Source organism: Streptomyces sp. NPDC005820 (assembly GCF_040630255.1).
In the GTDB taxonomy this organism is placed as follows: Bacteria; Actinomycetota; Actinomycetes; order Streptomycetales; family Streptomycetaceae; genus Streptomyces.
Map to the genome: position 1 here is coordinate 54,740 of NZ_JBEXXE010000020.1, position 55,834 is coordinate 110,573.

A 55,834-nucleotide genomic window follows, 5' to 3' on the forward strand; every position below is an offset into this window, starting at 1 on the left:
TCGTTGATCTCGGACCGGTTCCAGTAGCCGAGGTGCACGAGGTCCCCGCGGACACAGATCTCACCGGCCACCCCGGTCGCGCACTCCTCCCCGGCGCTGTCGAGGATGCGTACGGCAGTGCCGGGGCCGGGGCGTCCCGCGTTGCCGGTGCCCGTGCCGCCGTAGGCGCCCGTGACGGCGAAGCCGGTCACCTCGGTCTGTCCGTAACCACGGCCCTCGCCGCCGCCGTTGCGCGTGAAGCGGCTGGTGTCGGTGGGCACGGTGCCCTGCCACAGGGGGGCGGCGACGCTCGCCCGCAGATGAGAGAGGTCGTGTCCGGCCTCGCGGTTCAGCGCGACGAGTTGCGCGATGGTCGGTGGCATCAGATAGGCGTGGGTGCACTTCTCGTCCGCCAGCAGCGGCAGCAGTTCCTCGGCGACGACCCGGCGCACGATGACGTTCTTGCCGCCGTGGACGAAGGCCGGGACACCCCAGAACTGGTAGTTGCCGATGTGGAACATGGGCCCGGCGCCGAGGAAGGCGGTCTCCGTGCCGATGTCCCCCATCCAGGCGGCGCTCGCACCCATGGTGAGGAGGTTGCGGTGCGAGAGCATCGAGCCGGACTGGCGTCCGGAGATCGCCGCGGTGTAGATGACGAGCAGCGCCGCGTCGGGGTCGACGTCGACGGCCGGGTCCTCGGGTGAACCTGCGGCCAGGAAGGACTCGTACGAGTCGGGGCCCTCGCTGTCGTGCCGCAGCCACAACGCCCGGTGGTCGGTGCCGAGTTCGGCCCGGGCCTTGCCGACGGTGCCGCCGATCTCCTCGTCCTGCCAGACCACGATCCGGGGGGCGAAGTCCTCGACGGCGAAGGCCATCTCGGGGGCCGCCCAGCGCCAGTAGCCGGGGCAGACCATGGCGCCGGTCTTCGCCGCTGCGCCCAGCAGTTCCCAGATGCGGAAGGAGTTCTGGCCCAGCCACAGGATGCGGTCGCCGGGGCCGACGCCCGCCTCCGTGAGTGCGTTGGCCAGGCGGTTGGTGCGCTCGTCGAGCTGCGGCCAGGTCAGCCGGGTGTCGCCGTCGACGAGGGCGACGCCGTCGGGGTAGGACCTGCGGTGCTCGCGGATGAGGTCGCCGAACGTCAGGCGGCGGGCGGGATTCACGGTGGTTCGCTCCTGTGGGATCTCGTCAGACGCGGCCGACGCCGACGCCCTTGACGTGGATGAACTCCTCCAGTCCGGCCCTGCCGCCCTCCCGTCCGAACCCGCTGAGGCCGACGCCTCCGAAGGGCGTGGCCGGCGAGGTGATCGGGTTCGGGCCGGGGTTGACGTACACCGTGCCGGCCTTCAGACGCGGCACCAGGCGGTTCACGCGGGCGATGTCGCGGGACTGGACGTAGGCGGACAGGCCGTACTCGGTGTCGTTGGCGAGGGCGACGGCCTCGTCCTCCGTGTCGAACGGGGTGACGGCGAGGACCGGGCCGAAGATCTCCCGCTGGGCGAGGTCGCTCCTGTTGTCGACGTCGGCGAAGACGGTCGGGGAGACGAACCAGCCGTCGGTGTCGATGCGTTCACCGCCGTACACCAGCCGTCCCGCGCCGTCCTCCACCGCCTTGTCGATCACGCCCTGGACGCGGTCGCGGGCGGCTTCGTTGATCAGGGGGCCGATGTAGGTCGTCGGATCGAGCGGGTCGCCCACGGGGAGGTGGGCGACGACCCCGGTGACCCGGGCCACCACCTCGTCGTAGATGGGCCGCTCGACCAGGAGGCGAGTGGGCAGTGCGCAGCCCTGGCCGGTGTTGCTCATGGCGAAGGCCGCGCAGTACGGCACGACGGTGTCGAGGTCGGTGTCGGCGAAGAGCAGGTTGGCGGACTTGCCGCCCAGTTCGAACACGACGGGCTTGAGGCTCAGCGCCGCGTCGGCCATGATGCGGCGCGCGGTGGCGGGGCCGCCGGTGAAGGAGATCTTGTCCACGCCGGGGTGGGTGACCAGGGCCGATCCGGCGTCGCCGAGGCCGGTGACGACGTTGATCACGCCGTCGGGGATGCCCGCTTCGCGGGCCAGGTCGGCGAAGAGCAGCGCGGAGAACGGGGTGGACTCGGCCGGTTTGATCACCACGGTGTTGCCGGCGGCGAGCGAGGGCGGGATCTTCATCGCCAGGGACAACGCCGGAGAGTTCCAGGTGATGATGTGGCCGATCACGCCGTACGGCTCCGCGAGGGTGTACTCGACGTTCTCGTGCGGACTGTGGCCCGCGCCGACCAGGCCCTCGATCTTGTCGGCCCAGCCCGCGTAGTACTCGGTCCACTCGGCGACGTGCGTTCCGACGTTCTCGGCCCAGCCGCCGACGCACACGCCGTTCTCCAGCGGGCTGATCGCCGCGAAGTCGGGGATGTGGTCGCGGATCAGCTGGGCGAACCGGGTGAGCAGGCGGCGCCGCTCGGCCGGCCGCATACCGCCCCAGACCTCGAACGCGCTCCGGGCCGCGGCGACGGCCTGGTCCACCTCGCCGGGGCCCGCGAGCGGGATCTCGGCCTGGACGAGACCGGTCGCCGGGTTGACGTGCGCGTAGAGTCCGCCGCTCGTGTCGGACAGCTCCTTGCCGCCGATGACGAGGCGTGGGCGCGGCAGAACCTGCTCGGCCCGCCGGCGGTGCAGTGCTACGTCGACGGTGACCATGCTTGCCTCCTGTCCGTACACTTCGCTTAAATAGCTAACCTATTTATCGGTAGCAGTCAATGTCACGGTCGATGTCACAGTCCCAGCGAGCGGCCGACGATCTCCTGCATGATCTCGGAGGTGCCGCCGAACACCCTTTGCACCCGGCTGTCGCGCCAGATGCGGGCGATCTCGTACTCGTTGACGTAGCCGTAGCCGCCGAAGAGCTGCATGCAACGGTCGATGACCGCCCAGCCGGTCTCTGTGGTCCAGTACTTGGCCGCGGCGGCCTCCTCCGCCGTCAACTCGCCCTCGACCAGGCCCATGATGCAGCCGTCGACATAGACCCGGGCTGCGGCGAGCTTCGCCTTGATGTCCGCGAGGGCGAACCGGTTGGCCTGGAACGCACCGATCGGCCGGCCGAAGGCGGTGCGGGTCCTGGCGTACTCCAGGGTCACGTCGAAGGCCCGCTGCGCGGAGGCGAGCGCGGCGACGGCGATGGCGAGCCGCTCGGTGGGGAGATTGCCCATCATGTGGTAGAAACCGCGCCCCTCCTGCCCGATCAGGTTCTCGGCGGGGACGCGCACCTCGTGGAAGAAGAGTTCGGCGGTGTCCTGGGCCTTCATCCCGACCTTGTCGAGCTTGCGTCCGCGCTCGAAGCCCTCGGCGCCGCGCTCGACGACGATCAGGCTGATGCCCTTGTGCCCGGCCGCCGGGTCGGTCTTGCAGGCGACGATGACGAGGTCGGCCAGGATGCCGTTGGTGATGAAGGTCTTGGAGCCGTCGATCACCCACTCGTCGCCGTCCCGGCGGGCGGTGGTGCGGATGCCCTTGAGGTCGGACCCGGCGGCGGGCTCGGACAGGGCGAGCGCGCAGATGGTCTCGCCGGCGATCACTCCGGGCAGCCAGCGGGCCTTCTGCTCCGGGGTGGTGAGGTTCATGAGGTAGGGCGGGACGACGTCGTTCTGCAGACCGAGCCCGATGCCGACGGCGCCGACGGCGGCCATCTCCTCCGCCATGATGGCGTTGTAGCGGAAGTCCCGGACGCCCTGCCCGCCGTAGTCCTCCGGGAACTCCCAGCCGATCAGTCCGGCCTTGCCCGCCGCCGCCCACGCGGCTCGGCTCACCTGCCCCTCACGCTCCCACTCCGCGCTGTACGGGACGCATTCCCGCAGGTAGTAGGAGCGGGCGGTCTCGCGGAACAGGTCGTGCTCCTCGGCGAAGATCGTACGGCGCATCTCGACTCCACTCCTGCGTCTCGCATACTCTGCATCTCGCTTATTTAGCTGAAGTAGTTATACGATAGCGCTGTTTTTGATGCCGGGACAGGGAGGGCGCGTGAGCGTACGGGACAAGGTGGCGCTCGTCACCGGAGCGGGACGCGGCATCGGCGAGGCGATCGCCGACCGGCTCGCCGACGCGGGAGCCGCGGTCGCCGTCTGCGACCTGGATCCCGAGGCCGCGGACAAGGTGGCGGCGCGGCTCATGGAGCGGTACGGGGTGCGCGCGACGGGTGTCGGCGCGGACATCTCCGACCGCTCGGCCGTGCATGCGGCCGTGGAGCGGGTGGCGGCCGCACTCGGCCCGGTGGACGTGCTGGTGAACAACGCGGCCGTCGACGTCATCGGCCGGTTCGTCGACAGCGACGAGGAGACCTGGGACCGGATCATCGCCGTCAACCTGCGCGGGACGATCACCATGACCCGGGCCGTGCTCGACTCGATGATCGAGCGCGGCGGCGGCCGGATCGTGCACATCGCCTCGGACGCCGGCCGGGTCGGCTCCTCAGGCGAGGTCGTGTACTCCGCGACGAAGGGCGGTGTCATCGCCTTCGGCAAGGCCCTGGCCCGCGAGGTCGCCCGGCACGGCATCACCGTCAACAGCGTCTGCCCCGGACCCACCGACACCGCGCTGCTCGGTCAGGTCGCCGATTACAGCCGGAAGATGTACGACGCGACCGTGCGGGCCATCCCGCTGCGCCGCGTCGCCCAGCCCGCCGAGATCGCCGGCGTGGTGGCCTTCCTCGCGTCCGACGACGCCGCCTACATGACCGGGCAGACGCTCTCGGTCAGCGGCGGCCTGACGATGGTCTGAGGTGACCGCCGTGCTGCGTGTCGAACTCCGGGACCACATCGCCGTGTTGACGCTGGACCGGCCGGAACGGCTCAACGCCGTCGGCTCGGAGACGGTGGACCGGCTCACCCGTGCACTCGACGGGATACGCGACAACGACGACGTACGCGCCCTGGTGGTGGCCGGAGCGGGCCGCGCCTTCTCGGCCGGTGCGGACCTCGGCGAGATCGAGTCGTTCACCTCCCCCGGGCAGTTCCGGGCCTTCGTGGGGCGGCTGACGGAAGCGTTCGCGCTCCTGGAGGACTTCCCCAAGCCGTCGGTCGCGGCCGTCCACGGGTTCGCCTTCGGCGGCGGTCTGGAGCTGGCGCTCGCCTGCGACCTGCGGGTGGCCGAGCGCGGAACGCGTCTGGGCCTGCCCGAGATGAAGCTGGGCGTGCTGCCGGGCGCGGGCGGCACGCAGCGGCTCCCGCGTCTGCTGCCACCGGCGATCGCCAAGCAGATGATCCTCACCGGGGAACCGATCGACGCGGAGCGCGCCTGGCAGCTGGGGCTGGTCAACGAGCTGGCCGAACCCGGCGGAGCGCTCGCCGCCGCCGAGAAGCTGGCCGGTGGTCTGACGGCCGGGGCCCCGCTCGCGCTCGCCGCGGGCAAGCGGCTGATCGACCAGGGGCTCGCGATGAGCCTCGAGACAGCGATCGCCTACGAACGCGAGACCGTGTCGGTGCTGTTCTGCACCGAGGACCGCGCCGAGGGCCTCAAGGCGTTCCGCGAGCGCCGGCCCGGCGATTTCCGCGGCGTGTAGGCATACCGACGCACCTGGAGGTGGGCCGTGCGGCCACTGGAAGGCTTTTCCGTCGTCGAACTGGGCATGTGGGTGGCCGCTCCGGCCGCCGCCACGATGCTGGCCGACTGGGGCGCCGACGTGATCAAGGTGGAGGCACCCACCGGTGACCCCAACCGGTACACGCTGCGGCACGTAGGGCAGGACATCGACAGCGCGCCCCCGTTCGAGACCGACAACCGCGGCAAGCGCGGCATCGTCCTCGACCTGCGCTCAGAGGACGGCAGGCAGGTCCTGGATCGGCTGCTGGAACGCGCCGACGTCTTCGTCACCAACCTCCGGCCCGGCGCCCTGGAGCGACTGGGGCTGGATCCGGAGGTGTTGCGGGAGCGCCATCCCCGTCTGGTCGTCGGCACGCTGACGGGCTACGGCTGGGCGGGCGCCGAGCGCGACCGGGCCGGTTACGACGTCTCCGCGTTCTGGGCCCGGCCCGGCATCGCCGCCATGCTCAACCCGGCCGGCGAGCCACCGCCCGGCATTCGCCCCGGCCTCGGCGACCGTACGGCCGCCGCCAACCTGGTCGCGGGTGTGCTGGCCGCGCTGCTGCGCCGTGAACGCACCGGCGAGGGCGGCGTGGTGGACGTGTCGCTGCTGCGGTCCGGGACGTACGCGAACGGCAACGACCTCGCCCTGCAGAACTTCTTCGGCAAGCGCGGGCGCACCCGTCCCCGCACCGAGCACGAGTCGCCCCTCTACAACTGCTACCGGGCCGCCGACGACCGCTGGTTCTGGCTGGTCGGTCTGGAGGGCGGCCGGCACTGGCCCGGCGTGGTCAGGGCGCTCGGCCGCGAGGACCTGTCGGACGACGAACGGTTCGCCACCGGCAAGGCCCGGCGGGGCCATGTACGGGAGCTGATCGCCGTGTTCGACGAGGAGTTCGCCAAACGGCCGCTGGACGAGTGGGCGGCACGGTTCGACGCCGAGGCCGTCTGGTGGGCGCCCGTGCAGACCCTCGCCGAGGTGTCCGCGGACCCGCAGGCGGAGGCCGCGGGGGCCTTCGTCGAGCAGCCCGGCATGGGCGACGCGCCGCCCCTGCGGACGGTGGCGACGCCGGTTCGCTTCTGGGGCGTGGACGAGAAGCCGCGCACCGGCGCGCCGACGCTCGGCGAGCACACCGACGACGTACTGCGCGAACTCGACTGACCCGACACATCTGCTCTTCTTGGAGGTACGGCGTGGGCATCCTCGACGACAAGGTCGCCATCGTGACCGGCGGTGGCCGGGGGCTGGGCCGGGCGCACTGTCTGGCGCTCGCCGGGGCCGGGGCGACCGTGGTGGTCAACGACCTCGGCTCGGGCGTGCACGGCGAGCGGACCGGCGACTCCCCCGCCGACGACGTGGTCGCGGAGATCACCAAGCTCGGCGGCCGGGCGGTCGCCAACCACGCCTCGGTCACCGACTGGGCGGCCACCGAGGCGTTGGTGGCGGACACGGTCGCGGAGTTCGGACGGCTGGACGTCGTCGTCAACAACGCGGGCATCGTGCGCGACCGGATGCTGTTCTCGATGACCGAGGCCGAGTTCGACTCGGTGATCGCGGTGCATCTGAAGGGCACCTTCGCCCTCACCCGGCACGCGTGCGCGTACTGGCGAGAGGCGTCCAAGCGGGGTGAGCGCGTCACCGGCCGTGTCATCAACACCACGTCCGGGACGGGCCTGTTCGGCAACCAGGGCCAGTCCAACTACGGTGCCGCGAAGGCCGGGATAGCCGGGCTGACCGTCCTCACGGCCCTGGAGATGCGCAAGTACGGCGTCACCGCGAACGCCATCTCGCCCATCGCGGCCACCCGGATGACGGACGGACTCGACGTCGGCGCGTCCCTGCGGGCCACCGACGCCTTCGACCCCCGCGATCCCGCCAACGCCTCCGGGGTCGTCGTCTACCTCGCCTCCGACAGCGCGGCCTGGCTGACCGGCCAGGTCCTGCGCATCGAGGGCAACCGGCTGAACCGACTGACGGGCTGGACCGTCGCCGCGGTCCACCCCAGCCGGTCGGGGCAGGCCCTCACGTACGACGAACTCGTCGACGTCGTACCTCAGTTGTACGGTGTCGCACCCGCGGGCCGGGCCACCGGGGCGGGCCAGTGAAGGGCCACGACGCGGCCGCGCTCGTGCTGAGGGCCACCCTCGGCCCCATGCTCTTCGCCCACGGCTGGAACAAGGTCGCGGGGCCGGGCGGGCTGGAGGCCACGACGGGCTGGTTCGAGGCGCTCGGCCTGCGGCCGGCCGCCGTGCACGCCAGGATGGCGGCCGGGACCGAGATGGCGGCGGGCGTGGGCATCGCCCTCGGCACGGCGGGCCCCCTGCCCGCCGCGGCGGCCGTCGGGCTGATGACCGTGGCGGCCCGGACCGACCACCGCGGCAAGGGCTTCTTCGTCTTCAAGGGCGGCTGGGAGTACGTCGGTGTCGTGGGCGGCGCGGCCGTCGCCCTGGCGGCACTCGGTCACGGCCGGTACTCCCTCGACGGGCTGCTGCACCGCGAACGGGCGGGCGCGGGAGCGGCGTTGCTCGCGGCCGGACTCGGCACGGCGAGCGCGGCGGCCCTGCTGGCCGCCTGCTACCGGCCGCGGCCGCAACCGGACGAGACGCAAACTGATCACTAGGTAAGGGAGTCCACATGGACGCGGCTGACTTCAGCGCGGTGCTGTCCGAGGTCCGACGTTTCGTCCGGGAACGCGTCGTGCCGCTCGAAGCGGAGATCGACGAGAAGGACGAGATGCCCGCGGACATCCGCGAGGCGGCGAAGAAGATGGGACTGTTCGGCTTCGCGCTGCCCGAGGAGTACGGCGGGCTGGGTCTGTCGATGCACGAAGAGGCCCGGCTGATGTTCGAACTGGGCTACACGACACCGTCGTTGCGCTCCATGTTCGGAACGAACAACGGGATAGCCGGGCACGTCCTGATGGTCGGCGGCACGGAGGAACAGAAGGCGGAGTGGCTGCCGCGGATCGCCTCCGGCGACGTCCTCGCGTCGTTCGCGCTCACCGAACCCGAGGCCGGGTCCGACCCGTCGACGCTGACCACCCGCGCCCATCTCGACGGAGACACCTGGGTGATCAACGGCGCCAAGCGGTACATCACCAACGCCCCGCTCGCCGACGTCTTCATGGTCTTCGCCCGCACCGACCCCGACGCCCCGCGCACCCGGGGTATCACCACCTTCCTCGTCCCCGCCGGCACGCCGGGTCTGACGGTGGCCGCCCGGGACCACAAGATGGGCCAGTCCGGCGCCTGGACCGCGGACGTGTACTTCGACGACGTACGCGTCCCGGCCTCCGCGCTGGTCGGCGGTGAGTCCGGGCTGAACCGCGGGTTCTCCACGGCCATGGGCTGCATCGCGCACGGACGCGTCCACATCTCGGCGCTGATGGTCGGCATGGCGGAGCGGCTGGTCGACGAGTCGGTCGCGTATGCGAGCACCCGCAGACAGTCCGGACAGCTGATCGGCTCCTTCCAGCTCGTCCAGGGCCTCATCGCCGACTCGCAGACCGACTACTACGCCGGCCGGGCCACGGTCCTGGAGGCGGCGACCGCCTTCGACGCCGGGACCGACACCAAGATCGGCCCGTCCTGCGCGAAGTACTTCGCCAGCGAGATGGTCTGGCGGGTCGCCGACCGGGCGGTGCAGATCCACGGCGGCGCGGGCTATATGCGCGGTGTCGCCGTCGAGCGCTTCTACCGCGACGCGCGCCTGTTCCGCATCTACGAGGGCACCAGCCAGATCCAGCAGGTCATCATCGCGAAGGCGCTGCTGGGCGAGGCGGCGCGCGGCTGAACCCGCCCGCGTGGCCTCGCCGTCACGCGGAACGGGAGAGCTGTTCGCGCACCCACGCGGGATCGGGATTGACGTGGGACCGGCCGGCCACGACGACGGTCGGCACGGTCTCGTTGCCGTCGTTGACCGCCCGCACCGCCGCCGCGCCCTCGGGGTCGCGCCAGATGTCGACCCAGTGGGCCCGGCGGGCCCTGCTGCCCAACCGCATGCGCAGCCGGAGGCAGTACGCACAGCCCGGCCGCCAGTGGACGACCGGCCGGCCGTCGACCGCGCTACGGCGTCGCGCCTCCACCGCTCCGATCGACCTGGGGAGGACGAGGGGCGAGTTCACCCCCGCGAGCTGGACGAACGCCAGCAGGAGAACCACGGCGGTAACGGGGGTTCCCTCAAGGAACGACCCGACCGCGAAGCCTGTGCCGCAGAGCAGGAACATGATCGGCGGGAGCCAGACGCGCGTCATGAGCACGAAGGCTATGCGACGAGCCGGAACGCGCCACGGAGCGGGTCGTCCAGAAGGCCCCGGGGACGTCCGAAGCCCCGGGGCCCTCTCGACGGCTCGGTCGTCAGATGCCGAGCCGGTCCAGCAGGCGTTCGTGGTAGATCGCCGGTCCGCCGAAGAGCAGCTGGGAGGACTTCGCCCGCCGGAAGTACAGATGCGCCGGGTGTTCCCAGGTGAAGCCGATGCCGCCGTGGACCTGGATGTTCTCCATGGCGGCGACCATGTACGCCTTGGAGCAGCTCGCGTGGGCGACTGCCGAGGACACGGGAAAGTCGGCGGAGCCCTCGGCGGCCAGCAGCGCGGCCTCCCGTGACGCGGCCTCGGCGAGTTCGACCTGGACCAGCATGTCCGCGCACTTGTGCTTGACGGCCTGGAAGGAGCCGATCGGCCGGCCGAACTGGTGCCGGGTGCGGGCGTACTCCGCGCTCATCTCCAGGCACCGGCGCGCCCCGCCCGCCTGCTCGGCGGCCAGCCCCACCGACGCCAGGTCCAGGACCCGGGCCATGACGCGTCCGCCCGCTCCGTCCGTGCCGACGAGGACCGCGGGCACGGCGTCGAACGTCAGCCGGGCCATGGCCCTGGTGGCGTCCAGGGTGGTGAGCGGCTCCGCGGACAGACCCGTCGCCGACCGGTCGACCGCGAACAAAGACGGACCGGCGACCGTGCGGGCGACGACCAGCACCAGGTCCGCCGTCGTGCCGTCGATCACGAAGCACTTGCGGCCGGTCAGCCGCCATCCGCCGTCCCCGTCGGGCCGGGCGCGCACGGTGATCAGGGCGGGGTCCCAGGAGCCGTCGTCCTCGGCGACGGCGAGGGTGGCCGTGGTGCGGCCGGCGGCGATGCCCGGCAGGTGGCGTGCGCAGGCGTCCTGGTCGCCGGAGGCGAGCAGCGCCTGGGCGGCCAGCAGGACGGTGGAGAAGAAGGGCGCGCAGAACAGGGCGCGACCCATCTCCTCCAGCACCACGCCGAGTTCGACGAGGCCGAAGCCGTCGCCGCCGTACTCCTCGGGAAGCGCCAGTCCCGGCAGCCGTAGCTGGTCGGACGCCTGGGCCCACACCTCGGGGTCGAAGCGCGGCTCGCTGTCCATGAGCTTGCGCACGGCCTCTTCCGGTGATTTGACCTCCATGAACTCCCGAACGGATGACCGAAGTTCCTTCAGCTCGCTCTCGTCGGCGATCATGCGCGTGCCTCCTTCGGCAGGCCGAGGACACGTTCCGCGAGGATGTTCTTCATGATCTCCTCGGTGCCGCCGAGGATGCGCAGCGCCGGGGTGGCCAGCAGGAGTTCGGACCAGGAGTACGTCCCCCAGCGGCCGGTGTCGGCGATGATGCGCGGGCCGAGGCATTCGGACACGAAGTGGGCGGCGCGGGTGAGGTTCTGACCGTACATCAGCTTGGCGACCGACCTCTCGGGGCCGGGGGCGGTGCCCGCTCGCAGGGTGCGCTGGGCCCGGGTGTTGAGGTAGCCGGTGGCCATGGCGTCGACGAGGAGTTCGGCGAGGCGTGCGCGCAGGGCGCGGTCGTCCCAGGTCCAGGTGGCTCGCATGAGCGCCGAGAGGTGGTCCGGGGACAGGGCGGCGGCGACCGGTCCGGCGCCCTCGCTGCCGACGGTGTCGCGCTCGTTCATCAGGGTGGTCAGCGCGACCGTCCAGCCGCCGTCGACCTCGCCGAGGCGGTGGTCGTCGGGGATACGGACGTCGGTGAGGAACACCTCGTTGAAGTCCGCGCCGCCGGTCATCTGTCTGAGCGGCCGCACCTCGACGCCCGGGGCGTCCATGGGGACGAGGAAGGCGGTGATGCCGCGGTGTTTGGGAGCGTCGGGGTTGGTCCGGGTCAGCGCGAGGCCGATCTGGCTGTGGTGGGCGACCGAGGTCCACACCTTCTGCCCGTTGAGTACCCACTCCTCGCCCTCGCGGACGGCCCGGGTCGCCACGCTCGCCAGGTCTGATCCGGCACCGGGCTCGCTGAACAGCTGGCAGGCGATGGCGTCCCCGCGGTACATCGCGGGCAACCAGCGTTCCTTGATGTGCGGTTGGGCGTGGGCGAGGATCGTCGGTCCGATCATGCCGAGTCCGACGACGCCGAGCACGCCCGTGTCCGGAACGTCGTACTCGGACTCGACGGACGCGTAGAGCAGTTCATGGACGGGGGTCAGGCCCCGGCCGCCGTACTCGGGTGGGCCGGTGATCCAGCCGAAGCCGTTCTCGTGGCGGACGCGCTGCCAGGCGCGGGCCCGCCGCACCTGCTCCGCCTCCTCCTCGGGCGGGAGGCTGCTGAAGTAGGCCATCGAGTCGTCGCCCTCGCCCCGGGCGACGGTGGCGCGGTCAGGGGCCTTCGCCGCGTGCGCGTCGAGGAAGCGGCGCGCCTCGGCGGCGAATTCCTGCGGGTCGTCGGATGTCATCGCGTTCGCTCCGCTGTCAGGTCGACAGGATCGTCACCGCCGACGCGCCCGGCGCGCCGTACAGGTGGGTGTAGCCGACGCGGGGGGTGCCGGGGATCTGCCGGGCCCCGGCCGTGCCACGCAGTTGGAGGACGATCTCGTGGATCTGGCGCAGCCCGGACGCGCCGATCGGTTCCCCGTTGCCGAGCAGTCCGCCGTCGGTGTTGACCGGGAGCCGGCCGCCGATCTCGGTCGCGCCCTCGGCGACGAGACGTTCCTGTTCGCCGTCCTTGCACAAACCGTTCTCGGCCATGTGGATGATCTCCGACCCGGCGTCGGTGTCCTGCAGTTGAGCGACGTCGACGTCCTCCGGGCCGATGCCCGCCAGCTCGTAGGCCGCTCGGGAGGCGTCCACGGTCGGGCTGTCGACCGGCTCACCGACCGGGAACGACGGGCTCTGCACCTCGAAGGCGCCGAGCCGACGGCTGCGCAGGGCGGTGGAGCGGACCCGTACCGGCTTCCCGGTGTACTTGTGGGCCCGGTCGGCGCGGCACAGTACGAGTGCCGCAGCCCCCTCGTTGGGACCGCAGTACATGAACTGGCGAAGGGGGTAGTTGAGGACCGGCGAGGCGAGAACTTCCTCCGGGGTGAGGGGAGTCCGGCGCCAGGCCTTCTCGTTCGCGGTCGCGTTGCGGAAGTTCTTCGAGGCCACGCGAGCCAGCGTCTCGTGGGAGATGCCGTGCTCGTGCATGTAGCGGTTGATCTTCATGCCGAAGAAGTGCGTGGTGAGGAAGAGCCCGGTCTGCCCGTACCAGGAGGGGATGCCCGCCACGGAGGGATCGGCCGCGAAGGCGCCGCGCGGGTGCTTGTCCAGGCCGATCGCGACGGTCAGGTCGTGCTCGCCGGTCTCGATGGCGCGGGCGGCCAGCGCGAGTGCCGTACCGGCCGTGGCACAGCCGTTGAACACCCCGCGCAGCGGGACGCCGGTCAGGCCGAGGCGGCCCACGATGGCGTCCGGGTTGGCGACCTCGTAGCTGCCGATGTAACCGCCCTGGATCTGCGGCCAGGTGACACCGGCGTCGGCGAGTGCGAGCCGTACCGCGTCCGCGCCCATGTCGAGCGCCGGCTTGCCGGGGAAGCGGCCGAAGGGGTGGAGCCCGACTCCGATGATGACGGCCTCGGTCACGGTGTCTCCTCCTCGGCCGGGGCGAACGCGAACGTGACGAGCTCGGTGCCGTCGTCCTGGACGGTGTAGGGCACGAGCGAGAGCCGCATGGGCTGGCCGATGCGCAGCTTGCCGGGATCGGGTTCGGTGAGGCGTGCCTCGACCAGCAGCTCGCCGGGGAGTTCGACGTAACCGACCGCGTAGGGCTCGAAGGTCTCGGGGCCGTCGTACGGCGGGGACGGCGGGCGGAAGTCCTGGGTGGTGTACGTCCACAGCGTGCCGCGGTCGGCGAGCAGGCGCCGTTTCGACTCCCTGCTCGCGCAGCGCACACAGTCCGGGGCGGCCGGGAAGCTCACCAGGCCGCAGTCGGCGCATTCGGAGCCGATGAGCCGGGGCGGGTCGTCGGGGCCGGCCGGCCAGGTGAACAGGTCCTCGGCGACCGGGCGTCGCGTCGTCGTCATCTCAGGCCCCGTTCCGGTTGCCGAGCGCGTCGGCGTTGGGCGCGGCCTTGGCGACGAGGTTCGGGACGACCGAGGAGAGCTCCTCGGGTGTCCAGCGGGTCTCGGCGCTCACGCCGGGGCCGCCCACCCAGCCCTCCAGCACGGTGATGCGGTTGCCGACGACGCCGAAGACCCGGCCGGTGACCTCGCGCGAGGCCGCCGAACCGAGCCACACCACGAGCGGCGAGATGGCCTCCGGGGTGAGGTCCTGGTTCTGGGCGGCCTGCCGCATCATCTCGATGTCCTCGGTCAGCCGGGTCAGCGCGGTCGGCGCGATGGCGTTCACCGTGATGCCGTAGCGGGCGAGTTCGGCGGCGGCGATGATCGTGAGGCTCGCGATGCCGGCCTTGGCCGAGCCGTAGTTGGCCTGTCCGGGGTTGCCGAAGATGCCGGACGGGGAGGTCGTGTTGATCACCCGGGCGTCGTTGGCGTGACCGGCCTTGACGCGCCCGCGCCAGTACGCGGCCGCGTGGTGCAGGGTGGCGAAGCTGCCCTTGAGATGGACGGCGAGCACGCTGTCCCAGTCCTGCTCGGTCATCGACACGATCATCCGGTCGCGCAGGTTGCCGGCGTTGTTGACCAGGACGTCCAGGCCTCCGTAGGTGTCCACGGCGTGCCGGATCAGGTGGCCGGCGCCGTCCCAGGTGGAGATGTCGTCGGTGTTGGCGACGGCCTCGCCGCCCGCCGCGACGATCTCGTCCACCACGGCCTGCGCGGGCCCGGCCGAGGCTCCGGCGCCGTCGCGTCCGCCGCCGAGGTCGTTGACCACGACCTTGGCCCCGTGCGCGGCGAAGGCCAGGGCATGGGCCCGGCCGATGCCGTTGCCTGCTCCGGTGACGACCACGACACGGCCGTCGACCACTTCTTGGGACATCCTCAACTCCTCGATCAGGAAGGCCGGTCGGTCTCGGCGAGCAGCACGCGCGGGTCCTCGCTGCCGCAGCCGCACCGGCCGATGACGACCCTGCCCGCGATGCCGAGCGGGGTCTCGGGCAGGTGCGAGGTGCGCTGCTCCCCCGCGGCCACGAACAGTTCCCCGTCGCGGTCGCCCAGCCGCCATTCGGCACCGTTGACATGCGCGCCGCACCGCTCGGGGCAGTCCAGGGCGAGGGCAGGTCCGACGGGCGAGAACAGGCAGGCGGACACGCCCACCGCCCGCAGCACCGGTACGGCGGCGGGCCGGGCCAGGACGACCGGTGTCGCCCGGAACATCTCGCCGATGTCGGCGGCCCCGGCGAGGCCCTCCAAGGTCTGGGCGGACAGGCCGATCACGGCGTGCGGGCGCAGTTCGCGGTGGAAGACGGAGGTACGGCGGTGGTCCCAGCCCATCGCCTCGGCGATGCCGTACGTCACCTTCAGGGCCCGCAGGGCGCCGATCACGGCGTGTCCCCAGAAGCCCTCGAAGCCGGACGCGGTCAGCAGGGCCCGCCGTCCTGGGGCGAGACCGTGCTCGCGCAGGCGAGCGGTGGCCCAGTCGGTGTCCCGGGCGAGTTCGGCCCGCGTCAGCTCGGTCTCCCGGGTGCCCCCGGCGGCGGAGAAGCGCACGACGTAGGCGAGTTCGGGGCGGTCGAGCCGGCTCGCCCGGGCCAGGGTGTCGGCGCGGGCCATCAGCTCTTCACCACCCGGGGGAACTTGGCGACGCTGGTCATGGTCTTCAACAGGTCCTCCTCGGGGCGCAGGTCGAGCACCGGTTCGACCCCGGTGCGTTCGCGCACTGCCTCGGTCAGCCGGCCGGCCAGGGCGTCGACGTCGCCGGTGAGCGAGGGGTCGTAGCCGACGCGCAGCCGCAGTTCGTCGACCTCGCGACGGTCGCGGACGATCTGGAAGACTCCGGCGACCGTCTCCGGCTGGTCCTCGACCGCCTGCCAGACGTCCCGCAGCACCACGGACCGTCCCCGCACCAGCGTCTCGTCGCCACGTCGTCCGGCGACCCACATCCGGGCGTGGGTTCGGCCGCAGCCGCAGGTGTCGCGGGACAGGCGGACCAGGTCCTCGCTGCGGTAACGGATCAGCGGCGCGGCCCGGTTGTCCAGGTCGGTGGCGACCAGTTCGCCGAGGTCGCCCTCGGGGACGTCACGCCAGCCGTCCTCGGTCACCTCGACGCACTCCGCGAAGACGGTGTCCTCCCAGAGGTGGAAGCCGTCGTGCTCGCGGCACTCCCAGGCGGTGCCGGTGTCGGCGGCACTGGTGTACTCGTAGACGTCGATGCCCCAGTCGTTCCGGATGCGCTCGCGCATCCTCCGGCTCAGCGGCTGCCCGGCGCAGGAGGCGCCCTTGAGGGAGGAGAACGCCTCTCTCAGGTCCGTCTTCTCCGCCAGGTGCTCCAGCTCCACCATCTGCGGATACATCATCTGCAGATAGGCCGGCCGGTAGGTGCGCAGCGCCTCGACGACCTCGTGCATCTTCCCCATCCAGGTGTCCACCTCGATCACCACGGCGCCCAGCGCCTGGTAGCCGGGGTCCATGAGGTTGCGGAAGGTGCCGGGCGGACTCAGCACCCGGTCCCCGGGGCGGAGGCCGAGTTCCCACAGGTCCCGCACCTGGGCGGTGACCAGCGGCGGCGCGTCCTGCCAGATCTCGGCGAAGAACTCCGGGTCGCCGGTGGTGCCCGAGCTGGAGGACACCGACGTCAGCTCCTCGGCCGGCACGCACAGCAGACCGCCGAAGGGGTCGCCGGTGCGGGTCCGGTAGGCGCGCACCATGTCCTTGGTGATGAACGGGACGCGTGCCCGGAAGTCCTCCAGGGACCGGACGTCCCGCGGGTGGACCCCGCGCTCGTCCCACAGCCGGCGGTAGAAGGCCGAGCCCACGTAGGCGTACTCGACGAGCTCCAGGACACGTTCTTCCTGCCGCGCCCGCAGTTCCTCGCGGGGCATGGTCTCCACCTGGGGCTCGAAGTACCTGTCAGCGGTGTCCCTGTCACCGGCCATGGCGCCTCCTCGCGGCTCAGTGCCCAGATCTTGCAGCTATCAGCGCAATCAGTCAACTATTTCTACGGATTCAACTCCAACATTGGAGCCACCTTCCCTTTGGCGCCCCATACAACTAAAATCGCTAACTGATTACATCCATTGCGCCGAGGAGCGTCATGACGAAGATCTGGGTCAACTCCGGGGACTCCCATGTGATGGAACCCGCCGACGTGTGGACCGAGCGGCTGCCCGCGCGGCTCGGCGCCCGGGCCCCGCGCAGCGAGCGCGGGGAGAAGTACGAGATGCTCTACATCGACGGCGAGCGCATCGACCGCCAGCTCGGCGACTTCATGGACGCCATGCGCCCGCCGGGGGCCTGGGACCTGAAGGTCCGGCTGCAGGACCTCGACCAGGAGGGCGTCTGGTCCCAGCTCGCCTTCCCCTCCATGGGGTTCTGGCTGGTGTCGATCACCGACCGGGAGCTGGCCCGGGAGACCGTGCGGGCCTGGAACGACTGGGCGTACGACGAGATCCTCACCAAGAACAAGCGCGTGATCACCACCGCCTGCGTCTCGACGGCGGACGTCGGCGACGCGGTCACCGAGCTGGAGCGGGCGGCCGAGATGGGCTTCAAGGCCGTCTTCCTGCCCTGCTCGACCCGGGAGGGCGAGGAGTACGCCCTCGATCGCTGGGAACCGCTGTGGACCGCGGCCGAGCGGGCGGGCATGGTGCTCGGCTTCCACATCGGCACGGGCGGCCAGAACGTCGTCTTCCGCGGGCCCGGCGGCGCGGTCGTCAACTACATGGAGACGACGTACCCGGGCATGCGGGTGGTGTCCCACCTGGTCGCGGGCGGCGCCCTCGACCGGCACCCGGACCTGAAGATCCTCATCGCGGAGGGCGGCGCGGGCTGGGTGCCGGCCATCGGCGACCGCATGGACGAGGCCTACCGCCAGCACGGCATGTTCGTCCGGCCGAAGCTGAGCCGGCTGCCCAGCGAGATCATCCGGCAGCAGGTGTACGCGTCCTTCCAGCACGACAAGAGCTCGGTGGAGATCGTCGAGTCGACGGGCTACCGCAACGTGATGTGGGGCGACGACTACCCCCACCTGGAGGGCACCTACGGCCACACCCAGGCCACACTGCACGACCTGTTCGACGGAGTGCCGGACGACGTCCGCGACCGTGTCACGCGCGGCACCTTCAACGAACTCTTCGGCCTGCCGGACCCGACCCCCCAGGAAGCGGCCGTCTGACCGGCGCCGGCGACGAGACACCGGTGACCACTCCCCCGTACCCCTCGTACCCGGACGACCTGGAGCGGCCCGGGCTGGTCAGGACCGGGCGGTCGACCTTCGTCAGGCCCATCCGGCCCGAGGACTCCGACCGCCTGGTCGCCTTCGTGGGCAGCCTCTCCCGGGCGACCCTGGCCTACCGCTCCCTGGGCCCGGTGGTCCGCGCCCGCGACGACGTCATCCGGCGCGGCGCCCAGGTGGACTACCTCAACGAGCTGGCGCTCGTCGCCCTGGCCGGCGACGAGATCGCCGGCCTCGTCCGCTATGTCCGCGCCCCCGGGGAACCGGAGCACGCCGAGGTCACGTTCACCATCCGGGACGACCACCAGAGCGAGGGGTTCGGCCGGCTGCTCCTGGAACACATCGCGGCCGCCGCGCGCGCCCGGGGCATCCGGGTGCTGGAGGCCGACGTCCTCGCCGACAACACCCGGATGATCAACGTCTTCCTCGGCTCCGGCTACCGGGTGGAGGCCGGGCCGCCCGGCCAGATCATCCACTTCGAGATCGCCGTCGACCCGCAGGCCCAGGCCGTCGCCCGCGCCGAGCGCCGCGAACACACCGCCGTACGGCGCTCCCTGCGGCCCCTGCTCGAACCGCGTTCGGTCGCCGTGATCGGCGCCAACCGCCGCCCCCTGACGATCGGCCACGAGATCGTGGCCAACCTTCTGCGGGGCGGTTTCGACGGCAGTGTGTTCCCGGTCAACCCGCGGGCGGAGCGGATCGCCGGGGTGCGGGCGTACGCCGGTGTACGGGACCTTCCCGAGCCGCCGGATCTGGCGCTGGTGGCCGTGCGCGCCGAGGCTGTGCCCGAGGTCGTACGGGAATGTGCCGAGGCCGGGGTCAGGGCGGTGGTCGTCGTCTCGACCGGCTTCGGGGAGACGGGGACCGAGGGACGCTCGGCCGAGCTGGAGCTGGCCCGCTTCGCACGCGCCTCCGGGATGCGCCTGGTGGGCCCCAACTGCATGGGCGTGCTCAACACGACACCCGCCGCGCGGCTGGCCGCGACCTTCTCGCCCGCCCTGCCGGCGCCCGGCCGGGTGGCGATGTCCAGCCAGTCCGGGCCGCTGGGGCTCGCGGTCCTCGACCACTCCCGGCGGCTGCGGCTCGGTTTCTCCGGCTTCGTGTCGGTGGGCCACGCCGTGGACGTCTCCACCGACGAACTGCTGCAGTGGTGGGAGGAGGACCCGGCGACCTCGGTGATCCTGCTGCACGTGGAGACGTTCGGCGATCCGCGCCGGTTCGCCCGCGTCGCCCGCCGGGTCGCCCCGCGCAAGCCGATCGTCGCCGTCCACCCGGGCCCCGCGGACTCGGTGGCGAGTTCGCTGTTCGCCCAGTCCGGCGTGATCCGCACCAGCAGTCTCCAGGAGCTGTTCGACGTCGCCCTGCTGCTCGCCCACCAGCCTCCCCCGCCCGGCGACCGGATCGCCGTGATCACCAACGCGGGCGGCCCAGCGGCCCTGACGGTCGGGGCGTGCACGGCGCACGGTCTGCGCGTGCCCACGCTGAGCGAGCGCACCCGGCACACCCTCCGCTCGTCCCTCGCGCCCCACGCGGAGGTCACCAACCCGATCGACCTGACCCCCACGGCCACCGCCGCGCACTACCGACAGGCGCTGGAGGCGGCCCTGGCCGACGACGGCGTCGACGCGGCGGTCGTCCTGTTCATGCCGCCGCTCGCGGACAAGCCCGACGAGGTGGCGGCCGCCATCCTCGACGCGGCCGCGACCGCCCCGGACAAGCCGGTGGTGACGAGCTTCCTGGGAGGCGCGGGGGTCGCCAACCTGCTTCACCGGGACGAACTCGTCGTCCCCACCTACACGTTCCCCGAAGCGGCGGCCGCCTCGCTCGGGCACGCGGCGGCCTACCAGGCCTGGCGCAGCACCCCCGCGGGCGTCGTCCCGGATCTCGCGGGAGTCGACGCCGAGCTCGCCCGGTCGCTCGTCGCCGCCTGTGCCCCCGGCCCGGTTCCGGCAGCGGTCGCCGTCGAGTTGCTGGCCGCGTACGGAATCGCCGTACGCGACACACCGCGGGGCCCTTGTCCGGACGCGTTCCTCTCCGTCGGCGCCGACCCGGTCTTCGGTCCGGTGGTCTCCTTCGGTCTCACCGGGGACTACGCCGACCTCATGGCGGACGTCGCGCACCGCGTCACCCCGCTCAGCGACCGCGACGCCCGGGAGATGATCCGCTCGCTGCGCGCGGCCCCGCTGCTGGACGGCCGGGCGGGCGGCCCCGGGGTGGACCTCGCGGCACTGGAGGAGACCGTCCTGCGGGTCTCGGCGATGGTCGACGACCTCCCCCGTATCGAGACCCTGGAACTGCGTCCCGTACGGCTGCTGCCGCCCGGGCACGGGGTCGCCGTCACGCATGCGGCGATCCGACTCGCGGACGACATCGCAGGAGGCGGTCCGGCGTGAAGGTGGGCATCTACTTCGATCTGCGCAACCCGCCGCCCTGGCGCCGGAGTTGGTCGCGGGTCTACGGGTTCGCCCTGGAGATGTGCGAGGAGGCGGAGCGGCTGGGCCTCGACTCGGTCTGGTTCTCCGAACACCACGGCTTCGAGGACGGGTACCTCCCCCAGCCGCTCACCATGGCGGCGGCCGCCGCGGCCCGTACCCGCCGGGTGCGCCTGGGCACCGCGGTCGTCCCGGCGCCCCTGCACGCGGCCCCCGAGCTCGCCGAACAGGCAGCGATCGTGGACATCATCAGCGACGGCCGCCTGGACCTCGGCCTCGGCACCGGCTACCGGGTGCCCGAATACCGGCTGTTCGGCGCCGACCTCGCCAAGCGCTACACCACGACCGACCAACGGGTGCGGGAGATCCGCGGCCTGTGGGCCGAGTCCCTGGTCACCCCGGGTCCGGTCCAGGACCCGCTGCCGATCTGGCTCGGCTACCAGGGCCCGCAGGGCGCCCGGCGGGCCGGCCGGCTCGGCACAGGGCTGCTGTCCCTGAACCCCGCCCTGCTGGCGCCGTACCGGGAGGGCCTCGCAGAGAGCGGTTACGACGGCTCGGTGGCCCGGATGCAGGGCTCGTTCACCACGTTCGTCACCGAGGACCCCGAGGGCGACTGGCCGGTGGTGCGCAGACACCTGGCGTACCAGTGGGACACGTACCGCCGGTACCTGGTGGAGGGGACGGACCAGCCGGTGCCGCGCCCCATCGACCCGGAGAAGTGGCGGGAGACCGGGCTCAGCGCGAGCGGCGTCGGACAGTTCCTGTACGGCACCCCGCAGGAGATCGCCGAGGCCGTCACGGCGTACGTGGCAGGGTTGCCGATGGAAGGGGTGTTCCTGTGGGCCTCGCTCGCCGGGATGCCCGAGGAGATGGTGGCCCGCCAGGTCCAGCTCATAGCCGGGAAGCTGCGTCCGCTGCTTGCCGACGTCTGACAGGAGGAGCGGATGGGGAACACGACGGGGAACTGGGCGGGCGCGGACTTCCAGGAGCCGCCCCGCAGCCCCGGCGGGGTGGCGCTGTGCGGAGCGTGCCGCAGTCCCGGTTCCTGTCGGCTGGGCGTGCGGCGCGAGCGTCTCGACGACAACGGTGTGGCGTGGTTCGAACTGGCCTGCCCGCGCGACCAGGAGGGCGGCCCCGATGTGGCGCACGGCGGCTGGACGGCGGCCGTGCTGGACGACTGCCTCGGTCATCTGCCGCTGCTGCACCGGGTGTTGAGCGTGACGGCGGAACTGAACGTGAGCTTCGTCAAGCCGGTGCCGGTGGAACGGCCGCTGGAGGTCAGGGCCTGGGTGGAGCGGCGTGAGGGCTCACGCTGGTACATCAGGGGGGAGATGGTCCTGCTGCCGGGCCGGGCCGTGCTGGCCCGGGCCGCCGGGATCTGGGTGACCCGGGACCGGGGCCATTTCGCCCGGCACGAGCAGTGGCTGGCCGGGCAGGACGCGGCCGGGGGCGGTCAGTAGGACCGCAGCCCCATGCTGCGGGCGATCCCGTTGCGCTGGATCTGGCTGGTCCCCCCGGAGATCGTGGCGACGATCGACTCGCGGTAGCGGAAGCTCATCACGCTCTCGGTCGAGAAGCCGTGCCCGGCGCAGACCTGCATGCCGAGCCGGGCGGCCGCCACATAGGTCTCCGAACCCTTCAGCTTCGCCATCGAGCCCTCGCGGGTGCACGGCTTGCCCTGGGAGAGCAGCCAGGCGGCGCGGTAGGCGAGCAGCCGGGCCGAGTCGATCTCGGTCTGCAGGTCGGCCATGGCGTGGGCGAGAGCCTGGAAGTTGCCGATCGGGCGGCCGAAGGCGTGGCGGATGCGGGCGTACTCCAGCATCTCGTCCAGGGTGGACTGGGCGGCCCCCAGATAGCCGCCGGTGATGATCACCTTCTCCAGTTCGATGTTGGAGAGCATCACCTTCCAGCCGTCGTCGCGCGGGCCGACGAGGTTCTCCCTCGGGACGCGGACGTCGTTGAAGAAGACCTCGTTGGTACCGAGGATGTGCCGGGCGAGCGTGGGGGTGCGGCGAACCTCGACGCCCTGCGTCGCCGGGTCGACGAGCAGCAGGCTGATGCCGCCGTGCTTCGGCTCGCGGGGACCGGTGCGCACGTAGGTGGCGATGGTGGTGTCGGGCAGTCCGGCGCCCGTGCACCACGCCTTCTGCCCGCGCACCAGGAAGTGCTCACCCCGGTCCTCGGCGGTGGTGCGCAGAGCGGCCGCGTCGGATCCGCTGTCCGGCTCGCTGAGGCCGACGGCGAGCCGGTGGCGGCCGGTCATGACCTGCTCGCGGATGAAGGCGCGCTGCGCCTCGCTGCCCCATCGGAAGACCGTGATCCCGGGGATGAGCACGCCGATGTAGCACATGGCCACGTCGAAGCTGGCCCGCCCCAGCTCCTCGGCGATCAGGATGAGCTCGAGCGGCCCGCCGCCGTCGCCGCCCTCGGCTTCGCTGAACGGGAGGGAGAACCAGCCCAGATCAGCCATGCCGCGGAACAGCTCGGGCGGTACGACACCCTCCTCGTCCCACTTCTTGGCCTTCTCGGCCGGACACACATCGGCGACGAACTGCCGTGCCGTCGCGCGCAACAGGTCCTGCTCGTTGGTCAGCCCGAAGTCCACGGCCACTCCTCGTCACCACTCGACTATTTATCTATCTCATTATTCTATGTTAGCTGATACACCGCATGCAGGATGATCCTACGGACTTTCGGCAGGCTGGTCGGCGATCCTGTGCCATCCGCTGCGGCCGGCAGGAGCAGGCAGCGGCCCAGGACCATCGCGGTCCACGCGCCCGGGAGGGACCGGCCGACGCCCACTGCAGCAGGAGCGGGACGGCCACCACCTCGGCGGCGAGGGGCTCGTGCTCCTCCGGGCCGGCGGCAGGCAGGTGACCCGCGAGCTGGAAGAGGTGCCCGCCGCCCGTACGGGGCGGGGCGCAGTGCCGAGTCGCGGTCCGCCTGCTCGAAGATGTGCAGGATCCGCTCGCGGGGAACGTCATCCGGCTCTGCCGGTGACAACTACCGAGCTTCGGCTCAGCAGTTTCCCGGGCGGGTGTCCGCCTGGGGCACGGGGGCGGAGATCTGCGGCCGCGCCGCATGGGAGCCAGCAACCGAAAGCGGCGCCGCAGGCAGACAGCGGCGGGGCCCGAGGGCCCCGGCGGGTGCCCGCCGGGAAGGGGTGTCAGGTGATGGCGAGCCGGTCCACCAGCAGCTCCACCCTCGGCTCGAGGTACTCCGGCGGCAGCCGTCCCGCCCGGGTCAACGTCGCCACCCCGTGCAGGGCCGCCCAGAACAGCTCGGTGAACAGTCCCGGATGGACGCCGTCCCCGGCAACCTCGCCCAGACTCTCCAGCAGCGCAGCGAAGGCGTCCTTGAGAGGTTGCGGGGTGTCCTCGTCCGCGAACGCCAGGCCGCCGTCGAGCTGGAACATGGCGTCATAGACCGCCGGGTTACGCTCGGCGAAGTCGAGGTAGGCGCGGGCGAGGGCGGCGACCCGCTCGCGCGGGCCTCCCGCAGCGGAGGCCGCGGCCCGCACCACCACGGCCAGCTCGGCAGCACCCTCGAGGGCGACGGCACCGATGATCTCCCGCTTGCCGCGGAAATGGCTGTAGAGGACGGGCTGGCTGTACTCGATGCGCTCGGCGAGCCGGCGGGTGGTGACCGCGTCCCAGCCCTCCTGCTCTGCGAGCTCGCGGGCCGTCGCCACGATGAGGCGCTCGCGGACCGCCCGTTCGCGCGCCTTGCGTTCCTGTACCGACATGACCCGATCCTAGCACCGCTAGACAATCAAGCGGCAGTAGAACTAGCGTTGCCTCCACATCTAGCGACACTAGATTTCAGGAGAGGTCGTCATGCTCAACGCACTCGAGGTCTTCACCACCGTGGTCGTCGGCCTGATGGTGGGGGTGGAATTCTCCGTCGCCTTCGTCATGAACCCGATCCTCAACGCCCTCCCCGAGGACAGCGGCCAACTCGGCCACGCCCACGGGGGCCGGATGCTCGGCACCCTGATGCCGTTCTGGTACACCGGCTCACTCGCCCTGAGCGCACTCTGGGCCATCACCGGACGGCATCACCACGGCGTCGGCCTCGTCGTCATCGCCGCCGCACTGCTGATCCTGAGCGTGATCATGTCGCTCCTGCTGCTCGTCCCGATCAACAACCGGAACAAGACGTGGACCCCCGACAACCGGCCCGAGGACTGGAAGGAGCAGATGAACCGCTGGCTCCTCTTCCACTACCTCCGCCTCGCCCTCATCATCACCGCCTTCACCCTGCTCGTCACCGCCCTCGTCTGAGCCCGCAGGCCCACACCACGCTGACGGGGATGAAGCACGACACCCCGACCGCGAGCCGGACGCTCAGCCCTCGGGCTCCCAGCACACGCTCGAGCCAGGTCCGGTCACTGCCGACTACCGCGGCGAACCGGAATGCCGCCGTCGAAGCGAAGTTCCCGCATCGCTCCCCCAAAAGGACCTGTCGATCACCCCGTCGTGCCGGGCACCCCCCGTCGGCCCGCGATTTCGGCAGGGGTCGTCAGGCCTCGGGACTGCAGGCACACGGGGGCAACAGCGCCGCGACACCCGACAGCAGGGCGGGTTCCCCCGCCGAATGCGTTGGAGGCCCCAGACGGCGCGCGGGATGACGGAGGGCAGGGCCCGGGTCGGCGCCCCCTCGACGGCCGAGGCCAGGGCGCGGACGTCGCCGACGCACAAGGCGCAACGGCGGTCGTACGGGTGGCCGTCGGGCCCGCCGTGGCGCCGGACCTCGTCGAGAGCGGCGGCCGGCACGCGGGTCGAGGCGAGGACGATGCCGAGAGGGACCGGGTCGCGTCACAGGTGCACTGCTCGGCGCGGGCGAACCCGCCGATTGACCAAGGAGCTCTGCGAGTGGCGGACTATCTCTACACGTGTGACTGAGCTGCGCAGATGGCCCTAACGGACAGGTTCGGTGCGCAGCTCGGTGTCGCGTTCGGCGGCCCGCCATCGGAGCCAGGCATGGGGCCGTCGCGGCCAGGACGCCATCGATGACACCTGCGGCTACGCACCCGGCACAGCCCTGCTAAGTGGGCCTTACGCGATCAAGCCGATCACAGTGGTGACGAGGTTCGCTATCGGGGCGCCGACATCGCCAACAAAGTCGGCCGCCTTCTGGAGTGAATCGCCGAAGACCTGGAGCACATTCCAGCGCGGTGTGCCGGACAGCGCTTCGTCCTGGAAGGCGGTGAGATCCCTGCTCGCTTGCTCCGCCTCTTCGGCGGGTAGCCTGCTCGCCGTCAGTGCGACGGCTTCCGTGAGCTGCTTCAGCAAGGCTTTGGCTTCGTCGGCCAAGTTCGATCCTTCTATCCGGTTGAAACTGCTCGTCACGATGTGTGGGCCAGCTCGTGCGCCCACTTCTCGCTGAGCATGTGCACTACTGTCCGCCATTCGTCCGCAGCGGCTGCCCGGCCGCCGGCGCCGCGCTCGTGGCCGTCCTCGCAGCCGGAGTTCCATTCCCGCAGCAGCAACAGGCCGCGCGGTCACACGTAGCCACGATCACGGCAGGATCCCCGCCGCAGTAAATCCGGCATTTACTGCGACGTCTCTCACCGCAGCCCTGAGCATTACGCAGTGCTATACGCCACCTGGCCGTAGCTATACCGGCCCAAGGCCGAACCTGGAGCCGACACGCCCCCGGAGACAACAGACGGTGACCGCCAGCGGCCCGAAAGTCAGGCGACCGACGCCCTGAAAGGATCGGTGGGGATGATCTCCGCCTCGTCGAAGAGCTGCTCCAACGCCTCGTGCCCGTGACGACTGCGGAACTCGATCTCGGCGGTCGTCACAGGCAGCGTCCACAGGATGCGAGCGTGTACCCCAGGAAGCGGGCAGTGTTCAAGGTCGGGTCCATGGAGATAGGGCAGGCTGATCAGTAGGTGATCGCAGGTTGAACCCGGCACCCACGGTTCACCGATCGGCATGCTGTGCTCCAGGTCGAGCTGATGTCCTCCGCAGTGGTAGTAGGCGATCACCGCCATGAGCTCGATGAACCGCTGGTCGCGGACATGGGCTGTCATGACGAACTCGAGTCCATGACCGTCCTTCTCCATCGCGGCCCGGCACCCGGCGGTCACATAGGCCCAGCCATCGCTGCGGGGACCGGGCCCTACAACGAGGATGCGCAGATCGGGCGCCACCTGTCGCCGTTCCGGCCCGCGGTCGTAGTCGACGACCTCCACGGAGTGCCCCTCGAAGAACACCCGGACATGTGACTCAACAGCCTCCGCGGCCAGCAGCCTCGCATCACTCACCGCGCGGTCATCCCAGACCGCGATCGCGCGGTGAACCGCGCCGCCCATGTTGTCGCCGATCGGAGCCGGTCGACCAGCTCGACGGCAAGCGCTCCGAGAAGCTCGTCAAGTGGGACCAGTCGGTGGGCGAGCTCGGCGGACGGCATGCCGTAGATGGCCCGGGCCCCGAGCGGTGTCAGCGATACCTGAACACCTTGCTGGCGTCCGTCGTGGTGAATCGCGACGGACCGGCACATCAGACCGCCGGCCACGCTGCCGAATCGGGTGACCGGTGACCCGTCGTCAACGCCCGCCGCCACCTCCAAAGGATCTGCCAGGCTGATCACCGCAGTGAGCGCGCGGCTCGGCGGGCCGCAGTGCACCCCTGTCGGGAGCCCGCGGAGGTCGAAGCCGACATACGAGTCGACGTACTCCCGCAAGACGGGCGCCGGACGTGCACCGATCCCGGTGGCCGTGTGGTCCTCCATTTTCGCCAGTGTACGAGCCGCCCAGCCCAGGAAGATCACAGTCCAAGGACTGATCACCACCGTTTGCGGCTGGTGACGCGGTTCTTACCGGCACGTCGGCCGTGGGTTCAGCGTGACTGAGGTGCTTTCACTGGGAACCCACGGCGTCTTCGGCAGGCAGACGTGAAAGTGCGGTGGGTTCGTTGCCGCTGAATCGGCAGGTCCTTCACCACTGGGCTCACTGGGCGCGCTGTCCGACACGGAGGACACTCAGGTAACGGCGTGATGCTCGGTCGCCCATCCGCGTGCGGATGCGCTCGGCTACGGCGTCGAGCAGGGGCTCTCGGACGTCACGGTCGAGCCTCCGGTACAGCGACAACGAGCGAAGGTGATCGGCAAAGCCGTCTCCGTTGAACCACTGAACGGTCGGGTACCAGCGCACGATCGTTGGGCCGAACAGTCCTCCGGGGTCTTCGACCAGGCCCCAGCCCTCGTCGGTGGTGCGCACGTCGTCCTCCGGGGGAGGATGACCCCAGTCGGGGTTCCCGGGGCAGAACTGCTCGTGGAGATCGGCAGTCTCGGCGTACACCTCCGGCTCTCCCGGCCGACGGACAACGACGTGGCCGAGCAGCGCCATCCAGCCTCCGGGATGGAGCACGTCGTGCGCCCGCTGCCAGCCGATCGACGGGTCGACCCAGTGCCACGACGACGCAGCCACGAGAGCATCGAAGCGTCGACCGCGGTCGTCCCACTCCTCGAACGTCGACGTCTCGACTGCGACGTTACGGAAGGAGGCCATCCGTCGGCGAGCGAGTGCGGCCATGTCTGCGCCCGGCTCGATGGCGGTCACTGAGCATCCGAGTGCTGCCAGCGAGCGCGTCGCCTGACCGGTTCCGCAGCCCACCTCCAGCACCGACGACCTGTCGGCCACGCCGGTAACGGCGACAAGGTCCGCGAACAGCTCGTCGGGGTATCCGGGCCGGACCCGGTCGTAGAGCTCCGGCACCTCGTTGAACACCCGGCCGAGGTCGTGTGGATTCGGGCGCATCTTCGGAGCATCAGTCACGAGCGCACAAGCTATGAGGTTCGTCGACGGGGACGCCACTGGTTTAACGGCAGCTCCTCGACAGCAGCCGTGTCGTCGAGCAGGTTCTGGGCGATGGCCGCGTAGCTGCTCGCGGTGGTGTGGGACAGGTTGAAGACCAGGGCGAGGTGCAGCGGGTCGGCGCCGACGGTCAGTGCGTCGTGCAGGACCCGGTCACCGCGGATGCGTTCGAGGTAGACGCCCTGGTGCAGTAGGTGCCGCTTGAGGTGTTCGGGGCTGACGGGCCCGGTTCCCAGGGCGGTCTTCGCGTTGATCAGGACGTGCCGGTTGGGGGTCTTCGGCCAGGTGGCCCGGCGCTGGTCGAGCCAGGCCGGCAGGGTCTGGTGGGGCAGTTCGCCGAGCCGCTGGGCGTGTCCGGCGATGGTGATCCGGCGGTTGGGCAGGTCGAGGTCGTCCAGTGTGAGGCGGCGGATGGCGGTGGCGCGGGCGGCGTGGACGGCGGCCAGGGAGACGATCAGCCGTTGCGCCGGGGTGACGGCGATCCGTTGGACGGCAAGCACTTCGGCGTCGGTCATCGGCAGCAGGCTGCGTGGGATGTCTTCCATCCTGAGGCGGGTGGTGGGGTTGGCGAAGATCAGGCCGCGCTCCTTGGCGAAGCGGAACAGTGAGCGCAGTGCGGCGATGGCGTTGCGCCGCTGCCATCCACGCAGGGGTGACAGCCACGCCGGTGACGGTGATCTCGCGCAGGTGCCCAGGGGTCGTCGCCCAGTTCCCCAGCAGGGGGCGGACGCCGCCGAAGTAGACGCAAGCGTGGGATCGGGGCTTGGCACGGCTGTCGCCGTCGAGCAGGACCAGCAGCCAGGCGCGGACGTCGCTGGCGAACCCGGCGGTACGGTTCTCGATCCAGGTGCGGACCGCCAATACGCTGTCGTTTTCCAACAGCTTCAGGTCGGTGAGGACCTCGGCGACCCGAAGGCTGGAAGCGTGTCGCGGTATTCGCGCACGGACTTCGGTGAGCTTCACGGGCTTGCCGGGCGGGCGGTCGGCCAGCACCGCAGTCAGGCCGTCCATCGCGCACCGCACGAGTGCCGGCGACCATCCGTTGGCCTCGCTGAGCTGCTTGGCATGTGCTGCGGCCGACCGCAGCACTGGGTTGTCCGAGGTGAGGGCGGGGTGCTGCCAGTGTGGTGGGGGTGGGACACCCGCCTTGCGCTGGTAGTAGGAGCCCAGGCCCCGGCACTTGTTGTCGCAGTACGCCCGGTCCCGCCGCGATCCTTCGGGCAGCGGCTTGCCGCAGTGCACGCAGGTCATCGTGGCGGCAGGGACCGGCCGGTGCGAGGACGCGGGGCGACGGCGCGTGGCTGGCCCACCGCAGTGGCCTGTGGGTCAGTTGCTGGTGTCGGCTCCGGCACTAGCTCCGGCTCGGGCAGGAGCAGTTCGTCGACGCCGCAGGCGAGCACCGCGCAGATGACGTCCAGCTCGTCGAGCTTGACGGTGTTCGGCCGACCGGACCACAGGCCTGACATAGCAAGCCGCCCACGACGGCGGTGAGGCCGGTCACCGCGGTCCAGGCAATGACGCCGCTTGAACCGCGTCCATGAGCGGCGACCGAACGCTCAACTGCCGCCCACTCCGTCCGAGGCCGGCTCACGCCCGAATCCATCCCAGCAATGAGCCCTCAGGGCCCCGACTTGGCCTCTGGCTGCGGGCGCCAGAGAACGGCGTACCCCACCGCGGACACCCGCACCATGTCGACACCGTCAGGAGACTCGGCTGCCGACGAGCACAGCCGTCATGCCTCGCCCATCACCATCGCCGCACCGGGTCACGGATATCCAAGGAGTTGGAATTATGCATAATGAACCGCTCCGGGATCGGTGGAGGCCCTATGCGTTGACTCAGCCGCCGGTTGGGGCTGGTGTGGAGCGTAGGAGTTGGTCTCGTGCTCGTGGGGTGGGATGTCTCCGATCGCCGTGTGGAGGCGTTGATTGTTGAACCAGTCAAGGAACTCGAGCGCGACTGTTGGCCGGCCCCGCGGACTGATGCAAGTCGCCTTGTCCCGAAGGTACATGACCTGCGGCGGCGGCCGATCGGCAAGCTGACCGTTGAGGACATGCGTCTGCTGATCGGGCAGGACGTGGGACTCGGCTGTCTCCTGCCGCTTGCGCTTGGGGTGCTGCGCGACGATCCGATGACCGAGGGCGACATGTACTAGGCGCTGTTTCTCGGATCTCCCTTCGTGAGTGGGGTGTTGGGGGCAGGCTGGCTGCATGGGCCGTGGAGACCTGACGAATGCGGAGTGGGATCGGCTGGAGTCGTTCTTGCCTCGCGGTGGTGCACGTGGGGGCCGGTGGAGCGATCATCGCCGGGTGATCAACGGAGTGCTGTATCGGGTCCGTACGGGGGTGCAGTGGCGGGATCTTCCGGAGCGGTTCGGGCCGTGGGAGACGGTCTACAAGCGTGATCGCCGCTGGTCTGCCGACGGTACCTGGCAGATGCTGCTGTCGAAGGTGCAGGCCGCCGAGGACGCCGCGGGCCGGATCGACTGGGACGTGTCCGTGGACTCCACGGCGGTGCGTGCCCACCAGCACGCCGCCGGCGCAAGGAAGACACCACCCGCCGCGGATCCTCAAAAGGGGACCCGCCCCCGGACGAACCAGGTCGATCCGGTTCTTCGGAAACTGTCCGTCCGGCTGGAGGAGGTGGTCAGATCGGCGAGTGTCTGGGATGCTCCCGCGGCGGCTTCACCACCAAGATCCACCTCGCAGCCGACGGACGATGCCGGCCCCTCGCCCTCCTCCTGACACCCGGACACTACGGAGACGGCCCCCAACTCCGGCCCGTCCTGGAGTATCTGTCAGTACCCCGCATGGGCGTCGGCCGCCCTCGTACCCGACCCGACCACGTCCTGGCCGACAAGGCCCACACGTCCCGCGAAGACCGCCGCTACCTGCGACGACGCGACATATCCCACACCATCCCCAAACGGCTCGACCAGCACAGACACCGCCATGACCGAGGTTCCCGCGGCGGTCGGCCCACCGGGTTCGACCGCGAACGCTACAAGAAACGCAACACCGTCGAACGGGCCATCAACCGCCTGAAAGGCTTCCGCGCCGTCGCCACACGCTACGAAAAGCGGGCCTACACCTACCTCGGCACCGTCACCCTCGCAGCACTCATCATCTGGCTCCGCACATGATCCGAGAAACAGCTCCTAGGGGCGCTATGTCGTCCGCCGTTGTGACCAGGAGTCCCGCCGTCTGGAAGGAGTGGCCAGAGCCAGGCCGGGAGCTGGGGCTGATCGTGTCGGAACTGACCGACCTGCCGCCGTCCTTGGCGGAGGAAACCGAAGGATTCCTGACCCGTCTTCGGTGCGGGCCGGTGTGATCGCACCTTCTACGATGGCGGCTGCCGCACGAGGAGGCACGGTCCCGGCCGCTTCGCGGGGCGGCCGCGTGTGCGTTCGACCGCCCACCGCTTCGGCTGCACCGGGAAGCCGCGCTGACCCGGGGTCCTTCCGGACGATCTCCACCAGCGCCCACTGCTCGTCCGCCAAGTCCCACGGATACCCGCCCCCGGCACCGCTCACAGCATGCCTGCGCGCATCCGGCGTACGGGATGTCGCCTACCAAAGTCCCGGCGCCGAAGCTGACGAGGAATATCGGCGCCGGAAAACCCGGCGCCATACAACAGGCACCGGGTGTCCAGCACAATTACTCTTTCCCTGATCTTCTGATCAGCGATACGGATTGGCGTAGTCGCCCGAGTACCAACAAGAGTCGCCGCCGGCGTCGTCCACACATGCGAAGATACGAATGACAGCGATCGTGCGGTTGTTTGAGAAGCGCAGTCCGGACAGAGTGAAGCCGCCGTGGGTGTTGCAGCCCCCGCTCCAACGCTGTTGGGATCCGTTCGCGATGACTCCGGCAACATCGTAGAGCCGGACGTAACCGTAGACGTCGTTGTTGTCACAGGCCGTGTCATAGACCGTGGCGCTGATTCCCGTGATGGCGGTGCGGCTCCAGGTCCAGGAATAGGAGGCGCTGACTCCGGTTCCGGTGGAGCCGCCCGAGGCGGCCTCAGCAGGAACGGTGAGGCCCACGAAAACACCCGCCACCAGGGGGAGGACCACGAGACTGCGCCGTAAGAAGCGATCAATTCGTCTCTTCATTGCATCGGCTCCCTCTCTGTGTGATCATTCCGAGCCAGGCGCAGGAACGGATTCGGTTCCCGGAACTCCCTGGCGCGGTCAGGCTACTCACGTGGTTCAGTGGTCGCAATGGTCGCGGGAAATACTTCTCTTTCACACCGACGCGAACCTGCGTAGCTTTGTCCATGAGGACGGATGACGGCTCAGGTCTGGGCTCGGTCGAGTTCGCGCGTCCGCACATCTGCCGTTTGATCAGTTTGATGCCACTGAGGTTTTCTCGAGGGATTAAGGGCTGTCCCCTAACTGATCTTTGGCACGAGAGTGGTCGGCCGAGACCGGATCCTGGGTCCCATCCTTTGGGAGAGGCGCCGACCTCGGTTCACCCCTGTGACCGCACGACACAGCAGCGGATGGCAGGGGCTGTCCTCCCGGAAACGTGTGGATCCACCCGGCCGGGGAGATGAGCAGGGCCCCTGTTATCGTGCGCCGATGTCAATGATCAAGCAGTTCCAAGTGACCTTCGACTGCGCGGAACCTGCGCGCCTCGCCGCCTTCTGGTGTGAGGTGCTGGGGTACGTCGTACCGACAGTCCCGGAGGGCTTTGCCACGTGGGAGGAGTACCACCACTCGCTGCCGCCTGAGGAGGAGATCTACTTCGCGTGCACTGATCCCTCGGGTGTGGGCCCGCGCGTGCTCTTCCAGCGAGTTCCCGAAGGCAAGGTCGTCAAGAACCGGGTGCATCTTGATGTGCGGGTCGGCACAGGGCTCGTGGGTGACGAGCGGCTGGCCACACTCGAGGCCGAATGCGCACGGCTGATGGCGCTCGGCGCGAAACACGTGCTGACGCAGCGCGCCGATGGCGTCAACGAGTCGTGCATCACGATGCAGGACATCGAGGGCAACGAGTTCTGCCTCGCCTGATTCTCCTCCGAGACTGCGAGGGGGGAGCCGTCTCCCGGGGACCTCTCAGGTCTCGTATGCGGCAGAAGCTATCCCGTGAGAGCGAGGTTGTGCAGTCGGGCGATGCCGAGCATGGCGTCTCGGACACCGTCGCCCTTGAGACGACAGTCGCGGAGGATCTTCCAGGTCTTCATGCGGGCGAAGACGTACTCGACGCGGGCCCGGACCTGTCTGTGCGAGCGATTGTGCTCGCGCTTCCAGCCCGGCAACTCTTCGCCCGAGGGGCGGCGGTGGGGCATGAGGAGGCCGGTGCCCGGATAGGCGCCGTCGGTCATCGTGAGGGTCCTGCCCACGGCTGCCTTCGCGCCAGACTCCTCCCATGCCCGGCAGTCGTTACGATTGCCTGGCAAAGGCTCACCGACCACAACGACCAGGCGGGTATCCGCGTCAATGACGACCTGGTGGTTGGTGGAGTAGCGGTAGTTCTTTGACTGTTCAGCGATGCTGTGGTCCCGGGTGGGCACCAGGGTGCCGTCGACTACCAGTGGTCTTGCAATCCCGCATCACCGTGTAGCCGCCAGCGCTTTACCCACTTGCTGGCGCATGCGCGGGAGATGCCCATCTCATGACCGAGCGGGAGGAAAAGAACAGCGTGGCGATCGCCTCGAACGAGTCGTTCGGAGGTGGACCAAGACCTTCACCGACCCCCGCCTCTGCGCGGCGATCGTCGACCGCCTCACCTTCAACGGAGCGATCATCGAAACCGGCACCCAGTCCTACCGCCTCGCTCACACCAAGGCCCAGCAGCAGCTCAAGGCCGTCCCCCGACCCCGCGGCCCACGCTGGAACCAGGATCAGCGCCCCCGCTCGGCCCACTCCCTCAAGCTGAGCGCCCGCTTCATGCGGGCAGCGATGTCCGCCTTCGCAGTCGCGTCCAGCGTCTCCGCCAGTTCCTCGAAACTGGCGGGCCGGACGTCCAGCAGGCTCAATACCTCCTCGCCGGTCCGAACTGTCAGCAACAACTCGCACCGCCACTGCGGTGACACCTCCGGTCGATGACTGAGCCAGTGCTCCGTCGCCGGGAACAGATAGTGCACCGCCGCCGCCTGGGCGTGCTCCCGCAGCCAATCGGCCGGGAGCCGCTGGCTGAAGCCCAACCGCGCCGCTTCCTCCTCCAACAGGAGGAGCCGATCGGTGTCCACGGCCCTGATCGTCCGCGGCAGCACTGCAGTCATGCCGCGATCATGCCACCAGACGACGCCGGTGGAGCCAGCTCGCACCGACAGCCGGGGCCACGTGAAACCTTCACACCGCCCCAATCGATCTCCGGATGGGGCCACTTCAAACCGTCCGAGTGGGGCCGACTCAAAGGTTCAGGCACGGATTTCGTGAAGTGGATCGTGCTGCCGTGCTCCGGTGACGCTCCGTCACCTGAGAGTTCATCCTGCGGGTGTGTGAGACCTTGCTGGAGATGGTGTTCCCGCACCTGGTGACGGTGCTGGTGGAGCACGTGGTGGTGGAGAGCGGCGTGCTGCGGGTCGCGGCGAGCACGAAGGACGGGACAGCGGCCATCTGTCCGGGGTGCGGGGCGTCGTCGACGCGTGTGCACAGCCGCTATGGGCGCAGGATCGCCGATGCGCCGGTCGGTGCCCGGCCGGTGCTCATCGAGTTGTCGGTCCGCCGGCTGTTCTGCGACAACAGCGGCTGTGCACGGGTGACATTCGCCGATCAGGTCGGCGGGCTGACCAGCCGCTACGGTCGGCGAACGCCTGTCCTGCCGCCGTTCAAGGCATATCTCAACGCCCGCTTCACCGAAGCGCAAGGCCAGGTCAGCGGCACCCGACTGTTCCTGGAGATCCAGGCTCGCGGCTACCGCGGCAGCCGCCAGGTCGTCAGCAAGCACCTCGCCGCCCTCCGCGCGGGCACCGCCGAACCGGTCCGGGCCGACATCCCGAGCCCTCGCAAGATCACCTCGTGGATCATGCGGCCCCCGGTGGCGCTCACCGAAAGCCAGGACGAGCGACTCCTTCAAGTCCGGCTCGCCTGCCCGGACATCGCCCGAGCCTGCGACCTCGCTCGGGCGTTCGCCGACATGGTCCGTCACCAGCGCGGATACCTGCTGCTGGAATGGATCCGGCAGGCCGAGCAGGACGCACCGAAGCCTATGAAGGGCTTCGCCGGCTTCCTCCGCCAGGATCTTGACGCGGTGACCGCCGGTCTGACCCTGCCCTGGAGCTCCGGGGTCGTTGAGGGACACGTAAACCGGGTGAAAACGCTCAAGCGAGCGATGTATGGACGGGCCTCGTTCGAACTCCTCCGGACTCGCATCCTCGGAAATGGCCCATGAGACAGTCGGACACGGCTCACCGATCACCACCGAGGAGAAGCATCCATGAGACCGTTGCCCGCAGTCACATTCCGTGATGAGTTCGATGCCCTGGTCGTCAGAACCGACTACCTCGACGACCAGGCGTGGCAGGACGTGGCGGCGGCGCTGATGGAGCCCTGGGGAGACAGGCAGTACGAGGCAGACGTCCACTTCATCGACGATCCGGTCTGGTCAGGGGCGACCGTTGACGAGGTGCTGGCGGCGGTCCGCGGCGACGACAACCTGGCCGTTGTCTTTCTCGCCGACCGTACAACCATGCAGGCCGAGAACCACCCATTGCTGGCGGTCACCACGCTGACGTGGGAGGAATGCGTGGACGAAGAAGACTTCGAACAACTGACCGAGTTCGGCCGTGATTTCCGCACCATCCCCGCAAGACTCCACGAGGTCCACGCGAACCTGAGCATGGGCAACCTGGGCTTCGAGGAGTTTGCGGCATGGGCTCACGATGATCCCGAGGGGATCTTCCGGTCCTTCTGAACGGGTTCACGGAACTGCGGCCAGAGCCAAATTCAAAGAGCCTCATCGGCCGGCGGTAAACCGGCCACCCCCCGCTCCTCTCCTTCCCGTGAACTGTGCAGCGAGAACTCCCTTATGTGCCGGGACAAGCGTGGGTGAGGGGTCGTACCTGCCGTCGACTGGCCGCCGGGGCCCCAGCGGTACGGGGCGTAGTCTCCCGTCGGCGCAGTGGCGACCAGGTGTGCGCCGTCGGCACGTTCTGCTCCAATCGCTCAACAACGGCCTCGGCCCGCGCGCAAAGCCGTGCGGGTGCCCGCCTGCGCACGGCTGACCTGCCGCCCGGGCACACGAGCTCAGCCGTCGGCAAGGTCGGCCCCAGCGTCGCAGCCGCCCGAGTCGGAACCGTGCCTGCCGGACGAGGAACGCTTCAGGGCCCGCCGACCAGGACGGCGGCCGCTTTGGCCGTCACCAGCCTTACCACCCACGCAGCACCCCACCAGGGTCTTCCGGTGAACCCGTAGGTGAGGGCCCAGCACAAATACCCCGCGGCGACCCGATCCAGGCCGCGAGGAACACCAGCGTGCCCACCCGTTCCCCGGCACCGTCCGAACCGTCCCGCATACCCGCAGCCCTCTCAGTGGCGAACGATCACCGCCAAGTCCTCGCCACGCAACGGCCACTGCCAAGCAGCGAACCGCGCCCCACCGCGCGAAAGCAACCCGGGCCGCCGCGGACAAACCAGCGTGACTCCTCAACGAGCGGCACGGCATCCGCCCCGACAAGGGCACCACCGTCGACGAGATCCGCACCGCCGCCCACCGGATGAGTCCGATCCACCACCATGCCGAACTCACCGGCTCGTTCCGGTGCAGCGGCTCGGCAGGGTGGGCGCAGATCCGACTCCGCTACCGGAATCCGTGACCTTCCTCATGCGCCTTGGGGTACGTCCAGGGGGCTAGGGACAGGCAGGGCGCGCCGGGCGCGGCTACTCCTCCTCTTCCTCCTCGCCTCCGCCGCCGGCACCGCTGAAGGCGGACAGGCGGTGCATCAGGCGTGGGTTGTGCACGCTTCGTTGGGTGTCGGTTGCGTTCAGCGCCTGCTGGACCTGCCGCGTGACAGGGTGCTTCGCTCCAAGGAGCGTCTCGAGGTCGCGCAGTTCGTCTGCCAGCCAAGCTCGCCCGCTTGGGGATTCCTCGACCGCGTAGGTGCCCAACGCAATGAGAACACGCGAGGTGATGGTTTCCGGGTGGGTGGGGCCGAGTACGCGCTCTTGCCTGCGGTGGATCCGTCGGAGCGAGGGCAGGCCTGCTTCGATACCGTCTGTCTCGCTGATCGCCATGGCCAGGTTCAGCTCTGTGCGCAGCGTGTCCGGGGCGTCGGGTCCCAGTACATCCGACTGTGTGTGCACGATGCGCTCGAAGACGGTTCGGGCCGCGGCCGGGTCGCCAAGGTGCTGTGTGGTGATCGCCAGGTTGTGATGGAGTGTCAGGACGAGTGGGTGTGAGTCGCCCAGGGACAGCGTCGCGGCGCTGATCAGTGTCGTCCATAGCTCTTGAGCTCTCTCGGGCTCGGTGTCGGCGAGCATGATGGCGTGCACATTGCCGGCGTGCAGGGTGAGGGGGTGGTCCGGGCCGAGTACGCGGTCGGCTTCGGTGTGAGCGGCTGCCGCCAATCGGTATGCGTCGTCGCGGCCGTCGGCGTGCGCGCAGCCGGCTTCGGTCGTTCTGAGTCGGAGTGTCAGGGCGTGCTCGTGCCCGAAGGTCTCGGTGAAGGCATCGCGGAGGTCGGGTAGTGCATGCTGTGCCTCAGTGATGCGTCCGGCGTTGAGGTCGGCGCGGACAATGCTGTGGCGGGCGGTCAGGGCGACGGGGTGACGGATGCCGAACGCCCGTTCCAGGTCGGGCAGGAGGCCTCGGATCCGGGTGGCCGATTCGGCCGCGTCGGTGTCGAGGCGGGCTCGTGCGAGGCGGGCGAGTAGGGTCATCCTGTCGTTCGTCTGACGGTCGCTGATGATCCGGTACAAGCGGAGGGCTGCGTGTCGGTCGCCGGACCGCGCGGTCCAGTGCGCCAGCCGGAGCTCGGCCAGGTGGGTAAGTGCGTGGTCGGAGCCGACGACGGCTATGCACGCGCGCAGGATTTCCTCGGTCTTGGCCCGCGCCACATGCGGCTGGCCTGCCTCGCCTACCCAGTAGGCGGCGATGTGGCGGCTGGCCAGAACGCCCACGGAGCCGGCCGGAAGGAGGCGGTCGGCACTGTGTTCCAACTCCGCGGCGAGCTTCCAGGCCGCCTCTGGCAGGCCGACCTGGCCGCATCCTTCGACCATGGCGGCCAGCCGGATCAGTCGGTGGTGCCCAAGCCACGGGGTCTCCGCCCCTTGGCCCGCCAGCACCGTGCTGTCGCCGGCACCGTCCCAGCCCAGAAGGCTGACGTGCGCCGAGGGCGGCGGTCCGGGCTCCGGTCTGGCGAAGGGGCGGTCGCTGAGGGCCTGCCACCGGCGCTGCCAGCCCTGGGTGTCCCTCCATGCGGCGACCTCGGCAGGTTCGCTCCCGTCGGCGTGCTGCAGCAGGTGGTCGACCAGCCGCTCGAGGAGCCTGGTGTCAGTGCCGACTCGGCGGTTTCGGTCGGCCGCGAGGTAGCTGTGGATGGTCGAGCGCGTGAGCGTGGGCTGGGACCCCGACGCCAGCGACTGCTCCTCCAGCGCGCGTAGCGGAGGCGAGCCCGCGGCCTCCCACAGGCTGTGAAGGTCTGCGCGAAAGCGCAGCCACGAATCGTCGGAAGCATCGTCGTCCACGTATCCCTCCTTCGTGTCCAGGACATCGTCCTGGACACGCGGGCGGATCTCAACGCCTTCTGCCCGCACGGCACCTGTGTCCGGGACGGCGATCCGGCCGTCCTGGTTTCCGCTGCCGTCCTTGCCGCTGTGGCCAGATGGGAGCAGGCCGCCCCACCAACTGGGGCCACGGTCTGCCCGCACACCGAACCTCAACGCTCCAGGAGGCCTGCGTTGCATCCCACGCCCTATCCGTCCCGCCGCATGGCCCGGCAGCCCGGGACTGCACGATGAACGGTCGGGTGCTCAATCTCCTGACCTCCGGCGCCCCAGCATGGGCCGTGGCACTCTTCGTCGTTCTGGCCGCTCTTACGCTCCTGATTGGCTCGGTGGCCAGGCTGATCCGGGCAGCGCACCCCGGACGGTCCGCCGACGCGGTCAAGATGCACAAGAACCGCCTTGAGCACCTCCGGTGGAAGGCTGAGCGACGCGACCGCAGGCGACGGGAACGAGCAGCCCACCGGGCGATGCGGCGAGCCGCGCTCCAGGCACGCCGCATCGCCCGCACGGACGCGGAAATCAAGCCACGCCACACCGCCACTGAACGCGACGCCGACGAGCACAATGGTGGCGTCTAGTACTCCAGTTGCACTTCTCCATTTGTGCTGGTCAGGGCGCCTTCCGTGAGTCTATTTGACTGACGCCCCGTCAGGGTGGCGGCGGTTCGTGACTCACCCGATCGGGAAGCGTTGAGCGGGTCATGGAGACGGAAGCCGAAGCAGGCCTGTGGGCAACTGAGCTGGAGTCCTTGCTGCAACGGGTGGGCAGGCGGTTCGGGCGTGTAGAGCCGCGGCGGCGGATGCGGGACTACGTGCACGGGCTGCTCGGCCCGGCCGGCCGGAAGAACAGCTGGCAGCTTGCTGAGCACGCGGGTCATGCCACTCCGCACGGCCTGCAACGTCTGCTGTCGTGGTGCCAGTGGGATCCGGACGAGATCCGTGACGACCTGCAGGAGTGTGTGGCCGAGCGGCTGGGACGGCCCGACGGTGTGCTGATCGTGGACGGCACCGGCTTCCTGAAGAAGGGCGTCGTCTCGGCCGGGGTGCAGCGCCGGTACTCAGGTACGGCCGGCCGTACCGAGAACTGCCAGATCGGGGTGTTCGCCGCCTACACCTCGGCAAGGGGGACGGGCCCTGGTGGACCGGGAACTGTATCTGCCCAAGTCACCGACGACCGGGAACGGTGCCGCACAGCGAGGATCCCCGACGGCAGGTCGTTCGCGACGAAGCCTGAACTGGCGCGCGCGATGGTGCTGCGCGCCCTCGGCTCCGCCCTGCCGATCGCCTGGGTGACCGCGGACGCGGCCTACGGTCAGGAACGGGCTTTCCGCAGGGCGCTGGAGGACGCCAGAGTGGGCCATGTGCTGGCGGTTCCCAAGTCACAGCAGGTCAAGTCACCCGCGGGAAGCCGGCGCATCGACCACGTCCTGACCGGCGCACCGGACGACGCCTGGGAGCGGATCTCGTGCGGGGAGAGCGCGAAGGGCCCACGGGTCTACGACTGGGCCGCAGCCAGGCTCCCCGCCGTCGACGCGAGCGGCGAGGCACCCACGCACCACCGCTGAGTGCCGGCACGTCGCAGCCTGGCCCGTCCCGCAGAGGTCGCCTACTACCTGGCCTTCGCACCCTACGGGGCGACCGTTGCTGAGCTGGTGCGCGTGGCCGGCTCCCGCTGGGCCATCGAGGAGTGCTTCCAGGCCGCGAAGAATGAGTGCGGCCTGGACCAGTACGAGGTCCGCCGCTACGTCGGCTGGTATCGGCACATCACCCTGGCCATGCTTGCGCACGGCTTCCTGGCGGCGATGACCGCCCACGCTCTCGAAAAGGGGGCCGCAGAAACGAATCCATCAGCCTCGTTCCCCTCACCGTGGCAGAAGTGCGACGGCTCCTGGATCTTGCCCATGCCCCGGCAGGCGGGCCTCAGCCACGCCGGCGTCGGCTCCACTGGTCGCACTGGCGCCGACGCCACCAAGCCGTCGCACGGCACTGGCATCACCGGCGCCGCACGCACTCCGATCGGGTGAGTCACGAACTGCCGCCACCCTGACGGAGCGTCAGTCAAATAGACTCAGAGAAGGCACGCTGACCAGCACAAATGGAGAAGTACAACTGGAGTACTAGTACGCCAGTGCAACTTCGCGACCATGTCGGTCCCGCGGTCTACTCTGGCTGGCCATGGGGTACGACGTGCACATCACGCGGTGTGAGAACTGGTGGGATGAAGAGAGCCAGGACATCACCGCGGCGCAATGGGAAGCGGTGGTCGCTGCCGATCCCGGCCTTGTGATGACCCCGATGTGGTGGAGCGCCGGCCGCATCGTGTCCAAGAACCCGAACGATGCGTTGATCGCGACGATGTGCAAGGTGGCGGACGTGCTGGATGCGCGGGTTCAGGGCGACGACGGCGAGTACTACGACGCCTGACGCGTACGGCCACCGCGAGATGATCAAGGGCTGTGTGGACTCTTGATGATCGTGCGGTGGCCGCGGGCCGTAGCGCAGACCCTGCTCGACGGCAGGTGTTGTTCGACCGTGCCATGGCCCGATCGCAGGCTGTTCGGGCAGGTGGAGCCTCGCGCCACGGCCGCCAGACGGCCCGCGGCTGAAAGACGAGAGCTACCAGCGATGGCTCGCCCGGCCTGACCACGCCCCGGCCGCATGGCGCCAGGACGAAACCTTCCGTGCCGTCGTTTGCCTCAGCCCCGAGGAGACGCTCACCGTCGCAGAAGCAGCGCGACCGTTCCCTGCCCGGCGGCTGGAGGAAGCCCGGGTGAAGATCCTGGGCCGCGAGCACCTCGTGCCGGAGGAGATGCACTTCACGTCCGTCTATGTCGAAGACAATCTGTCCGCAGTCGCGCCCGAAGTACTCGTCCTGAAGCATCTGCGGGAGGAACGCGGGATCCAGCTTGCTTGGAACCTGAACGGATTCGGTATGCAGGAGGCGGGCCGCAAAAGCGACCAGTCACCGCTCAGCGCCCTGCACTTCGACATGCTTCACCCGATCGACCTGGACTGGGCCCTGCACGATGACGGACGCGGGCGGGTGTGGTCTGCCAGGGACTTGGCCGGCTACGTCAAAGCACGGCTCCCCTACGGCTTCAGGTATGCGTGGAAATCCGGGCGGGCCGACGCGGTCTCGCTGGACATTCCTGAAGGTCCGCTGAGCCCTGACATGGCCTTCCGGATCCTCGCGCGCGGCCTCGGCCCCTCCTGGCAGGTCAGCGCCCTCAAGGGACGGGTGCTGCTGTACGAGGAACACGTCGACTACCCCAGTGCCATCCGCTACTACCGCGGCGAGGAGGTGCTGGACGCCTGACGCCGTGACCGGGCGCGCGGGCGGCAGGCGGCGGTGGTCAGTCGGCGGGAAGCAGCGCGTGTCGTGCCGTGGAGGAGGCGAGCCGGTCGGGGATGTCCTGGGCGTCGGATAAGGCGGACAGGGTGTGGCGCAGGGCGTCGCGGCAGGCTCGTTCGAGGCCGTCGAGGAGGATGGTGGCGCCGGCGGTGATCTGCAGGTGTGTGAGTTGCTCGGCGACGTGGTAGGGGCAGCCGGGCTGGCCGTACTCGTCGGGGGTGCGGTCGGGGTACTGGATGATGACGCGCAGTCGTTCGGTTCCGGGTCCGCAGAGCCGGCGGGAGTCGGTCGCGGCGACGGCCAGGCAGGTCTCGGCGGCGACGGCGCGGGTGGTCAGGATGAGGTCCTCGGCGCTTCTCAGGGCGTTCAGCAGGTCGGCGCGGATGTCCTCGGTCCTTTTACGGTGAACGAGGAGCGGGAGGTGATCCAGCGCTTGGCGGATGCGTTCGAGGCGGCGTGTGAGGCGTTCGCTGCGGACTTGCAGGGTTATGTGGGTGGGGTCGGCGTCGAGGTCGCTGCGGAGGAAGAGCTGTCCGCCGGTCGTCTCATGTTCGGTGTCCGAAGTGCCTGGGCCGGTGTGGTCGTTGCGGTCGCTGTGGTCGGTGAGCACGTGTGTTTTTTCAGCGGCGGGTCCGCTACCGGGCGGGTCATCGAACCTCCTGCACGCTCTCGCCCGAAACCACCGGACCGGTGGCCCCTGGCCCTTACGGGCGATGCCGGCCTCTCCGGCACGGACCCCAGCGCCCGGGATCCGGCACCCGGGCTGGGCGATGTCCCGGCCGACGACGCGCGCCGCGACCGCCGCCGACGTCACGTCGCCCCATCCCCCATCCCCCACGGCTCCTCTATCGGGTCGACGCGTAACGGGAACCCCGGCACATTGATCACTGCAGGAAGTCATCCCCGCGCACAGAGCCCTCGAACATTCAGCCGTCCTGCCGGACTTTCCGACGAGTAGGCGCACGCCTGTTCGTACGCCCCTCCCCCGCCCCAGCGCGTCCCCCGCACCCGCGCCCGGCCACCCCCGGGCAGGTCTTCACCCTCGGACGGGTGAATTCCCGCGGGGCCGCAGAACCTCCGCCCGCCCCAGCACGTCGCGCCGGGCATGAGGAAGATCAGAGAAGCCCACGTGGCCGCGCCGGGTCTGGCCGTGGTGGACATCGCGGCCGCCGACGACGAGGCGGCCTTCACCGTCCAGGACCTGCTCGCCGCCCGGTGGGCCATCGCACCAGGGGACCGTACGACCCACACACCCGGCGAGCCCGGCGTACGGCTGCGCTGCTTCCTGGACCTGCACCAGATGCCCGACACACAAGTCCTCGCACAGGCACCGGCAGAAACCGGGGCCTGACCGCAGTCCCAGGCGGCCTCCCTAGTCGGCCCCCGCCCCTCAGCGTCCCGGGTGCCGTCTCTGCCGCCGGAGCACAGGCGCCGGCCGACGATGCCGCCGTCCACGGCGGCATCGTTGTCCACCACCGGCCGCAACCATGACACCCGTACGGTTCCCAGCCCACGAAACACAGGCACCGCCGCGCCCCGGCGTCTGCGAATCGAAGGCCGGGAACCACCACCACCGGCCCACCCGGCGGTCACACCACGGACCGGCGCGCTCATTCCTTCTGGCGCAGCGCCCCGGACCCGGCGCCGGTGACGCCGGGCCGGCAGGCTTCCCGCCGCGGCCGGATGCCCTGCAGCTGCCGGCCCCAGGGCGGGATCGGCACGGCCGGCGGACGGGCCCGGGGCGGGACGGAGCGCACGGTCACTTCCTCCCCCCGGGGCGTCACTTCCTCGGGGTGCAGGGCCGGGCGCGGTGCAGGCTTCGGCCGGCGTCTTCACTGTCTGTGCCCGGCCATCGCCTCGAAGTCGGTGACGTTGCCGGCGAGGGGTTCCTCGAGGCGCGGCAGCCAAGGGCCGGCGCCCGTTCCCGGCGGCGCGGGGACGTCCGGGGGCGGGCCCGGACGGTGAAGCACCACACATGACCCACATCACCTACTAGCGGAGATAGCGGGGTAAATGTGATGTCATAGGCATGTCGTTTCGGGTCCTGACCTGGGCATTGAGAGCCGGCTCACACCGGCGGCCTGATCCCCGAATACGACCACAACTAGCAAAAGGGGTCTTTGCGGACGGCTTTCGATCCTGCTTCTCTGGAGGACGTCGCACGGCGCCGACACACCTCCCGGGTCTCGGCGCCGACGCATGCAGCCACCCCCGCACCACGCGGAGCGGTCACGCACCGCGTGAGGCCCGCATGCAGCGAGCGCACCGTCCCCGAGGAAAAGGTTCCTGCGTGTCCGTCTCCGTCATCCGCCGCATCGCTTCCCCCAAGAAGGCCCTGACCGTCGCCGCCGTGGCCGCCGCCACCGCCGGCATGGCCCTGGCCGCGGCGCCCGCCCAGGCCGCCACCGGGTCGGCCGCCCAGGCCCAGGCGATCGCGCACAAGATGATCCCGGACACCAAGCAGTACAACGCCTTCGCCCACATCGTGAAGCACGAGAGCAACTGGAACGTCAGCGCCACCAACTCCTCCTCCGGCGCCTACGGCCTCGTCCAGGCCCTGCCCGGCTCCAAGATGGCCTCGGCCGGCTCCGACTGGAAGACCAGCGCCGCCACCCAGATCAAGTGGGGCCTGGACTACATGAACTCCCGCTACGGCAGCCCCGCCGCCGCCTGGAACTTCTGGCAGGCCAACGGCTGGTACTAAAGCCACGCCCACGGCATGACCCGCGAAGGCGGCGGTCCCCGATTCCCGGGGGCCGCCGCCTTCGCCGTTTGTCCACAGCGGCGTGGTCGACTGGGCCGGTGACCACCGAGCCCCTCGGACCCCCCGATGGACCGGCATGCCCTTGGGAACCGGACGGGAGCATGCAGTACCCGGCAACGACTCCGGCCCCCTCCGACATGCTGTGTCGGAGGGGGCCGGATGGTGGTAGCGGGGACAGGATTTGAACCTGCGACCTCTGGGTTATGAGCCCAGCGAGCTACCGAGCTGCTCCACCCCGCGCCGGTACCCCCACCCTACGGCATGCCCGCAGCGCAGACCGTGATTTCCGCAGCAAGATCACGGACAGGTGCAGCCCGCGGTCGCGTGGTGGGCGGCGGCCTGGACGGGCCGGCGGACGCGAGCGGGCCCGGGGAAACCGGTGCCGGACGCGGCGCCGGGCCAGCTCCGCGGCCCGGGGCCGGCCGGCGGGGTCACCGAGGCCCTTCCGGACGAACCCGCGGCCAGGTCGCCACGCTGCTGCCGCCCGGCTCGGACCGCCACGGGTCATACCGCAGATCCTGGGCGCTGTTCAGGCGGCGGCCTCGGAAGCGGCGCGCAGCGGCGCGAGCGCGGTGCTCCAGGCGACGATCTGGTCCAGCAGCGTGTCCAGCGCGGTGGCGCTGTGGTCAGCCGGCTTGAGGGTGGTGTAGTTCTCGAACGCGGTCATCAGCGACAGCGTGACCTGCTGGCTCACGTCGGCCATCTGCAGCGCGCCGCAGATCAGCCGTAGTTGTTCGGCCGCCCGGGCGCCGCCGACGACACCGTAGGAGACGAACCCGGCCGCCTTGTTGTTCCATTCCGCATAGAGGTGGTCGAGGGCGTCACCGAGCGGGTCGGCGGACAGATGGCCGACTACCTGGAGGGCGACCACGCCTGGTATCTCCACCAGGGCGACCTGGTGGTGCCTGACGACCTGGATCTAGACATCGCGCTCATCGTCGACGGCGACCTGGTGGTGCACGGCTTCCTGGACGACTACGTCTCCGGCATCGGGATGTTGGTCGTACTCGGCAACCTGGTGGTGCGTGACCTGGTGTCCTGGGGCTCGGTGTACGTCGAGGGCGACCTGCGCGCGCACGGCGTGGTCTACGGGTACTACAACGACTTCATCTTCGAGGTGAACGGCGCGGTGCACGCCCGGGCGCTGATACTCGGCGACAAGTCCGCCTCCTATGCAACCGGCGAGGTCGAGGCCGAGATCGACTCCTACCATCCCACCAAGGAGCAGTTCAGGACGGCCCGCGACATCCTGGTCCCCCAGGTGTACGACGGCTGGAGGAACCGCGCCAGGCAGGGCAAGCGCCCCAAGCTCCGCCGACCGAGCTGCCAGCGTGTCTGCGCGCGGCTGCACGCTGGTGAGCCGCTGTTCCAGGACGACGAGAGGTGAGTCCGTCGTCAGGTGAGACTCGGCAATGAGTCTGGCCGTGCCGCGGGATGGCCCGACGGCAGCATGATCGCTCCTGGCTGCCCGAGGTCCTGAACGGACTACGCCGGTCGTGGTGGCGGCGCTTCCGAAGTCCACGCCCACCCCGGCGTCGCCATCACCGTGGGGGAGATGTCCCTACCCGGCTGGTGCCTATGGACCCATGAGTCACGAACGACTGCCGAATTGCAAGACTCACTCCACGAGTCGCCACCGAGACACCCGGTGAGTCCGCAGGAGTTCGAGAGCCGGACAGCCACATGCCGAGGCGCAGGCGAAGCTGGTAAACGCCATACGGCGATCACAGAGTCGTGATCACAATGAACTGCCCTTCGGAATCGTTGGGTGAGAGACCGGCCCCGGGCACTCGCTGCGCGTGCTCCGGCTCCGATGGGAAAGAGCAGTCTGACCTCATGGGATTTGGGGACCCCGAGGCCGGCGTTGCCGTCGCTGGCAGGTATTGCGCTCGGCGCGGGTGGAAGCAAGGACGCGGTGCTGAAGTTCCTGAGCCTTGCGTCGCCGGTGGAGAAGGCGGCGCTCGCACGTTCCGGCCCCGTGGCGCCGCATCCGCCGATGCCGAACTCGACCAGTTCATCAATGATGTGTGGCAAGTGTGATGCGCCAGAAATCCTGACGGTTAGTTCTGCTCTGTTTTCTGGTTGGTGGTTCCGACTTTGGTGAGGTAGTCGGCGAGGGAGTTGAGGATCTCGTCGGCGGTCTTGGTCCAGGTGAAGGGCCGCGGGTTCTCGTTCCACGTGTCGATCCACGCAGTGATGTCGTCCTCCAGTGCTTTCACGGAGGTGTGGACGCCGCGGCGGATGAGCTTGTCGGTGAGCAGGCCGGAACCACCGCTCCACCTGGTTCATCCAGGAGGAGCCGGTGGGGGTGAAATGGACGTAGAAGCGGAGCAATAGTCAAGAGTTGTGGGTGAGCTGATTTCAGCTCTCGCTGCGGTGGTTGAGGCCGGTCCTGGCAGTGTTGCGGATCCGCTTGGTGCGGCCGGCTTCGGCGAGGATCTCGATGGCCCCGGTGTTCGCCCCGGCGGCGGTCTTGAGCTGGAGCCAGTTGGATGACGCGAGCAGGTCCTCCGGCTGCCGGCGCAGCTTGAGCGTGATGGCGCGGAAGAGTGACCACTCCCGCAGGCGCTGAGCCAGGAAGGGGCGGTCGATCGTGGCCCGGGTCATCGCCTGCGCCCACCCCTCGTAGGCGGGACCGGGGTAGAGGCCGGCAGCTCGACGGTCGAGGTGCCGCAGCACAGCGGACCGGGCCATCGTCTGGTCCGGGTCAGTGAGCACGCGGCTGACCAGGTCAAGCTCGTTCGCGTCGGCGACGTGCCCCAGCTTGTCGAGGTAGGCCGCGAAGCGGACGTGCTCGTCCGGGTTCTGCAGGATGTCGTGGACGTTCATGCGGCCTGCTCCTCGCGCTCGACCAGGACGCCGTTCTCGAATCGTGCACCGGCGCGGACCAGGGACACCAGGTGAGCCCCGGTGATCGCGCGCCATCGCGCCTGAGCGGACTCGACCAGCTTGAACACCATCGCGAGGGCGGCCGCCGGGCTGCCCACGCCGCGGGTGACCTTGGCGCGGAGTTTGACCGTGGAGAAGGTTGACTCGATGGGGTTGGTGGTCCGCAAGTGAATCCAGTGCTCGGCGGGGAAATCGTGGAAGGCGAGCAGTTCGTCACGGTCCTCGGTGATCTTCGCTACGGCCTTGGGCCACTTTGCGCCGTAGGTCTTCGCGAACGCCTCGATCGCCTGCTCGGCGTGAGTGCGGTCCTCGGCGTTGCAGATCTCCTGCATCGCCTTCGTCGCGCCGGGCTGCGCGGACTTGGGCAGACAGTTCGCGACGTTGCGGGCTTTGTGAACCCAGCACCTTTGCTGCCTGGCTGCCGGGAACACCTCGGCGAGCGCCCGCCACAGGCCCGTGGCACCGTCGCCGATGACCAACTCGGGGTCGCGCATGCCGCGCCGGCGGCAGTCGCGCAGCAGGTCGGCCCACGACTCGGTCGACTCCCGCAGGCCCTCGGCCAGGGCGATCAGCTCCTTCGTGCCGTCCAGCCGGACCCCGAGCAGGACCAGGACGCACGAGTGGGCCCGGCCCAGCCGGACCTTCGGGTGCACGCCGTCAGCCCACACGTAGACGAAGTCGCAATCCGACAGGTCCCGATTCTGGAAGGCAGCGTGGTCCTCGCTCCACTGCCTGGTCAGCCGCGTCACGGTCGCGGCCGACAGGCCGGCGGTGCCGCCGAGGAGCTGCTCCAGCGCCGGGACGAAGTCGCCGGAGGACAGGCCGTGCAAGTAGAGCAGCGGCAGCACTTCGGAGATCTTCGGGGACTCGCGGCACCACGGCGGCAGGATCTTCGAGGAGAACCGCTTGCGCTCGCCGGTCTCATCGTCGACGCGGCGGTCGTTCACCCACGGGGCCCTAACCTCGACCAGCCGGCCGCGGTGACCACCGTCCGGGGCCGGTGGTGGCCGTTGCTGACACCGAGACGTCGGCCGTACTCGTCGGTCTCGGCCGCCAACTCGGCTATGTACTGGTTGACTTCCGCTTCCAGCGCGGCGGCGAGCATCCGGCGGGCGCCTTCCCGCACGATCTCGTCGATCAGGGAGCCGGACTGGGTGGAGCCGTCATCGGTGACTACGCTGAGCACGGGCGTGCCTTCCCGACCCGCGCCGCAACGCGGGCCTACTCGGAGACCTTACGGATCATTCGGGAAGGTACGCCCTCCGCATGCCTTCCCGGAACCGATCCACAAGTCCTGAGCATGCTCCCCCGTGCGCCGCGGCGGCGTGTCCGCAGCACCCTCTTCCAACTGGCGGCCCGGTACCTCGGCCCCTCCTCAACCCCGCGGGCCGCGCGGAGAGTTCAGCGAGGCGCCCGGCCTGCTCCTTCGCCTCCCCCTGCGGATGGAACATCACCCCTCTCCAGCCCGAGGCACGGCAGCCGACTGCTCGGCGGCCGACGGCAGGCACGGACCAACAGCCCGTCAGGGCCGACGACGCACGGCAGCATCCGCCACTTCCCGGACCGCCGGGTTGACCACCGGTCCAGGGACAGACCTGCAGCGGCGGTACCGCATCCGCGCGGGCCGGCGTCCTGGGCCAGGTGCGGCGGCGAACGAAGCCGGCGAACAGGCCACGACGGCCACCGCACGAGCGGCACAACGGGTGCCCGCGGCGTGTGACGGGGTGCCAGGCGTACGGCCTGTAACTCAGGACGCGTGGTCCCTGTGTGGAGATCGCATGCCCCGCAGGGAGGACCGCTGGGCGTGGTGCTGGACGCTGGGCCGGGCAAGGACGTCGGGCCAGTTCTCCAGGAGCGGGACGAAGACCGACTCCACCGTCTCGATCGTGGCCTCGCGCTCCCCCAGGTGCCGGCGGGCGCACCGGATCAGGCGTGGTGGCAGCGATGGCAGAAGGCCTGGAAGTCCAGCGGCGGGTCCAATACCGGGCGGGTCCTCGAACCTCCTGCACGCTCTCGCCCGAAACCACCCGCCCGGTGGCCGCCTGCCCCTTACGGGCGATCCCGGCCTCTCCGGCACGGACCCAGGCGCCCGGGATCCGGCACCCGGGGCAGGGCCCGGCCGACGACGCGCGCCGCGACCGCCGCCGACGTCACGTCGCCCCATCCCCCATCCACCACGGCTCCCCTACCGGGTCGACGCGTAACGGGAAGCCCGGCAGCTGCCGGCTTCGAGAGCCGACGCCTTCGGGATCGACGGTGCAGGCGTCGGCCGTGGCGGCGGTGTCGGCCATCAGGCGGGCTGCGCGGTCGTCACCGTGGCCGGCGGCCGCGGCGATCCGGTGGGCGATCTCGTGCATGGCGGCCGGGTCCTTCAGCCAGCACTCGCCGGAGTCGAGGCGGCGGCTGTCGATGGGCCGCAGAAACCGGGCGGCGTCCAGGACGTCGGCGAGGCGGTGCTGGTCTCGGTCGGCGTAGCGGATGGCGTTGGTCAGCACGGTCGGGATGCCGGGCTGGTCTGCGAGGGTGAGGGTGCGGGCGGCCAGGCGCAGTGAGCCGGGCCCTGTATCGGCGAATGCGACGGTGGACCGGACGGCGCCGGAGTTGGCGAGTTGGTTCCATGCTCCCGGGAGCCATCCCTGAGCCAGGTTGGTGAGCGCGCCGAACACCAGCCCGCCCACCGCCGCCGTGCCGGTGGCGATCCACACATCGCGTATGGCTGCCCGGCGGCAGGACCCTCCCTGCACGCCCACCAGCCCGACGACCAGCGGCCTTTCGCCGTATACGACTCGTCGACCCTCAGCGGGATCCGAGCATGGGCATTGCCGGGCAGAACATTCAGTCAGCGAAGTCTGGACATTTGCCCAGACTACGTCCTACCGTCTCCGCAACGTCCACGGCAGCGGACAGGAGCGAGAGGGTGCCCACGAAGCGTCCTCCGCAAGACCGCCTCGCCGAACGGTGGTCCGCGGACCCGGCGGGTCACCCACGAAAGCGCCGCGGTCCTGCGGCGAAAAGGTCCGCAGTCATCGGCGACCAGGTACTGGGCGTCGAGACGCGGATCGGTGCGGGCCCCTCCTCCGTGAAACCGGGTCCCCGCCCCACACGCTGGGTGCGCCACCGGCGTACCGCCAGGGAAGGAATCACCGTGACAACGACCCGCGTCTCCGTGCTCCCCGATGAAAGTCCCGCAGTGCGACGCAGCCTGTGGAACCGGCAGCTGTCGCACTATCCCGACACCGGACTCCGGTACCTGTACCTGGCGATCACGGTGCTCTCGACCGTGGTCCTCTACTACGAGCTGTACGTCTCTGGCTCGGTGGCGACCCAGATCATCACCGAACTCGGCATGTCCTTCAGCTACTTCGTCTGGATCTCGGTCGCCGGAAACGCGGTCGGCGCCTTCGCCTCGCTGTTCGCCGGACTCGCCGACCGGTGGGGCAGGGCCAACCTCGTGGTCGGGGGCCTGCTCGCGACCGGGCTGATCATCCTCTTCGGCCTTCCCCAGGCACCGAACGGGATCACCTATCTGGTGCTGTACGTCCTGCTCAGCTTCGTCGAGGGCGTCGTGCTGGTCGCGACGCCGGCGCTGATGCGCGACTTCTCCCCGCAGGTGGGGCGCGGCGCCGCGATGGGCTTCTGGACACTGGGCCCCGTCCTCGGCAGCCTCGTGGTCACCACCGTCTCCAGCAACACGCTCGGCCATCACCCCGACTGGCGCTTCCAGTTCCACGTCTGCGGCGTCGCCGGACTCGTCGTCTTCGTCGTCGCCCTCCTCGGACTGCGTGAGCTGTCCCCGGCGCTGCGTGACCAGCTCATGGTGAACATGCGCGACCGGGCCCTCCTGGAGGCTCGTGCGGCCCGTGCGAAGGGCGTCGACCCCACGCGCGAACTCAAGGGCCCATGGCGGCAGATGCTGCGCTTCGGCATCGTCGGCTCGGCGTTCGCGATCAGTGTCTTCCTGCTGCTGTACTACGCGCTGGTCGGCTTCGCCGTCGTCTACTTCGCGACGACGTTCGGCTACAGCGACCAGCGGGCCAACGCACTGGCCAACTGGTACTGGGCGTTCAACGCGATCAGCCTGGTGGTGTTCGGCCTGCTGTCGGACAAGCTCCGCGTGCGCAAGCCGTTCATGGTGCTCGGCGGCCTCATCAGCGTCGTGGGCACCGTCCTGTTCGCCCTCGCGGCGACTCACCCGAGCACCGGCTACCACACGTTCGCCCTCTACTTCGTCCTCGGCTCCGTGGGCGGCGGCATGGCCTACGTCGCCTGGATGGCCTCGTTCACCGAGACCGTGGAGAAGCACGACCCGGCGGCCACCGCGGTCGGGCTCGCGGTGTGGGGCTGGACGTTGCGCCTGGTCGTCACGTTCTCCCTGGTGGTGCTCACGTTCATCGTCCCGGCGACCTCCACGCTGGTGGAGAAGGGGGCACGGATCACCGCCATCCAGCAGGAGCACCCTCGGCAGTTCGCGATCGTCACCGGCATCGACCCGGCCCTCGCGGCCCGCGTGCAGAAGGATCCCGCCGACCGGGAGGCGCTGGCCGCCCTGCTCGGCCAGGTCGCCACGGCGGAGGGCGCGAGAACGGCCCAGGTCCAAAGGGTCCAATCGGCTGTACGGGGTGGTCAATTGGCCGCCGCCCAGGCCGTCGCCCCCGCCACCATGGCCGCGATACAGGCCGACCCGCGGGACACGGCCGCCCAGGCCGTCGCGGTGGATCAGATCATGGCCGGCCTCGGAGTCGACCGGGCCGCGGCCGTCAAGCTGCTGACCGGTCTGGGTGACCCCGGCACACAGCAGGGTCTGCGGCTCGCGGCGCGGTACGCCGCGGATCTGAAGGCCGCACCGGCCGCCATCGGCAAGGTCGACCTGGCGTACCTCGCCGCGCACGGGGCCGAGGTGGCGAAGGCCGCCCAGGACAACCCGAGGCAGTGGCAGACCTGGTGGTGGGTGTGCGTCACCGGTCAGCTGCTGTTCCTGCCCTTCGTCTTCCTGATGGCCGGCCGGTGGAGCCCGCGCCGGGCACGCGAGGACGAGCGGGCGCACGACGCCCGGGTGGAACGGGAACTGGCCGCGCTCAAGGAGTCGTAGAGCCGACTGCGAGACAGGGGTGGGACGCACGTACCCGCGTCTCACCCCGGCCGGGAACACGCCGCCGAGCACGAACCACGAGCACGAACCACCAACACGAACCACGAGCCCGAACCACCAGCACGAACGAGCGCCGCTGCAATCGCGTGGCAGACGAAGGGACCCCAGATGCCCATGAGGGAGCACGCCAACGTCGTGACCGGGCGCGGTCACCCGTCGCTGCGCATGCGGTTCGTGTGCGCCTTGCTCGCCGCCACGAGGACGAAGAGAATCCTCGGCGACGACGAATCCACCGAGGCGGACCGACGGCGCAACCGCCGCAAGGGGCCCGCCGCCGTACCGCGGCGGCTGCGGCGCACCCACGACGTCACCGTGCACGACCGCGCCGGGCTGCGGTGCGCCGAGATCGGCGTCCGCGGCCGGCGGCCCGAGCGCACGATCGTCTACCTCCACGGCGGTGCCTACATCAATCCCGTCGTCGTACAGCACTGGGACCTGATGGCCGCGCTCGCCGCGGAGAACGCCGCCCGGGTGATCGCGCCGTTCTACCCGCTGGCCCCCGAGGGAACGGCCGCGACGGTCGTCCCGGCCCTGCTCGACCTCCAGGTACGCCTGACCGAGGAGTCCGGTGCGGCGCCCGTGTGGGCCGGGGACTCCGCGGGCGGCGGGCTGGCCCTGGCCACGGCCATGCGCCTGCGCAGCGAGGGGCTGCCGCTGCCGCGGCACCTCGTGCTCTTCGCTCCCTGGCTCGACGTCGGGCTCACGAACCCCGGCGTGGCCGACGTCGTCGCCCGGGACCCCACGCTCGACGTCGCCGGACTGCGCTACGCCGGCCGGCTGTGGGCCGGAGCGCTCCCCGTCGACTCGCCCCAGGTCAGCCCCGGCAGGGGTGACCCGCGCGGGCTGCCACCGACCACCGTGGTCGTCGGCACCCGCGACATCTTCCTGACCGACTGCCGTGCATTCGGCGCCCGGGCCCGGGCGGCCGGGGTCGACATCGCGCTGCTCGAAGGCGTCGGCGGCTTCCACGTCTACCCGGCGGTGACCTTCCTGCCCGAGTCCGCCGAGGCACGGCGGCTGGTGACCGCGCGCTTGAACGCCCCAGATCCGAAGGAGTGACCCATGCCCCCTCTCCACCCTGTGCCCGACGGGCCCACGGCCGGCCACAGCGAGCGGTCCGGACCGCCGAACCCGCAGGCCCGGCGGATGGCCGGGCTCGCCGCGCTCGCGACCGTGGCCGGCGGCCGTGACCGGATCCCCGTGGACTGCCCCGCCGACGGGCGGCATCTCGGCGACATCCCCCGTGCCACCCCCGACGACGTCGCCTCCGCCGTACGGCAGGCCAGAACCGCGCAGCGGGGCTGGGCACGGGTGCCCGTCAGGCAACGCGCCCAGGTCGTCCGGCGATTCGGCCGTCTCGTGCTCGACCGCCAGAGCGAGATCCTCGACATCATCCAGCTGGAGAGCGGCAAGACCCGCACCGACGCCTTCGAGGAGATCCTCGACGTCGCCCAGGTCTGCCGCTACTACGCGACCGTCGGCCCGGACCTCCTGCGTGTCCACCGGCGGCGCGGCGCCGTGCCGGGCCTGACCGTCACCCACGAGGTCCCCCACCCGAAGGGCGTGGTGGCCGTCCTCTCGCCGTGGAACTACCCGCTCTCCCTCGGCGTGACCGACGCGCTGCCCGCGCTCCTGGCCGGCAACGCGGTACTGGCGAAGCCGGACCAGCTCACCCCGTACTCCTGCCTGTGGGCCAAGGACCTCCTGACCGAAGCCGGTCTGCCGGACGACGTGTTCACCGTGGTCACCGGCATCGGAGCCGAGCTCGGCGAGACCGTCATCGACCACACCGACTTCCTGATGTTCACCGGCAGCACCCGGGTCGGCCGCACCCTGGCGGCCAGAGCCGCCGAGCGACTGACCGACTTCTCCATGGAACTCGGCGGCAAGAACGCCCTCCTCGTCTGCGAGGACGCCGACCTCAACAAGGCCGTCCCCGGCGCGGTCCGCTCCTGCTTCGCCAACTCGGGGCAGCTGTGCATCTCCATGGAGCGGCTCTACGTCCACGAGCAGGTCTGGGACGCGTTCGTGCCGGGATTCGTCGACGCGGTGAACGCGTTGCGGCTGGGCCACGCCCTGGACTGGAGCCACGATCTCGGACCCCTGGTGTCGTCCCGGCAACTGGAGACCGTCCGGCGGCACGTCGACGACGCCACGGCCCACGGGGCCACGGTCCTCGCCGGTGGCAGGGCCCGTCCCGACCTGGGACCGACGTTCTACGAGCCCACGGTCCTCACGGATGTCGACGAGACCATGCGGGTCTGTGTGGAGGAGACCTTCGGCCCGGTCGTCTCGCTGTACCGGGTCGGCAGTGACGACGAGGCGGTGGCCCGGGCCAACGACACCGGCTACGGGCTGGGCGCCTCCGTCTGGACCCGCGACCCCGGGCGCGGCCGTCGGCTCGCGCACCGGCTGCGCAGCGGCAACGTCAACATCAACGAGGGCTACGCGGCCGCCTGGGGATCCACCGACGCCCCCATGGGCGGCTGGGGTGCCTCCGGCCAGGGAAGCCGGCACGGACGCCACGGCCTGCTCAAGTACACCGACGCGCAGACCGTGGCCCGGCAGCGCGGGCAGTCCCTCGGCAAGCCGGCCGGAGTCGGCGGCGAACGCTACGCACGCGCGATGACCGTCGCCATGAGGGTGCTCGACCGCCTCGC

At 70.1% G+C, this 55,834-nt stretch carries 52 protein-coding genes, 1 tRNA gene and 8 pseudogenes (2 of these 61 cut by a window edge); 28 read left to right on the forward strand and 33 right to left on the reverse strand.

The features are described 5' to 3' along the window. The 3 genes from ABZ464_RS24650 to ABZ464_RS24660 form a co-directional block, all read right to left on the reverse strand. A protein-coding gene (locus tag ABZ464_RS24650; RefSeq protein ID WP_359279843.1) for an AMP-binding protein crosses the window boundary here: on the reverse strand, positions 1–1,139 show its 5' portion. 436 nt of this gene lie to the left of the window's left edge; the window shows 1,139 of its 1,575 coding nt (coding positions 1–1,139); the start codon lies at positions 1,137–1,139; the stop codon falls past the left edge of the window. A gap of 25 nt (positions 1,140–1,164) precedes the next feature. Next, the gene (locus tag ABZ464_RS24655) at positions 1,165–2,655 is read right to left on the reverse strand and encodes an aldehyde dehydrogenase family protein (protein ID WP_359279845.1); all 1,491 of its coding nucleotides are present in this window, start codon (positions 2,653–2,655) and stop codon (positions 1,165–1,167) included. A gap of 74 nt (positions 2,656–2,729) precedes the next feature. After that, complete coding sequence (locus ABZ464_RS24660) at positions 2,730–3,872, reverse strand: acyl-CoA dehydrogenase family protein (protein ID WP_359279847.1); 1,143 nt, start codon at positions 3,870–3,872, stop codon at positions 2,730–2,732. Positions 3,873–3,972: 100 nt separating this feature from the next. Between ABZ464_RS24660 and ABZ464_RS24665 the strand changes: the two genes are divergently transcribed. From ABZ464_RS24665 to ABZ464_RS24690, 6 genes are read left to right on the forward strand one after another with little or no spacing between them, the layout of a single operon-like run. Next, complete coding sequence (locus ABZ464_RS24665) at positions 3,973–4,728, forward strand: 3-oxoacyl-ACP reductase family protein (RefSeq protein ID WP_359279849.1); 756 nt, start codon at positions 3,973–3,975, stop codon at positions 4,726–4,728. A 1-nt stretch (position 4,729) separates the two neighbouring features. Then, the gene (locus ABZ464_RS24670; RefSeq protein ID WP_359279851.1) at positions 4,730–5,509 is read left to right on the forward strand and encodes an enoyl-CoA hydratase/isomerase family protein; all 780 of its coding nucleotides are present in this window, start codon (positions 4,730–4,732) and stop codon (positions 5,507–5,509) included. Positions 5,510–5,536: 27 nt separating this feature from the next. Continuing rightward, complete coding sequence (locus ABZ464_RS24675) at positions 5,537–6,691, forward strand: CoA transferase (RefSeq protein ID WP_359279853.1); 1,155 nt, start codon at positions 5,537–5,539, stop codon at positions 6,689–6,691. A gap of 32 nt (positions 6,692–6,723) precedes the next feature. Further along, positions 6,724–7,635, forward strand: a complete 912-nt coding sequence (locus ABZ464_RS24680) for an SDR family NAD(P)-dependent oxidoreductase (RefSeq protein WP_359279855.1) — start codon at positions 6,724–6,726, stop codon at positions 7,633–7,635. Further along, positions 7,632–8,150, forward strand: a complete 519-nt coding sequence (locus ABZ464_RS24685; protein ID WP_359279857.1) for a DoxX family protein — start codon at positions 7,632–7,634, stop codon at positions 8,148–8,150. The genes ABZ464_RS24680 and ABZ464_RS24685 overlap by 4 nt, the downstream gene beginning before the upstream one ends. Before the next feature lie 14 nt (positions 8,151–8,164). After that, complete coding sequence (locus ABZ464_RS24690) at positions 8,165–9,322, forward strand: acyl-CoA dehydrogenase family protein (RefSeq protein WP_359279858.1); 1,158 nt, start codon at positions 8,165–8,167, stop codon at positions 9,320–9,322. 22 nt (positions 9,323–9,344) lie between these two features. Here ABZ464_RS24690 and ABZ464_RS24695 read toward each other — a convergent pair whose 3' ends face one another. From ABZ464_RS24695 to ABZ464_RS24730, 8 genes are all read right to left on the reverse strand, one after another. Continuing rightward, positions 9,345–9,782, reverse strand: a complete 438-nt coding sequence (locus ABZ464_RS24695; protein ID WP_359279860.1) for a glutaredoxin domain-containing protein — start codon at positions 9,780–9,782, stop codon at positions 9,345–9,347. A 103-nt stretch (positions 9,783–9,885) separates the two neighbouring features. Beyond that, positions 9,886–11,001, reverse strand: a complete 1,116-nt coding sequence (locus tag ABZ464_RS24700) for an acyl-CoA dehydrogenase family protein (protein ID WP_359279862.1) — start codon at positions 10,999–11,001, stop codon at positions 9,886–9,888. Continuing rightward, the gene (locus ABZ464_RS24705; protein WP_359279864.1) at positions 10,998–12,221 is read right to left on the reverse strand and encodes an acyl-CoA dehydrogenase family protein; all 1,224 of its coding nucleotides are present in this window, start codon (positions 12,219–12,221) and stop codon (positions 10,998–11,000) included. Before ABZ464_RS24705 ends, ABZ464_RS24700 begins: the two co-directional genes overlap by 4 nt. A gap of 16 nt (positions 12,222–12,237) precedes the next feature. After that, entirely contained in the window at positions 12,238–13,386 is a 1,149-nt protein-coding gene (locus ABZ464_RS24710) for a thiolase family protein (protein ID WP_359279866.1), read from the reverse strand. After that, positions 13,383–13,826, reverse strand: a complete 444-nt coding sequence (locus ABZ464_RS24715) for an OB-fold domain-containing protein (protein WP_359279867.1) — start codon at positions 13,824–13,826, stop codon at positions 13,383–13,385. The genes ABZ464_RS24710 and ABZ464_RS24715 overlap by 4 nt, the downstream gene beginning before the upstream one ends. Position 13,827: 1 nt before the next feature. Further along, on the reverse strand, positions 13,828–14,739 hold the full coding sequence (locus ABZ464_RS24720) for an SDR family oxidoreductase (protein ID WP_359279869.1): 912 nt from the start codon (positions 14,737–14,739) through the stop codon (positions 13,828–13,830). Positions 14,740–14,753: 14 nt separating this feature from the next. Then, positions 14,754–15,473, reverse strand: a complete 720-nt coding sequence (locus tag ABZ464_RS24725; RefSeq protein WP_359279871.1) for a hypothetical protein — start codon at positions 15,471–15,473, stop codon at positions 14,754–14,756. Next, a complete protein-coding gene (locus ABZ464_RS24730; RefSeq protein WP_359279872.1) occupies positions 15,473–16,795 on the reverse strand; it encodes a phenylacetate--CoA ligase family protein in 1,323 nt (440 codons plus the stop codon). The genes ABZ464_RS24725 and ABZ464_RS24730 overlap by 1 nt, the downstream gene beginning before the upstream one ends. Positions 16,796–16,953: 158 nt before the next feature. Here ABZ464_RS24730 and ABZ464_RS24735 point away from each other — a divergent pair, with 158 nt between their 5' ends. The 4 genes from ABZ464_RS24735 to ABZ464_RS24750 are packed head-to-tail and all read left to right on the forward strand — an operon-like array spanning position 16,954 to position 21,985. Continuing rightward, positions 16,954–18,033 carry an amidohydrolase family protein gene (locus ABZ464_RS24735; protein ID WP_359279874.1) on the forward strand — a complete coding sequence of 360 codons (1,080 nt, stop codon included), beginning with the start codon at positions 16,954–16,956 and terminating at the stop codon, positions 18,031–18,033. A gap of 23 nt (positions 18,034–18,056) precedes the next feature. Next, the gene (locus tag ABZ464_RS24740; protein ID WP_359279876.1) at positions 18,057–20,486 is read left to right on the forward strand and encodes a GNAT family N-acetyltransferase; all 2,430 of its coding nucleotides are present in this window, start codon (positions 18,057–18,059) and stop codon (positions 20,484–20,486) included. Continuing rightward, positions 20,483–21,457, forward strand: coding sequence for an LLM class flavin-dependent oxidoreductase (locus ABZ464_RS24745; RefSeq protein WP_359279878.1), 975 nt, complete (start codon positions 20,483–20,485; stop codon positions 21,455–21,457). Before ABZ464_RS24740 ends, ABZ464_RS24745 begins: the two co-directional genes overlap by 4 nt. A 12-nt stretch (positions 21,458–21,469) precedes the next feature. Next, positions 21,470–21,985: a PaaI family thioesterase gene (locus tag ABZ464_RS24750; RefSeq protein WP_359279879.1), complete on the forward strand. Its 516-nt coding sequence runs from the start codon at positions 21,470–21,472 to the stop codon at positions 21,983–21,985. On the opposite strand, the gene ABZ464_RS24755 is transcribed toward ABZ464_RS24750, so the two are convergent. After that, positions 21,979–23,130: an acyl-CoA dehydrogenase family protein gene (locus tag ABZ464_RS24755; RefSeq protein WP_359279880.1), complete on the reverse strand. Its 1,152-nt coding sequence runs from the start codon at positions 23,128–23,130 to the stop codon at positions 21,979–21,981. The genes ABZ464_RS24750 and ABZ464_RS24755 overlap by 7 nt on opposite strands. A gap of 561 nt (positions 23,131–23,691) precedes the next feature. After that, positions 23,692–24,270, reverse strand: coding sequence for a TetR/AcrR family transcriptional regulator (locus tag ABZ464_RS24760; RefSeq protein WP_359279882.1), 579 nt, complete (start codon positions 24,268–24,270; stop codon positions 23,692–23,694). Positions 24,271–24,361: 91 nt separating this feature from the next. Between ABZ464_RS24760 and ABZ464_RS24765 the strand changes: the two genes are divergently transcribed. Next, positions 24,362–24,808 (forward strand): DUF1772 domain-containing protein, encoded by a 447-nt coding sequence (locus ABZ464_RS24765; protein ID WP_359279884.1) that lies wholly within the window; start codon positions 24,362–24,364, stop codon positions 24,806–24,808. Positions 24,809–25,582: 774 nt separating this feature from the next. On the opposite strand, the gene ABZ464_RS24770 is transcribed toward ABZ464_RS24765, so the two are convergent. From ABZ464_RS24770 to ABZ464_RS24795, 6 genes and pseudogenes are all read right to left on the reverse strand, one after another. Continuing rightward, positions 25,583–25,840, reverse strand: coding sequence for a hypothetical protein (locus ABZ464_RS24770; protein WP_359279885.1), 258 nt, complete (start codon positions 25,838–25,840; stop codon positions 25,583–25,585). Positions 25,841–26,220: 380 nt separating this feature from the next. Then, positions 26,221–26,847: a suppressor of fused domain protein gene (locus ABZ464_RS24775; RefSeq protein WP_359279887.1), complete on the reverse strand. Its 627-nt coding sequence runs from the start codon at positions 26,845–26,847 to the stop codon at positions 26,221–26,223. Continuing rightward, positions 26,832–27,266: pseudogene (locus ABZ464_RS24780) on the reverse strand (AraC family transcriptional regulator); the annotation flags it as partial. The gene ABZ464_RS24775 and the pseudogene ABZ464_RS24780, both read right to left, overlap by 16 nt. Before the next feature lie 217 nt (positions 27,267–27,483). After that, positions 27,484–28,311 (reverse strand): methyltransferase domain-containing protein, encoded by an 828-nt coding sequence (locus tag ABZ464_RS24785; RefSeq protein WP_359279888.1) that lies wholly within the window; start codon positions 28,309–28,311, stop codon positions 27,484–27,486. Between the two features lie 11 nt (positions 28,312–28,322). Next, on the reverse strand, positions 28,323–28,865 hold the full coding sequence (locus tag ABZ464_RS24790) for a hypothetical protein (RefSeq protein WP_359279890.1): 543 nt from the start codon (positions 28,863–28,865) through the stop codon (positions 28,323–28,325). A 732-nt stretch (positions 28,866–29,597) separates the two neighbouring features. Continuing rightward, positions 29,598–29,816 carry a helix-turn-helix transcriptional regulator gene (locus tag ABZ464_RS24795; protein ID WP_359279892.1) on the reverse strand — a complete coding sequence of 73 codons (219 nt, stop codon included), beginning with the start codon at positions 29,814–29,816 and terminating at the stop codon, positions 29,598–29,600. 449 nt (positions 29,817–30,265) lie between these two features. On the opposite strand from ABZ464_RS24795, the gene ABZ464_RS24800 reads away from it, so the two are divergent. Beyond that, a complete protein-coding gene (locus tag ABZ464_RS24800) occupies positions 30,266–30,505 on the forward strand; it encodes a contact-dependent growth inhibition system immunity protein (protein ID WP_359279893.1) in 240 nt (79 codons plus the stop codon). Positions 30,506–30,560: 55 nt separating this feature from the next. Beyond that, positions 30,561–31,492, forward strand: a pseudogene (locus ABZ464_RS24805) (IS5 family transposase). A gap of 537 nt (positions 31,493–32,029) precedes the next feature. Here the strand turns inward: ABZ464_RS24805 and ABZ464_RS24810 are convergent. After that, positions 32,030–32,464: a hypothetical protein gene (locus tag ABZ464_RS24810; protein ID WP_359279894.1), complete on the reverse strand. Its 435-nt coding sequence runs from the start codon at positions 32,462–32,464 to the stop codon at positions 32,030–32,032. Positions 32,465–32,932: 468 nt separating this feature from the next. Here ABZ464_RS24810 and ABZ464_RS24815 point away from each other — a divergent pair, with 468 nt between their 5' ends. Then, positions 32,933–33,364 carry a VOC family protein gene (locus ABZ464_RS24815; protein ID WP_359279895.1) on the forward strand — a complete coding sequence of 144 codons (432 nt, stop codon included), beginning with the start codon at positions 32,933–32,935 and terminating at the stop codon, positions 33,362–33,364. Between the two features lie 68 nt (positions 33,365–33,432). On the opposite strand, the pseudogene ABZ464_RS24820 reads toward ABZ464_RS24815, so the two are convergent. Further along, a pseudogene (locus ABZ464_RS24820) lies at positions 33,433–33,888 on the reverse strand (transposase); the annotation flags it as partial. After that, complete coding sequence (locus ABZ464_RS24825; protein WP_359280031.1) at positions 33,882–33,965, reverse strand: helix-turn-helix domain-containing protein; 84 nt, start codon at positions 33,963–33,965, stop codon at positions 33,882–33,884. The gene ABZ464_RS24825 and the pseudogene ABZ464_RS24820, both read right to left, overlap by 7 nt. A gap of 6 nt (positions 33,966–33,971) precedes the next feature. On the opposite strand from ABZ464_RS24825, the pseudogene ABZ464_RS24830 reads away from it, so the two are divergent. After that, positions 33,972–34,141 (forward strand): annotated as a pseudogene (locus ABZ464_RS24830) (ATP-binding protein); the annotation flags it as partial. A 56-nt stretch (positions 34,142–34,197) separates the two neighbouring features. Here ABZ464_RS24830 and ABZ464_RS24835 read toward each other — a convergent pair. Next, a complete protein-coding gene (locus ABZ464_RS24835; RefSeq protein ID WP_359279896.1) occupies positions 34,198–34,578 on the reverse strand; it encodes a hypothetical protein in 381 nt (126 codons plus the stop codon). A gap of 236 nt (positions 34,579–34,814) precedes the next feature. Between ABZ464_RS24835 and ABZ464_RS24840 the strand changes: the two genes are divergently transcribed. Continuing rightward, positions 34,815–35,690 carry a transposase gene (locus tag ABZ464_RS24840; RefSeq protein ID WP_359280033.1) on the forward strand — a complete coding sequence of 292 codons (876 nt, stop codon included), beginning with the start codon at positions 34,815–34,817 and terminating at the stop codon, positions 35,688–35,690. A gap of 45 nt (positions 35,691–35,735) precedes the next feature. Further along, complete coding sequence (locus tag ABZ464_RS24845; RefSeq protein WP_359279898.1) at positions 35,736–36,212, forward strand: hypothetical protein; 477 nt, start codon at positions 35,736–35,738, stop codon at positions 36,210–36,212. A gap of 964 nt (positions 36,213–37,176) precedes the next feature. On the opposite strand, the gene ABZ464_RS24850 is transcribed toward ABZ464_RS24845, so the two are convergent. Further along, positions 37,177–38,982 (reverse strand): tetratricopeptide repeat protein, encoded by a 1,806-nt coding sequence (locus ABZ464_RS24850; RefSeq protein ID WP_359279899.1) that lies wholly within the window; start codon positions 38,980–38,982, stop codon positions 37,177–37,179. A gap of 269 nt (positions 38,983–39,251) precedes the next feature. Here ABZ464_RS24850 and ABZ464_RS24855 point away from each other — a divergent pair, with 269 nt between their 5' ends. From ABZ464_RS24855 to ABZ464_RS24875, 5 genes are all read left to right on the forward strand, one after another. Continuing rightward, positions 39,252–39,599, forward strand: coding sequence for a hypothetical protein (locus ABZ464_RS24855; protein WP_359279900.1), 348 nt, complete (start codon positions 39,252–39,254; stop codon positions 39,597–39,599). A 122-nt stretch (positions 39,600–39,721) separates the two neighbouring features. Then, positions 39,722–40,585 carry an IS701 family transposase gene (locus ABZ464_RS24860; RefSeq protein ID WP_359279901.1) on the forward strand — a complete coding sequence of 288 codons (864 nt, stop codon included), beginning with the start codon at positions 39,722–39,724 and terminating at the stop codon, positions 40,583–40,585. Further along, positions 40,586–41,044 carry a hypothetical protein gene (locus ABZ464_RS24865; protein WP_359279903.1) on the forward strand — a complete coding sequence of 153 codons (459 nt, stop codon included), beginning with the start codon at positions 40,586–40,588 and terminating at the stop codon, positions 41,042–41,044. Between the two features lie 151 nt (positions 41,045–41,195). Further along, positions 41,196–41,444, forward strand: a complete 249-nt coding sequence (locus ABZ464_RS24870; RefSeq protein ID WP_359279904.1) for a hypothetical protein — start codon at positions 41,196–41,198, stop codon at positions 41,442–41,444. 346 nt (positions 41,445–41,790) lie between these two features. Further along, complete coding sequence (locus ABZ464_RS24875) at positions 41,791–42,336, forward strand: hypothetical protein (RefSeq protein WP_359279906.1); 546 nt, start codon at positions 41,791–41,793, stop codon at positions 42,334–42,336. Between the two features lie 37 nt (positions 42,337–42,373). On the opposite strand, the gene ABZ464_RS24880 is transcribed toward ABZ464_RS24875, so the two are convergent. Next, positions 42,374–42,982 carry a hypothetical protein gene (locus tag ABZ464_RS24880; protein ID WP_359279907.1) on the reverse strand — a complete coding sequence of 203 codons (609 nt, stop codon included), beginning with the start codon at positions 42,980–42,982 and terminating at the stop codon, positions 42,374–42,376. A gap of 495 nt (positions 42,983–43,477) precedes the next feature. Between ABZ464_RS24880 and ABZ464_RS24885 the strand changes: the two genes are divergently transcribed. After that, positions 43,478–43,723 carry a DUF6207 family protein gene (locus tag ABZ464_RS24885; RefSeq protein WP_359279909.1) on the forward strand — a complete coding sequence of 82 codons (246 nt, stop codon included), beginning with the start codon at positions 43,478–43,480 and terminating at the stop codon, positions 43,721–43,723. Positions 43,724–43,982: 259 nt separating this feature from the next. Here the strand turns inward: ABZ464_RS24885 and ABZ464_RS24890 are convergent, their stop codons facing one another. Further along, positions 43,983–44,129, reverse strand: coding sequence for a hypothetical protein (locus tag ABZ464_RS24890; protein WP_359279910.1), 147 nt, complete (start codon positions 44,127–44,129; stop codon positions 43,983–43,985). A 533-nt stretch (positions 44,130–44,662) separates the two neighbouring features. Between ABZ464_RS24890 and ABZ464_RS24895 the strand changes: the two genes are divergently transcribed. Further along, positions 44,663–45,076 carry a transglycosylase SLT domain-containing protein gene (locus tag ABZ464_RS24895; protein WP_359279912.1) on the forward strand — a complete coding sequence of 138 codons (414 nt, stop codon included), beginning with the start codon at positions 44,663–44,665 and terminating at the stop codon, positions 45,074–45,076. Between the two features lie 223 nt (positions 45,077–45,299). On the opposite strand, the gene ABZ464_RS24900 is transcribed toward ABZ464_RS24895, so the two are convergent. Then, a tRNA-Met gene (locus tag ABZ464_RS24900) sits at positions 45,300–45,376 on the reverse strand. A 289-nt stretch (positions 45,377–45,665) separates the two neighbouring features. Then, a complete protein-coding gene (locus ABZ464_RS24905) occupies positions 45,666–46,007 on the reverse strand; it encodes an NAD(P)H-dependent oxidoreductase (RefSeq protein ID WP_359279913.1) in 342 nt (113 codons plus the stop codon). Here ABZ464_RS24905 and ABZ464_RS24910 point away from each other — a divergent pair. Then, positions 45,981–46,523 (forward strand): hypothetical protein, encoded by a 543-nt coding sequence (locus ABZ464_RS24910; protein ID WP_359279914.1) that lies wholly within the window; start codon positions 45,981–45,983, stop codon positions 46,521–46,523. The two genes, ABZ464_RS24905 and ABZ464_RS24910, sit on opposite strands and share 27 nt — an antisense overlap. A gap of 673 nt (positions 46,524–47,196) precedes the next feature. On the opposite strand, the pseudogene ABZ464_RS24915 reads toward ABZ464_RS24910, so the two are convergent. The 5 genes and pseudogenes from ABZ464_RS24915 to ABZ464_RS24935 form a co-directional block, all read right to left on the reverse strand. Next, positions 47,197–47,464 (reverse strand): annotated as a pseudogene (locus tag ABZ464_RS24915) (IS630 family transposase); the annotation flags it as partial. A gap of 33 nt (positions 47,465–47,497) precedes the next feature. Next, positions 47,498–47,965 carry a hypothetical protein gene (locus ABZ464_RS24920; RefSeq protein ID WP_359279915.1) on the reverse strand — a complete coding sequence of 156 codons (468 nt, stop codon included), beginning with the start codon at positions 47,963–47,965 and terminating at the stop codon, positions 47,498–47,500. After that, a pseudogene (locus ABZ464_RS24925) lies at positions 47,962–49,211 on the reverse strand (IS256 family transposase). The gene ABZ464_RS24920 and the pseudogene ABZ464_RS24925 overlap by 4 nt, the downstream one beginning before the upstream one ends. A 1,060-nt stretch (positions 49,212–50,271) precedes the next feature. Then, a pseudogene (locus tag ABZ464_RS24930) lies at positions 50,272–50,595 on the reverse strand (hypothetical protein); the annotation flags it as partial. Positions 50,596–50,604: 9 nt separating this feature from the next. Continuing rightward, positions 50,605–50,775: pseudogene (locus tag ABZ464_RS24935) on the reverse strand (DUF6518 family protein); the annotation flags it as partial. A gap of 440 nt (positions 50,776–51,215) precedes the next feature. Between ABZ464_RS24935 and ABZ464_RS24940 the strand changes: the two are divergent. The 3 genes from ABZ464_RS24940 to ABZ464_RS24950 form a co-directional block, all read left to right on the forward strand. Further along, positions 51,216–53,114 carry an MFS transporter gene (locus ABZ464_RS24940; protein ID WP_359279917.1) on the forward strand — a complete coding sequence of 633 codons (1,899 nt, stop codon included), beginning with the start codon at positions 51,216–51,218 and terminating at the stop codon, positions 53,112–53,114. Positions 53,115–53,282: 168 nt separating this feature from the next. Beyond that, positions 53,283–54,233, forward strand: a complete 951-nt coding sequence (locus ABZ464_RS24945; protein WP_359279918.1) for an alpha/beta hydrolase fold domain-containing protein — start codon at positions 53,283–53,285, stop codon at positions 54,231–54,233. Between the two features lie 3 nt (positions 54,234–54,236). Next, a protein-coding gene (locus ABZ464_RS24950) for a succinic semialdehyde dehydrogenase (protein WP_359279920.1) crosses the window boundary here: on the forward strand, positions 54,237–55,834 show its 5' portion. 13 nt of this gene lie beyond the right edge of the window; only the first 1,598 of its 1,611 coding nucleotides appear in the window; its start codon is at positions 54,237–54,239; its stop codon lies beyond the right edge, outside the window.

Excerpts from the sequence above, each read along its gene's own strand:
- ABZ464_RS24655 (WP_359279845.1), bottom strand. The coding sequence starts at position 2,655 with ATGGTCACCGTCGACGTAGCACTGCACCGCCGGCGGGCCGAGCAGGTT.
- ABZ464_RS24660 (WP_359279847.1), bottom strand. The coding sequence starts at position 3,872 with ATGCGCCGTACGATCTTCGCCGAGGAGCACGACCTGTTCCGCGAGACC.
- ABZ464_RS24690 (WP_359279858.1), top strand. The coding sequence starts at position 8,165 with ATGGACGCGGCTGACTTCAGCGCGGTGCTGTCCGAGGTCCGACGTTTC.
- ABZ464_RS24695 (WP_359279860.1), bottom strand. The coding sequence starts at position 9,782 with ATGACGCGCGTCTGGCTCCCGCCGATCATGTTCCTGCTCTGCGGCACA.
- ABZ464_RS24700 (WP_359279862.1), bottom strand. The coding sequence starts at position 11,001 with ATGATCGCCGACGAGAGCGAGCTGAAGGAACTTCGGTCATCCGTTCGG.
- ABZ464_RS24705 (WP_359279864.1), bottom strand. The coding sequence starts at position 12,221 with ATGACATCCGACGACCCGCAGGAATTCGCCGCCGAGGCGCGCCGCTTC.
- ABZ464_RS24715 (WP_359279867.1), bottom strand. The coding sequence starts at position 13,826 with ATGACGACGACGCGACGCCCGGTCGCCGAGGACCTGTTCACCTGGCCG.
- ABZ464_RS24720 (WP_359279869.1), bottom strand. The coding sequence starts at position 14,739 with ATGTCCCAAGAAGTGGTCGACGGCCGTGTCGTGGTCGTCACCGGAGCA.
- ABZ464_RS24725 (WP_359279871.1), bottom strand. The coding sequence starts at position 15,473 with ATGGCCCGCGCCGACACCCTGGCCCGGGCGAGCCGGCTCGACCGCCCC.
- ABZ464_RS24730 (WP_359279872.1), bottom strand. The coding sequence starts at position 16,795 with ATGGCCGGTGACAGGGACACCGCTGACAGGTACTTCGAGCCCCAGGTG.
- ABZ464_RS24735 (WP_359279874.1), top strand. The coding sequence starts at position 16,954 with ATGACGAAGATCTGGGTCAACTCCGGGGACTCCCATGTGATGGAACCC.
- ABZ464_RS24750 (WP_359279879.1), top strand. The coding sequence starts at position 21,470 with ATGGGGAACACGACGGGGAACTGGGCGGGCGCGGACTTCCAGGAGCCG.
- ABZ464_RS24760 (WP_359279882.1), bottom strand. The coding sequence starts at position 24,270 with ATGTCGGTACAGGAACGCAAGGCGCGCGAACGGGCGGTCCGCGAGCGC.
- ABZ464_RS24765 (WP_359279884.1), top strand. The coding sequence starts at position 24,362 with ATGCTCAACGCACTCGAGGTCTTCACCACCGTGGTCGTCGGCCTGATG.
- ABZ464_RS24775 (WP_359279887.1), bottom strand. The coding sequence starts at position 26,847 with ATGGGCGGCGCGGTTCACCGCGCGATCGCGGTCTGGGATGACCGCGCG.
- ABZ464_RS24790 (WP_359279890.1), bottom strand. The coding sequence starts at position 28,865 with ATGACCGACGCCGAAGTGCTTGCCGTCCAACGGATCGCCGTCACCCCG.
- ABZ464_RS24795 (WP_359279892.1), bottom strand. The coding sequence starts at position 29,816 with ATGTCAGGCCTGTGGTCCGGTCGGCCGAACACCGTCAAGCTCGACGAG.
- ABZ464_RS24810 (WP_359279894.1), bottom strand. The coding sequence starts at position 32,464 with ATGAAGAGACGAATTGATCGCTTCTTACGGCGCAGTCTCGTGGTCCTC.
- ABZ464_RS24815 (WP_359279895.1), top strand. The coding sequence starts at position 32,933 with ATGTCAATGATCAAGCAGTTCCAAGTGACCTTCGACTGCGCGGAACCT.
- ABZ464_RS24825 (WP_359280031.1), bottom strand. The coding sequence starts at position 33,965 with ATGGGCATCTCCCGCGCATGCGCCAGCAAGTGGGTAAAGCGCTGGCGG.
- ABZ464_RS24835 (WP_359279896.1), bottom strand. The coding sequence starts at position 34,578 with ATGACTGCAGTGCTGCCGCGGACGATCAGGGCCGTGGACACCGATCGG.
- ABZ464_RS24840 (WP_359280033.1), top strand. The coding sequence starts at position 34,815 with ATGGTGTTCCCGCACCTGGTGACGGTGCTGGTGGAGCACGTGGTGGTG.
- ABZ464_RS24845 (WP_359279898.1), top strand. The coding sequence starts at position 35,736 with ATGAGACCGTTGCCCGCAGTCACATTCCGTGATGAGTTCGATGCCCTG.
- ABZ464_RS24855 (WP_359279900.1), top strand. The coding sequence starts at position 39,252 with ATGAACGGTCGGGTGCTCAATCTCCTGACCTCCGGCGCCCCAGCATGG.
- ABZ464_RS24860 (WP_359279901.1), top strand. The coding sequence starts at position 39,722 with ATGGAGACGGAAGCCGAAGCAGGCCTGTGGGCAACTGAGCTGGAGTCC.
- ABZ464_RS24870 (WP_359279904.1), top strand. The coding sequence starts at position 41,196 with ATGGGGTACGACGTGCACATCACGCGGTGTGAGAACTGGTGGGATGAA.
- ABZ464_RS24885 (WP_359279909.1), top strand. The coding sequence starts at position 43,478 with ATGAGGAAGATCAGAGAAGCCCACGTGGCCGCGCCGGGTCTGGCCGTG.
- ABZ464_RS24910 (WP_359279914.1), top strand. The coding sequence starts at position 45,981 with ATGGCCGACTACCTGGAGGGCGACCACGCCTGGTATCTCCACCAGGGC.
- ABZ464_RS24920 (WP_359279915.1), bottom strand. The coding sequence starts at position 47,965 with ATGAACGTCCACGACATCCTGCAGAACCCGGACGAGCACGTCCGCTTC.
- ABZ464_RS24945 (WP_359279918.1), top strand. The coding sequence starts at position 53,283 with ATGCCCATGAGGGAGCACGCCAACGTCGTGACCGGGCGCGGTCACCCG.